The sequence below is a fragment of the Tateyamaria sp. genome, assembly GCF_039945315.1.
GTDB lineage: Bacteria > Pseudomonadota > Alphaproteobacteria > Rhodobacterales > Rhodobacteraceae > Tateyamaria.
The window spans coordinates 1-43,299 of record NZ_JBDUXB010000039.1 but is presented as its reverse complement, the minus strand read 5'-3'; the positions used below and the strand labels follow the sequence as shown (position 1 = coordinate 43,299).

Annotated in this window: 46 protein-coding genes, 1 tRNA gene and 2 pseudogenes; 29 read left to right on the top strand and 20 right to left on the bottom strand. The window is 56.5% G+C overall.

The window, feature by feature from the left end:
• Positions 1 to 119: IS3 family transposase (locus tag ABJD00_RS13210; RefSeq protein WP_413828753.1), on the top strand; the 119-nt coding region annotated here is incomplete at its 5' end.
• 698 nt (positions 120 to 817) lie between these two features.
• Here ABJD00_RS13210 and ABJD00_RS13205 read toward each other — a convergent pair.
• Positions 818 to 1,579: an IclR family transcriptional regulator gene (locus ABJD00_RS13205; RefSeq protein ID WP_413835747.1), complete on the bottom strand. Its 762-nt coding sequence runs from the start codon at positions 1,577 to 1,579 to the stop codon at positions 818 to 820.
• Positions 1,580 to 1,647: 68 nt separating this feature from the next.
• On the opposite strand from ABJD00_RS13205, the gene ABJD00_RS13200 reads away from it, so the two are divergent.
• The 8 genes and pseudogenes from ABJD00_RS13200 (at position 1,648) to ABJD00_RS13165 (ending at position 9,235) form a co-directional block, all read left to right on the top strand.
• Positions 1,648 to 2,997: a selenium-binding family protein gene (locus tag ABJD00_RS13200; protein ID WP_413835750.1), complete on the top strand. Its 1,350-nt coding sequence runs from the start codon at positions 1,648 to 1,650 to the stop codon at positions 2,995 to 2,997.
• Entirely contained in the window at positions 2,994 to 3,359 is a 366-nt protein-coding gene (locus tag ABJD00_RS13195; RefSeq protein WP_413835752.1) for a 2Fe-2S iron-sulfur cluster-binding protein, read from the top strand. The genes ABJD00_RS13200 and ABJD00_RS13195 overlap by 4 nt, the downstream gene beginning before the upstream one ends.
• A 3-nt stretch (positions 3,360 to 3,362) precedes the next feature.
• Complete coding sequence (locus ABJD00_RS13190) at positions 3,363 to 3,827, top strand: CoA-binding protein (protein ID WP_413835754.1); 465 nt, start codon at positions 3,363 to 3,365, stop codon at positions 3,825 to 3,827.
• Positions 3,828 to 3,863: 36 nt separating this feature from the next.
• Positions 3,864 to 4,253, top strand: coding sequence for a rhodanese-like domain-containing protein (locus tag ABJD00_RS13185; protein WP_413835756.1), 390 nt, complete (start codon positions 3,864 to 3,866; stop codon positions 4,251 to 4,253).
• The gene (locus tag ABJD00_RS13180) at positions 4,223 to 5,068 is read left to right on the top strand and encodes an enoyl-CoA hydratase (RefSeq protein WP_413835759.1); all 846 of its coding nucleotides are present in this window, start codon (positions 4,223 to 4,225) and stop codon (positions 5,066 to 5,068) included. The genes ABJD00_RS13185 and ABJD00_RS13180 overlap by 31 nt, the downstream gene beginning before the upstream one ends.
• Entirely contained in the window at positions 5,065 to 6,675 is a 1,611-nt protein-coding gene (locus tag ABJD00_RS13175) for an acyl-CoA synthetase (RefSeq protein WP_413835761.1), read from the top strand. The genes ABJD00_RS13180 and ABJD00_RS13175 overlap by 4 nt, the downstream gene beginning before the upstream one ends.
• Before the next feature lie 28 nt (positions 6,676 to 6,703).
• A pseudogene (locus tag ABJD00_RS13170) lies at positions 6,704 to 7,853 on the top strand (glycine cleavage T C-terminal barrel domain-containing protein); the annotation flags it as partial.
• A 344-nt stretch (positions 7,854 to 8,197) separates the two neighbouring features.
• A complete protein-coding gene (locus ABJD00_RS13165) occupies positions 8,198 to 9,235 on the top strand; it encodes a trans-3-hydroxy-L-proline dehydratase (RefSeq protein ID WP_413835763.1) in 1,038 nt (345 codons plus the stop codon).
• A gap of 420 nt (positions 9,236 to 9,655) precedes the next feature.
• On the opposite strand, the gene ABJD00_RS13160 is transcribed toward ABJD00_RS13165, so the two are convergent.
• A tRNA-Thr gene (locus ABJD00_RS13160) sits at positions 9,656 to 9,731 on the bottom strand.
• A gap of 133 nt (positions 9,732 to 9,864) precedes the next feature.
• Between ABJD00_RS13160 and ABJD00_RS13155 the strand changes: the two genes are divergently transcribed.
• Entirely contained in the window at positions 9,865 to 10,740 is an 876-nt protein-coding gene (locus ABJD00_RS13155) for a hypothetical protein (protein WP_413835766.1), read from the top strand.
• A 41-nt stretch (positions 10,741 to 10,781) separates the two neighbouring features.
• On the opposite strand, the gene ABJD00_RS13150 is transcribed toward ABJD00_RS13155, so the two are convergent.
• Positions 10,782 to 11,045 carry a DUF2312 domain-containing protein gene (locus tag ABJD00_RS13150; protein WP_413835768.1) on the bottom strand — a complete coding sequence of 88 codons (264 nt, stop codon included), beginning with the start codon at positions 11,043 to 11,045 and terminating at the stop codon, positions 10,782 to 10,784.
• Positions 11,046 to 11,174: 129 nt separating this feature from the next.
• On the opposite strand from ABJD00_RS13150, the gene ABJD00_RS13145 reads away from it, so the two are divergent.
• The 4 genes and pseudogenes from ABJD00_RS13145 to ABJD00_RS13130 all read left to right on the top strand — a co-directional run bounded on the left by ABJD00_RS13145 (position 11,175) and on the right by ABJD00_RS13130 (position 12,711).
• Positions 11,175 to 11,399 carry a hypothetical protein gene (locus ABJD00_RS13145; RefSeq protein ID WP_413835771.1) on the top strand — a complete coding sequence of 75 codons (225 nt, stop codon included), beginning with the start codon at positions 11,175 to 11,177 and terminating at the stop codon, positions 11,397 to 11,399.
• Positions 11,400 to 11,420: 21 nt separating this feature from the next.
• Positions 11,421 to 11,834: a YeeE/YedE family protein gene (locus ABJD00_RS13140; RefSeq protein WP_413835774.1), complete on the top strand. Its 414-nt coding sequence runs from the start codon at positions 11,421 to 11,423 to the stop codon at positions 11,832 to 11,834.
• A pseudogene (locus ABJD00_RS13135) lies at positions 11,834 to 12,264 on the top strand (DUF6691 family protein). The gene ABJD00_RS13140 and the pseudogene ABJD00_RS13135 overlap by 1 nt, the downstream one beginning before the upstream one ends.
• Positions 12,265 to 12,273: 9 nt before the next feature.
• On the top strand, positions 12,274 to 12,711 hold the full coding sequence (locus ABJD00_RS13130; RefSeq protein WP_413835777.1) for a TIGR01244 family sulfur transferase: 438 nt from the start codon (positions 12,274 to 12,276) through the stop codon (positions 12,709 to 12,711).
• A 16-nt stretch (positions 12,712 to 12,727) separates the two neighbouring features.
• On the opposite strand, the gene ABJD00_RS13125 is transcribed toward ABJD00_RS13130, so the two are convergent.
• From ABJD00_RS13125 to ABJD00_RS13100, 6 genes are all read right to left on the bottom strand, one after another.
• Positions 12,728 to 13,339 (bottom strand): FliM/FliN family flagellar motor C-terminal domain-containing protein, encoded by a 612-nt coding sequence (locus ABJD00_RS13125; protein ID WP_413835779.1) that lies wholly within the window; start codon positions 13,337 to 13,339, stop codon positions 12,728 to 12,730.
• Positions 13,324 to 13,998 carry a hypothetical protein gene (locus ABJD00_RS13120; protein WP_413835782.1) on the bottom strand — a complete coding sequence of 225 codons (675 nt, stop codon included), beginning with the start codon at positions 13,996 to 13,998 and terminating at the stop codon, positions 13,324 to 13,326. The genes ABJD00_RS13125 and ABJD00_RS13120 overlap by 16 nt, the downstream gene beginning before the upstream one ends.
• A gap of 103 nt (positions 13,999 to 14,101) precedes the next feature.
• Complete coding sequence (locus ABJD00_RS13115; RefSeq protein ID WP_413835785.1) at positions 14,102 to 16,780, bottom strand: ATP-binding protein; 2,679 nt, start codon at positions 16,778 to 16,780, stop codon at positions 14,102 to 14,104.
• Positions 16,780 to 17,073, bottom strand: a complete 294-nt coding sequence (locus tag ABJD00_RS13110; protein WP_413835787.1) for a hypothetical protein — start codon at positions 17,071 to 17,073, stop codon at positions 16,780 to 16,782. Before ABJD00_RS13110 ends, ABJD00_RS13115 begins: the two co-directional genes overlap by 1 nt.
• Positions 17,070 to 17,444 (bottom strand): response regulator transcription factor, encoded by a 375-nt coding sequence (locus ABJD00_RS13105; protein ID WP_413835789.1) that lies wholly within the window; start codon positions 17,442 to 17,444, stop codon positions 17,070 to 17,072. The genes ABJD00_RS13110 and ABJD00_RS13105 overlap by 4 nt, the downstream gene beginning before the upstream one ends.
• Positions 17,445 to 17,553: 109 nt before the next feature.
• Entirely contained in the window at positions 17,554 to 18,849 is a 1,296-nt protein-coding gene (locus ABJD00_RS13100; RefSeq protein ID WP_413835791.1) for a short-chain fatty acyl-CoA regulator family protein, read from the bottom strand.
• Between the two features lie 234 nt (positions 18,850 to 19,083).
• Between ABJD00_RS13100 and ABJD00_RS13095 the strand changes: the two genes are divergently transcribed.
• From ABJD00_RS13095 to aat, 8 genes are all read left to right on the top strand, one after another.
• Complete coding sequence (locus ABJD00_RS13095; RefSeq protein ID WP_413835793.1) at positions 19,084 to 20,421, top strand: substrate-binding protein; 1,338 nt, start codon at positions 19,084 to 19,086, stop codon at positions 20,419 to 20,421.
• Between the two features lie 95 nt (positions 20,422 to 20,516).
• Positions 20,517 to 21,548, top strand: a complete 1,032-nt coding sequence (locus tag ABJD00_RS13090; protein ID WP_413835795.1) for a branched-chain amino acid ABC transporter permease — start codon at positions 20,517 to 20,519, stop codon at positions 21,546 to 21,548.
• Between the two features lie 3 nt (positions 21,549 to 21,551).
• Positions 21,552 to 22,751, top strand: a complete 1,200-nt coding sequence (locus ABJD00_RS13085; protein WP_413835797.1) for a branched-chain amino acid ABC transporter permease — start codon at positions 21,552 to 21,554, stop codon at positions 22,749 to 22,751.
• A 12-nt stretch (positions 22,752 to 22,763) separates the two neighbouring features.
• Positions 22,764 to 23,528: an ABC transporter ATP-binding protein gene (locus ABJD00_RS13080; protein WP_413835800.1), complete on the top strand. Its 765-nt coding sequence runs from the start codon at positions 22,764 to 22,766 to the stop codon at positions 23,526 to 23,528.
• A gap of 60 nt (positions 23,529 to 23,588) precedes the next feature.
• The gene (locus tag ABJD00_RS13075) at positions 23,589 to 24,344 is read left to right on the top strand and encodes an ABC transporter ATP-binding protein (RefSeq protein ID WP_413835803.1); all 756 of its coding nucleotides are present in this window, start codon (positions 23,589 to 23,591) and stop codon (positions 24,342 to 24,344) included.
• A 215-nt stretch (positions 24,345 to 24,559) separates the two neighbouring features.
• Positions 24,560 to 25,051: an acetyl-CoA carboxylase biotin carboxyl carrier protein gene (gene accB, locus ABJD00_RS13070; RefSeq protein ID WP_413835805.1), complete on the top strand. Its 492-nt coding sequence runs from the start codon at positions 24,560 to 24,562 to the stop codon at positions 25,049 to 25,051.
• A gap of 10 nt (positions 25,052 to 25,061) precedes the next feature.
• Entirely contained in the window at positions 25,062 to 26,408 is a 1,347-nt protein-coding gene (gene accC, locus ABJD00_RS13065; RefSeq protein WP_413835808.1) for an acetyl-CoA carboxylase biotin carboxylase subunit, read from the top strand.
• 94 nt (positions 26,409 to 26,502) lie between these two features.
• Positions 26,503 to 27,144 carry a leucyl/phenylalanyl-tRNA--protein transferase gene (aat, locus tag ABJD00_RS13060; protein WP_413835810.1) on the top strand — a complete coding sequence of 214 codons (642 nt, stop codon included), beginning with the start codon at positions 26,503 to 26,505 and terminating at the stop codon, positions 27,142 to 27,144.
• Here the strand turns inward: aat and ABJD00_RS13055 are convergent.
• The 8 genes from ABJD00_RS13055 to ABJD00_RS13020 all read right to left on the bottom strand — a co-directional run bounded on the left by ABJD00_RS13055 (position 27,108) and on the right by ABJD00_RS13020 (position 31,831).
• The gene (locus tag ABJD00_RS13055) at positions 27,108 to 27,467 is read right to left on the bottom strand and encodes a DUF2155 domain-containing protein (RefSeq protein ID WP_413835812.1); all 360 of its coding nucleotides are present in this window, start codon (positions 27,465 to 27,467) and stop codon (positions 27,108 to 27,110) included. The two genes, aat and ABJD00_RS13055, sit on opposite strands and share 37 nt — an antisense overlap.
• Positions 27,464 to 27,916 (bottom strand): outer membrane lipid asymmetry maintenance protein MlaD, encoded by a 453-nt coding sequence (gene mlaD / locus ABJD00_RS13050; RefSeq protein WP_108839239.1) that lies wholly within the window; start codon positions 27,914 to 27,916, stop codon positions 27,464 to 27,466. Before mlaD ends, ABJD00_RS13055 begins: the two co-directional genes overlap by 4 nt.
• A gap of 13 nt (positions 27,917 to 27,929) precedes the next feature.
• Positions 27,930 to 28,313: an NADH:ubiquinone oxidoreductase subunit NDUFA12 gene (locus tag ABJD00_RS13045; protein ID WP_413835814.1), complete on the bottom strand. Its 384-nt coding sequence runs from the start codon at positions 28,311 to 28,313 to the stop codon at positions 27,930 to 27,932.
• Positions 28,314 to 28,381: 68 nt separating this feature from the next.
• Complete coding sequence (locus ABJD00_RS13040) at positions 28,382 to 28,744, bottom strand: Rid family hydrolase (RefSeq protein ID WP_413835817.1); 363 nt, start codon at positions 28,742 to 28,744, stop codon at positions 28,382 to 28,384.
• Positions 28,745 to 28,824: 80 nt separating this feature from the next.
• Positions 28,825 to 29,274 (bottom strand): SRPBCC domain-containing protein, encoded by a 450-nt coding sequence (locus tag ABJD00_RS13035; protein ID WP_413835819.1) that lies wholly within the window; start codon positions 29,272 to 29,274, stop codon positions 28,825 to 28,827.
• Complete coding sequence (locus ABJD00_RS13030; RefSeq protein ID WP_413835821.1) at positions 29,271 to 29,615, bottom strand: ArsR/SmtB family transcription factor; 345 nt, start codon at positions 29,613 to 29,615, stop codon at positions 29,271 to 29,273. Before ABJD00_RS13030 ends, ABJD00_RS13035 begins: the two co-directional genes overlap by 4 nt.
• Positions 29,616 to 29,741: 126 nt before the next feature.
• Positions 29,742 to 31,007, bottom strand: coding sequence for an ATP-dependent Clp protease ATP-binding subunit ClpX (clpX, locus tag ABJD00_RS13025; RefSeq protein WP_108839262.1), 1,266 nt, complete (start codon positions 31,005 to 31,007; stop codon positions 29,742 to 29,744).
• A 185-nt stretch (positions 31,008 to 31,192) separates the two neighbouring features.
• Positions 31,193 to 31,831, bottom strand: a complete 639-nt coding sequence (locus ABJD00_RS13020; RefSeq protein WP_413835824.1) for an ATP-dependent Clp protease proteolytic subunit — start codon at positions 31,829 to 31,831, stop codon at positions 31,193 to 31,195.
• Positions 31,832 to 31,963: 132 nt separating this feature from the next.
• Between ABJD00_RS13020 and ABJD00_RS13015 the strand changes: the two genes are divergently transcribed.
• Positions 31,964 to 33,190 (top strand): FAD-binding domain-containing protein, encoded by a 1,227-nt coding sequence (locus tag ABJD00_RS13015; protein ID WP_413835827.1) that lies wholly within the window; start codon positions 31,964 to 31,966, stop codon positions 33,188 to 33,190.
• On the opposite strand, the gene ABJD00_RS13010 is transcribed toward ABJD00_RS13015, so the two are convergent.
• Positions 33,187 to 34,326 (bottom strand): zinc ABC transporter substrate-binding protein, encoded by a 1,140-nt coding sequence (locus ABJD00_RS13010; protein ID WP_413835829.1) that lies wholly within the window; start codon positions 34,324 to 34,326, stop codon positions 33,187 to 33,189. The genes ABJD00_RS13015 and ABJD00_RS13010 overlap by 4 nt on opposite strands.
• Before the next feature lie 92 nt (positions 34,327 to 34,418).
• Here ABJD00_RS13010 and ABJD00_RS13005 point away from each other — a divergent pair, with 92 nt between their 5' ends.
• The 5 genes from ABJD00_RS13005 (at position 34,419) to ABJD00_RS12985 (ending at position 39,800) form a co-directional block, all read left to right on the top strand.
• Positions 34,419 to 34,904 carry a transcriptional repressor gene (locus ABJD00_RS13005; protein WP_413835832.1) on the top strand — a complete coding sequence of 162 codons (486 nt, stop codon included), beginning with the start codon at positions 34,419 to 34,421 and terminating at the stop codon, positions 34,902 to 34,904.
• A complete protein-coding gene (locus ABJD00_RS13000; RefSeq protein WP_413835835.1) occupies positions 34,895 to 35,638 on the top strand; it encodes an ATP-binding cassette domain-containing protein in 744 nt (247 codons plus the stop codon). Before ABJD00_RS13005 ends, ABJD00_RS13000 begins: the two co-directional genes overlap by 10 nt.
• Positions 35,631 to 36,419: a metal ABC transporter permease gene (locus ABJD00_RS12995; RefSeq protein WP_413835837.1), complete on the top strand. Its 789-nt coding sequence runs from the start codon at positions 35,631 to 35,633 to the stop codon at positions 36,417 to 36,419. The genes ABJD00_RS13000 and ABJD00_RS12995 overlap by 8 nt, the downstream gene beginning before the upstream one ends.
• Positions 36,420 to 36,804: 385 nt before the next feature.
• Complete coding sequence (gene rpiB, locus ABJD00_RS12990; RefSeq protein ID WP_413835839.1) at positions 36,805 to 37,245, top strand: ribose 5-phosphate isomerase B; 441 nt, start codon at positions 36,805 to 36,807, stop codon at positions 37,243 to 37,245.
• A 2,012-nt stretch (positions 37,246 to 39,257) separates the two neighbouring features.
• Positions 39,258 to 39,800, top strand: a complete 543-nt coding sequence (locus tag ABJD00_RS12985) for a recombinase family protein (RefSeq protein WP_413835841.1) — start codon at positions 39,258 to 39,260, stop codon at positions 39,798 to 39,800.
• Positions 39,801 to 40,077: 277 nt separating this feature from the next.
• On the opposite strand, the gene ABJD00_RS12980 is transcribed toward ABJD00_RS12985, so the two are convergent.
• Positions 40,078 to 40,686 (bottom strand): VPLPA-CTERM sorting domain-containing protein, encoded by a 609-nt coding sequence (locus ABJD00_RS12980; protein WP_348188762.1) that lies wholly within the window; start codon positions 40,684 to 40,686, stop codon positions 40,078 to 40,080.
• Between the two features lie 561 nt (positions 40,687 to 41,247).
• Between ABJD00_RS12980 and ABJD00_RS12975 the strand changes: the two genes are divergently transcribed.
• Positions 41,248 to 42,720 (top strand): SH3 domain-containing protein, encoded by a 1,473-nt coding sequence (locus tag ABJD00_RS12975; protein ID WP_348188764.1) that lies wholly within the window; start codon positions 41,248 to 41,250, stop codon positions 42,718 to 42,720.
• Positions 42,721 to 42,885: 165 nt separating this feature from the next.
• Here the strand turns inward: ABJD00_RS12975 and ABJD00_RS12970 are convergent.
• Positions 42,886 to 43,299: DUF5681 domain-containing protein (locus ABJD00_RS12970; protein ID WP_413858791.1), on the bottom strand; the 414-nt coding region annotated here is incomplete at its 5' end.

Genomic DNA, 43,299 nt, shown 5'->3' with positions numbered 1-43,299 from the left:
ACGTGTTCGAATACATCGAGATGTTCTACAACCCGACACGCAAGCACACCAACAACGGTATGCTGTCGCCGGTTAACTATGAAATCAAACAGAAGAAGATGAACGAGGCAGGCGTCTAGGAAACTAGGGGCACCTCAAACCATCAATCTCGCGCCGGTACTTTAACATCTGAAGTTGTCCTATTTTCCTTAGAGACTTCATCTATATTTTATTGCAATGCCACAACAAGCCCCCATTCCATGCTTTCGTTACGCCAGTCGGCACTTTGCACGACTTTCCCGCAATCATTGGTTTTGCAGCGTTCAAAAGGAAATTTCCCATTCCGTGGCATTGCAACGGACTAGATTATTAGCAGGCTTTTGACACGTAGATTGTATGGCTGCAACGCGGGTAAAACGGGCACTTGGGCAGAACACACGCAGTTATCTAAAATGTCAGCTTCGTCCGCAAGGCGGTCATTGGTGCAGACTGCAGCGAATGGCTGCTCTGAGCCCATTCTACGAGTTCGGATTTCCTGCTGCGTGCGCTCGCAGCGTGGGAAATGCTGCGTCAGCTTAAAATTCGGTGCTGCCGTGCGGCGGAGACACCAGCCAATCGTGAAGAGTGCAGCAAGGATGAGAGGTCGAATTCACACAATGCGGACAACCTGACCTCTGGTTTCTGATCCGCAAAGCCTGCCATGCGTGCATCGCTACAGCGGTGAACAACACATTGGGTAGGCAAGACGCATTCGATTTATGTAGGACTGGCCTTTCAAGACCAGTCATTTGTCAAGAACTGCAAACCCAACATGCAGCGCCCGATCTCGTGGCAGCCATCAGCCAGATATCTTGGCGTCTTGCGCTGCATCCCATCCTAGGTTTGCCAACATTTCACGCGCAATCTGAGTGATCTTGGGGCCAAGCTTTTTGCGGAACGCTGGAGTAAATACCCGTACTGAACCCGTCGCACCGATGGACAGAGTGGCACCCGGCCCGTTTGGCGCCAGGGGGGCTGCCACGGAACACATACCGCGCTCAATCTCCTCGACGCATTCAGCAAAGCCGCGCTTGCGGATGGTTTCGAACTCGGCTTCCAGGTCCTGCACATTTGTCAGTGTGAATTCGGTGTAGGCGCGCAGGCGACCCTCCAAATCGCTGGTCAAGAACAAGTCGGGCGAAAATGCAGCAACGGCCTTTGAGCAGGAACAAGCGTGCAAGGGGCGTTTTCCCAAACCGGGGTGAAGGTATGATACGCCCGTTTCGGGTGTTTCGACGTGAATGATCTCCACCGACTTTCCGCGAAGACGTGACAGAAAGAAAGCCGAGCCATATTGGCCCGCCGCCTGTTTCAGTGTCGGACCGATGATTTCAAGCAAGGCGCGATCGGACTGCTCACTATGGGTGATCTGCTTCAGGCGAAGCCCGATTGAAAACGTTCCTCGGGCGACAGGCTCCAATAATCCGACGGCAACAAGATCTTGAACCAGCCGGTATGCTGTTGGTTTGGGCAGGTCGGAATGCGCGCAGATGTCTGCGACGGTGGCTTCTTGCTTTTGGCCAACGATCTCCAGGATGAGCGTGAGGCGTTCGAGGTGCATTTTCTTTCTTTGTGATATTTCAATTATCATTATATGAGTATCGTCAGGAGATCGCAAGGGAGGATAAAATGTCAGAATGCTGTGGACCGGGCTATGCATCGCCAACAGAGGCGATCCGCGCGCCCCGTGAAAAACTGCTCTACACAATTGCGATCTACACAGGCACGGGCATTCAGAAACCCGACTATCTGGCCACGGTGGATGTGGACCCCGACAGCCCGACGTATTCCCAGGTGATCCACCGGCTGGAAATGCCGGGGATCGGGGATGAGTTGCACCACATGGGATGGAACGCCTGTTCATCTTGTTTCGATGATGGGTCAATGAGCCGCAAATACCTGATCCTGCCGGGGGTGCGCTCCAACAACCTGCACATCGTGGATACTGCGACCGACCCGCGAGCGCCGCGCCTTCACAAAGTGGTTGACGGGGCCGAAATCAAGGCGAAAACCAACCTGTCCGGGCCCCATACCGTGCATTGTCTGGGCTCCGAGATCATCATTTCGATGCTGGGCGACGCCAAGGGCGAAGCTCCAGGCGGTTATCTGCACTTGAATAAAGATTTCGAGATTCACGGCCGTTGGGAAAACTCGATGGGCGAGATCAAGTTCGGCTATGACTTCTGGTACCAGCCGCGCCACAATGTGATGGTTTCGTCAGAATGGGCGGCTCCCAATACCTTTATGCCGGGGTTCGATCTGGAAGAGGTCGGCCATCTGAAATACGGGCGCGAGCTTCACTTCTGGGACTTTGAAAAACGCGAACCTGTCGAGAGTTTCTACCTTGGCGAGGACGGCTTGCTGCCGTTGGAAGTGAAGTTCCACCATGATCCCGACAGCACCCACGGGTTCTGCGGCGCGGCGCTTTCGACAAACGTTATCCACTGGTGGAAAGATGGCGACAAATGGCAGTGGGAAAAGATCATCGATGTTGAGAACGAGATGCATCCCGACTGGCCGATCCCGCTACCCGGCGTGATGAGCGCGATCTTGATCTCGATGGATGACAAATACCTTTATCTCAACAACTGGCTGCACGGCGATATGCGCCAGTATGACATCAGCGATCCACACAATCCTGTTCTGACGGGGCAAGTGTTCATGGGCGGTCTTCTGGGGAAGGCGCCTTCGGTCAATGGGGTTGAGGTCGCAGGCGGGCCACAGATGTTCCAGCTCAGCCTTGATGGCAAGCGGCTCTATGTCACCACCTCGTTGTTCAGCACATGGGACAACCAGTTTTATCCAGAAATCCGCACCAAAGGCGGGGTCATGGTGATGATCGACTGTGATCCGGTTGATGGGGGCATGTCGATCAATCCCGACTTCATCGTGGACTTCGGCAAGGAGCCCAATGGCCCCTCCCGCTGCCACGAGGCGCGCTATCCCGGCGGCGATTGCACAAGCGACATCTGGCTATGACCACGCATACCGTCACCATCGCAAACCGCAACGGCGCGACCTACCCGGTTAATGCCCGCCGCCCGCTACTGGAACAGTTGCGCGACCAGGGCGTCGATTTGCCCTATGGCTGCGAGTATGGCGGCTGCATCACCTGTGCGGCCAAGCTGACCGCTGGTGAGGTGGATCAGCGGCGTCAGGTGGCGCTGAATAACCGTCAGATTGAGAACGGTTATGTGATCTTGTGCGTGGCGCGGGCAACGTCCGACATCACGCTGGAGATCGGGGTTGAGAGCCATGACAGGCTCTATCGAAACCCGTTTCTTGATCCGCTCAAACCACACGAATTGAAGGCGGATATCGCCACGCCAAAGGAGGGTTGACCTGTGCCCGAAGCAGACGTTGATCACATCTATGACTACGATCCAAAATACCTGGCCGACATTCTGGCGTCTGTCAAAACCATTGCCATGGTTGGAGCGAGCGCGGACAAGACCAAGTTCAGCTACGGCGTGCTGCGCCAGTTGAGCGAGATCGGTTATGACATCCTTCCGGTGAACCCCAATCCGCGCGTCACGGAAATCCGCGGCCTCAAGGTCTATCGTTCGCTGGAAGAAATCGAAAAACCCGTCGATATGGTCGACGTATTCCGCCCCAGTGAAGAGCTTTACGGCATGGCTGAAAAGGCGATCGCCATAGGCGCCAAAGTCTTGTGGGGACAAATCGGCGTCTACGACGACCGGGCCGCCAAGCTCGCAGAGGATGCGGGCCTGAAAGTGGTCATGAACCGCTGCCCGAAAATCGAACTCTTCCGCCCCTTCTGGAAACCTAGACTCGATCTGAAAATTTGATGTTCGTCGAGAAACCCACTGCGGAGAATTGAAAAGATGGCTCAGAAAATCACTAAGAGTGCCAAAGACATCGTCAAGCATGCCCTATCATCCGTAACAGCGATCAGCGCCGAAGATGCGCTGGCGCAGGCCAACTCACCCGATCACGTCTTTGTCGACCTGCGCGATGGGGCCGAGCAGGCAAAAACCGGCATAATCGCGGGCGCTGTCGCCTCGTCACGCGGCATGATGGAGTTCCACATTGATCCCGAAAGCCCCGCGCACAAACCGGAATTCAATCTGGACAAGACTTTCGTCTTTTATTGTGCGTCCGGTGGCCGGTCAGCTTTGGCCGCGATGGTTGCCATGGATATGGGCCTTTCGCCTGTCTTGAACATGACGGGTGGTGTGGCGGCATGGAAGAAGGCCGGGGGGACGTTGACGTGACGATCACGGAAACGAAAACCGATCAGGACATCATTCTGCGCACTGATACAGACGGCGTGACCGTGCTGACACTGAACGCGCCCAAATCGATCAACGCCTTGTCCGAGGCGATGTTGCACGCCCTGTCCGATACATTCGACCAGATCGCAGAGGACCGCAGCGTAAAGGCGGTGATCCTACGCAGCGGTGGAAACCACTTTTGTGCCGGTCATAACCTCAAGGCAATGAGCGCGCGCCGCGCGGATGCCAACGGTGGATTCCAGTATTTCCAAGACCTGTTTGCGACCTGTTCGGCGATGATGCTGCGCGTGGTGCGTTTGCCGCAACCGGTGATCGCCGAGGTCCAGGGCATCGCCACGGCGGCGGGCTGTCAGCTCGTGGCGTCCTGTGATCTGGCCGTGGCCGCCGAGGACGCGACCTTTGCGACGTCAGGCGTGAATATCGGGCTCTTTTGTTCAACCCCGATGGTCGCGCTGTCCCGCAACGTGCCGCGCAAGCAGGCGATGGAGATGCTGTTGTTGGGGGAATTCCTGCCCGCCGCACGTGTCGCGGAGATGGGCTTGGTCAACCGAGTGGTTCCACTGCCCGAACTGGAATCCGCTTCTATGGAGATGGCCAGCATCATCGCCGACAAATCGCCCTCTGCGGTCAAAATCGGCAAGCGGGCCTTTTATCAGCAGGCCGAAATGCCGTTAGAGGAGGCCTACGCCTTTGCCGGTCGTACGATGGCCGAAAACATGATGGCGAGGGATGCTGAGGCCGGTATTGGGGCCTTCACTCGCAAAGAACCGATGCCGGAATGGACCGGGGAATGATGTACGAGGGCGCGGAGCTTGCCCGTAACGCAGCAAACCACACGGCCCTTTCACCGGTTTCGATCCTGAAACGCGTCGAGCGCGTTCATCCTGAGTTGCCTGCCCAAATCCATGGCTGCATTCGGCGCAACTGGGGCGAGGTTGCGAAGCGATGCAAACGGCTGGCATCTGCTTTGGCCAAACGCGGCGTCGGCAAGGGTGACACTGTTGCCCTGATCGCACCGAATATCCCCGAGGCGCTGGAATGCGCGCTGGCGGTGCCGATGCTGGGGGCTGTCCTGAATGCGAACAACACGCGGTTGGATGCAGGAACGATTGCCTATATTCTGGATCACGGCGAGGCAAAGGTCTTGCTGGTTGATACCGAGTTCTCATCGGTCGCCGCCGAGGCCGTTGCGCAATCGGGTCGTGACCTGCTGATCGTCGATATCGAGGATAGAGAAGGACCGGGCGGCGAGAAAATTGGCGCATTGACCTATGATGATTTGCTGGCCGAGGGGGAGGCGGAATTTGCCTATGCCCTGCCAGAAGACGAATGGGACGCGCTGGCGCTGAACTATACCTCCGGCACCACAGGACGGCCAAAGGGCGTTGTCTATTCTCATCGCGGTGCCTGGACCAATGCGGTCAACAACGTCGTCACGTGGGAAATGCCGCACCATCCCGTCTACCTTTGGACGCTGCCGCTGTTTCACTGCAATGGCTGGTGCTTTCCCTGGACCATCACCATGCTGGCAGGAACACACGTGTTCCTGCGCGCCCCAAGGGCTGATGCGATCTATGACGATTTTGCTGATCATGGTGTCACACATCTGTGCGGTGCACCGATTATCATGTCCATGATCTCGGGCGCTGTGGAAAAACGCGAATTTCCGCAAAAGATCAAGATGATGACCGCCGCCGCCCCACCCCCTGCCAGTGTGATCGCAGGAATGGAGGCGATGGGCATCTCGATCACGCACGTCTATGGCCTGACCGAGGTCTATGGTCCCGCCGTTGTTTGCGCGGAAAAGCCCATTTGGGCGGATTTGCCACCGGAAGAACAGGCGACCTTGAAAGCGCGCCAAGGCGTGGCCTACGAATTGCAAGAAGACGTTTTGGTCCTGAACCCCGACACCGGTGCGCCGGTGCCCTGGGATGGCGAAACATTGGGCGAAATCGTGTTTCGCGGCAACATCGTCATGAAAGGCTATCTGAAGGCCCCCGACGAGACCGCCAAGGCCTTCAAGGATGGGTGGTTCTGGTCTGGCGACATCGCGGTGCAGCACCCAGATGGCTATATCGAAATCCGTGACCGGTCCAAGGACATCATCATTTCGGGAGGGGAAAACATCTCGTCCATTGAGGTTGAAAAAGCGCTCTATTCGCACCCTGCCGTCAGCCTTTGTGCCGTCGTGGCAATGCCGGACGAAAAATGGGGTGAAGTGCCTTGCGCCTTCGTCGAACTATCGGACGACGCCACCGAGGACGAGTTGCTGGCTCATGCCAAAACCCGCCTCGCCGGATACCAGAGCCCCAAGAAGGTGATTTTCGGCGAGTTGCCCAAAACCACGACTGGCAAGATCCGAAAAAACGAACTGAGAGATCTGATCCGCTCCAAGAGCTGACCCCGACATAAACGACTGGATAAATACCATGGCTCACGAACTCGACTTTGCCCAATTCAGCTTTGGCACACAGGTCCGAAAATCCCCATATTCCGACGCGGCCCTTCGCTGGGGTGCAAAGGGGTTTTCTGTTTATAACCACATGTACATCCCCCGCGATTTTGGCGATCCGGGTCAGAACTTCTGGAACCTGGTCAATGAGGCGATCCTGTGCGACGTCTCTGTCGAACGTCAGGTCGAGATCAAAGGCCCGGATGCGGCGAAATTTACCCAATTTCTCAGCTGCCGTGATTTGTCGAAATGCCAAGTTGGGCAATGCAAATATGTGCTGATCACAGACCAACACGGCGGGATCATCAATGACCCAATCCTTCTGAAACTTGCCGAAGATCATTTCTGGCTGTCGATTGCGGACAGCGATGTGTTGCTTTGGGCGCGGGGGATTGCAGTGAATTCTGGCATGGATGTCGAGATTGCCGAGCCCGACGTGTCACCGTTGCAGTTGCAGGGCCCCAAGTCCCGCGACATCCTGCGTGCGGCCTTTGGTGATGCGCCGACAGAACTCAAATACTACCGGTTCATGGAATTTGACTGGGATGGTGTGCCACTGATCATTTCACGCACCGGATGGTCCAGCGAATTGGGTTACGAGATTTTCCTGCGCGATGGGTCACAGGGTGACCGGCTTTGGGAACATCTGATGGCCGTCGGCGCCCCCTTTGGTCTGAAGCCCGGCCACACGTCAAGCATTCGGCGGATCGAGGCGGGCATGTTGTCCTACCATGCGGATATGACTCTAGCGAATAATCCCTATGAGTTGGGCATGGAACGTCTCGTCGATCTCGACATGGAAGCGGATTTTGTCAGCAAGAAAGCACTGACCAGAATCAAGGAACAGGGCGCGTCGCAGTTGCTTGTGGGCCTGGAAATTGACGGCGATCTCTTTGTCGGGTCCAACGACTTCTTTTGGCCGGTCCTGAAAGATGGCAAGCATGTCGGGACCGTCACGTCTGCGATCTATTCTCCAAGACTGGAAAAGAACATTGCACTTGCGATGATCAGCATCGATCATACAGCATTGGACACAACGCTGCAGGTCGACAAGCTGAGCGAAAAGCGCGCTTGCACTGTAGTACCGATGCCCTTTTATGACCCATAAGAAATCGCTTGCGACGGCAGGTGAACAGGGCCGCGGCAAAGTAGTTTCGGGGCGAAATTTCCGCAAGCTGAGCTCGAAAGCGGATCAAACTGTGACCATGGCAAAATTGAATTTGGCATTGAACAGTGTGATTTCGTACCCAGGAAAATCTACGGGCGCAGCAAATGGCGGCAACGCGTTTGGCGGATGCGGCATTCGAACATCGTGCACGACATCAGATGCGGCCCGTCACTGCAGCCACGCATGTCGGCTTTCCTCGCTGATCAGGCAAAAGGCTCCAAGTCCCAGGATCAGCAGTATTGTTCTAAATCCTTTGCCCGCGCATGTTTAGTTTTGTGTCCCATCATTCAGGAAGGCCCGAAAATGCGAAGCACAAAAACAATTCATGTGGTTTCCTGCCATGCTGAGGGTGAGGTCGGTGACGTTATCGTCGGAGGTGTGGCGCCGCCGCCCGGCGAAACGCTATGGGACCAACGCAATTGGATCGCGAAAGATCAAACCCTGCGAAACTTTGTCTTGAACGAGCCGCGTGGTGGTGTGTTTCGTCACGTGAACCTATTGGTGCCTCCCAAACATCCTGACGCCCAGATGGGTTGGATCATTATGGAGCCGGAAGACACACCGCCGATGTCCGGCTCAAACTCGATCTGTGTCGCCACAGTGTTGTTGGACAGTGGCATCATTCCGATGGTCGAGCCGATCACCGAGATGGTTCTGGAAGCACCCGGTGGACTTGTTCGCGTCCGGGCCGAATGTCGTGATGGGAAGGCCCAGAGAATTACCGTTCGAAACCTGCCTTCATTCGTTGGCGAGACTGGGATTACGCTCGACGTTCCGGGCATCGGAGAACTGATCGTCGATACCGCCTATGGCGGGGATAGTTTTGTCGTGGTCGAGGCGGAGAAACTGGGCTTCAGTCTGGATGCGCCCGAGGCCGGTCGTCTCGCCGAAATTGGGGTGCGAATAACCGATGCCGCAAATGAACAACTGAGCTTTTGCCACCCTGAGAACGCTGATTGGGATCATTTTTCGTTTTGTCTTTTTACCGGGCCCTTAGAGCGGAAGGGTAATCGGCTGCGTACAAAAGCAGCAGTGTCAATCCAACCGGGGAAGGTGGATCGTTCACCTACTGGGACGGCATTGTCTGCTCGTATGGCGCTCTTGCATCGATCCGGTCAGATGAAATCCGGAGACGCAATAACGGCGCAATCAATTATCGGCTCTGAGTTTCATGGACGGATCTCGGGAACAACTATGGTCGGTGACAGACCGGCGATTGTTCCAGAGATCACAGGCCGCGCTTGGATAACGGGTACGCACCAACACATGCTTGATCCAGATGACCCTTGGCCTGAAGGCTACCGATTAACTGACACTTGGCCGTCTTTTGGATCGACTTAATAGAGTGACTTCAAATCAAAGCGGCTATTCAGACGGACCTCCTGAATAGCCGCAATGGTCCGCGACATGCTATTTCCTGCTCCATGCGGCGAAAAGATTGTTTGAGATTGGGCACGGCTGCCTTGTTTGAATGACCACTATGGTGAACAGTGTTGTGCTGCCATGCAACCATTGCCGCATCTGCAAAGTAATGCTGCACCGGCAATAGCTGCGTGCGCATAGGTCGGGTTTGTCCGCAACTCGGTCATTGGGGCATCGCACATCGAAGGTCCGCTTTGTGGCATTTTGGTGCGTTAGAATTTCATAGGTCTAGAGCCCAAACAAAAATCCACCAACGGCACTGAGGGGGATATTTAGGGGGATAGGCGTAATTAAGCTGACAACTTACTTCATTTAAATCAGTTCACTATCTGAATTTAATGGTGCCCCCACACGGACTCGAACCGCGGACCTACTGATTACAAATCAGTTGCTCTACCAGCTGAGCTATAGGGGCATTGCGGCGTGTCTCTAATGCCAAGCGAAGATGGTGGCAAGATCAAATATGCATGTCAGGCAGAGGTTTTATCCCAGCGAAATTCCACTATACCTTGCAGTTAGCCCGATAACGGAACTCAAAGGCAACACAAATGCAACTGGTGCTGCATGCAGGCGCACATTTTACCGAAGAAGATCGGCTGTTGCGTTGCCTTTTGCGCAATGCGCAAGAGTTTTCGAACCGGGGTGTAGCTGTCCCTGGACCTGGGAAATATCGGACTCTGCTGAAGGAAACCGTTGCCGCTCTGCAAGATGCCCCGCCTGCATCTGATGCGCGGGATGTTTTGTTTGATTTGATTCTCGAGGAAGAAAACGCGGATCGAGTGATCCTGAGCCAGATGTTCTTATTTGGCGCGCCACGCGCCTGCGTGCGCAACGGCATGATATATGAATCTGCGCCTGAACGTGTGGCCCAACTGGCAGCCCTCTTTGAACATGACGAATTCGAGCTGTTTCTGGCCCTGCGTAATCCCGCGACTCTGCTGCCCGCACTTTTCGAACAAGCGCCACAAGAGAACATGGACAGTTTTCTGCGTAGTGTGAGTCCGTATATGATTAAATGGTCTGACACGCTGACTGCGATCCGCGCCGCTGCACCAACCGTCAAAATCACCGTATGGTGTTTCGAAGACACGCCAATGATCTGGTCCGAAATCGTACGCGAAATGGCCGGACTTGATCACGGCCATCCCATTATTGGCGCTTACGATCTGCTGGGTGATATAATGTCAAAACAGGGCATGGATCGGTTTGAAGCCTACATCAACGACCATCCAGACCTGACCGAAATACAAATCAGGCGCGTTATCGCCGCGTTCCTGGACAAATTTGCGGTCGAAGGTGCAATCGAAGAAGAACTGGATGCACCCGGCTGGATCGAAAGTGACATCGACGCACTGACCGAGATTTACGAAGATGACATGGGCGCGGTCGCCCGCATTCCCGGTGTGACGTTCATCGCGCCATAAAACATTTGGCCCGATCGCTTAGTTTTGGGCGCTGAACCGCGTCAGCTCATGCCCAGCGCTTCTTTGTACATTTCCAGCACCGCTTCTTCCTCGGCGATGTCATCCTTGTCGCGCTTGCGCAGCGCGATCACCTTGCGCATGACCTTGGTGTCGTAACCGCGCGCCTTGGCCTCGGCCATTACTTCTTTTTGCTGGTCAGCGAGATCCCTTTTCTCCATGTCCAGCCGTTCAATCCGCTCAATAAACTGGCGCAGTTCATCGGCTGTGACGCGGTAACTTTCGGCGTTGGTGGCAGTGTTGGACATGCGCGGCTCCTCGCGGCTGGGGGGTGGTGCGCCTCGATAGCCGCGCAGGGTGGGCACCGCAAGAGGCAACCCGGCTTGCCAATGCGCAGCTCCTGCGATAGCCCGGCGGCCATGGAAAACGACACTGGTATGAGCATTTTTGATGGACTGATCTGGGGCGGCGCAGCGCTGTCTCTGGTGGGGCTTGCCGGGCTTGTGTGGTGCATCATCAAAGTCTGGTCGGCAAGACGTGCCGGGCTTGACGATGAAGCTATGCGGGCGCTGATGGCGCGGGTGCTGCCAATGAACCTTGGAGCTCTGTTTGTGTCGGTCATCGGTCTGATGCTGGTGATTGTCGGCATCTTTCTGAAGTAGCAAAGGGGCAAGGCGATGGAGATGGCTTGGCTCTACGGTCTGCTTGGAGGGCTGTTGATTGGCACCGGGGGCGCTGTTCTGCTTTTGGGAACGGGACGCATCATGGGTGCCAGCGGGATCGTTGGCGGACTGGTGGACGGCACCGGTTCAGACCGTGGTCCAACATTGGTCTTTCTCATTGGGCTCATCGGAGCCCCTGCCCTGCTCACCTTTGGCGGCTGGGCTGTGGCCACTCAGGCGACGTCCCAACTCTGGCTTCTGATCCTCGGGGGCCTCTGTGTTGGCGTTGGTACGCGCTTTGCCAATGGTTGTACGTCGGGCCATGGGGTGTGTGGTCTGTCGCGGCTTTCGCTGCGCGGGCTGGTGGCGACCCTATTTTACATCGGCGCTGGCGTTGTGACGGTCAGCATTGTGCGGATTGGATTCGGGATATGATGCGTGCGGTTCTTTCTCTGATCAGCGGCGCCCTGTTTGGCGCCGGTCTGCATAATCGGGCATGACGGATACCACCCGTGTGCGCGGTTTTCTCGACATTGCTGGGCAATGGGATCCGACGCTGGCCTTTGTGACGGGCGGCGCAATCCTGCCCATGTTGCTGGCGTGGAGGATGACGCGCGGGCGTGTGCCGCTCGCCGGTGGGGCATTTCCGCCCTCCCCTGTCCAGACTCTCAACCGTCCGCTGGTTTTTGGGTCCATCCTGTTCGGGATCGGTTGGGGTCTTGTGGGCCTGTGCCCAGGACCGGCCATTGCCTCGATCAGTTATGGCGGATGGCCAGGGTTGGTGTTCCTTGTTGCAATGCTGGCGGGAATGTGGGCGGTCCCGCCGCTGCGTCGCATGCTGGACAGACAGACGTCGCACGCCTAAACCGTCGGCATGGATATTCGCCAAATCACACCGACCTATTTCGTAGCCCCACAGTTGGATCCCGCCGACATGCCGGACGTTGCAGCTGCTGGCATTACAACCATCATATGCAATCGCCCCGACGAAGAGGTACCGCCCCCCTTTCAGGCGGACGCCATGGAAGACGCGGCGCGTGCGGCTGGCCTTGGCTTTGTCCGCCTGCCCCTGACGCATCAGGCGATGACCCCGCCTAATGTCGCGGCGCAAAAGGAACACGCGACCTTAGCGGACGGGCCCGTATTGGCTTATTGCGCGTCCGGAACCCGGTCCACCGTTGTGTGGTGCTTTGGGCAGGCCGGAGAGATGGCGACCGATGACATTCTGGCCACAGCCCGTGCGGGCGGATACGATCTGGAGAACCTGCGCCCAACACTGGAGGCCATCGCACAAGCTAAGGGTGGCGCCTGAGCGGAGCTGCCTGCAACTAGCTGGCGGCCTGCATTTCCAGATCCGGCAAGTCCGCCAAATCTGGCAAATCATCAAGTTCCGGCAACTCTGCCAAATCCGGCAAAGCCTCAAGATCTGGCAAGTCCTCCAGACGAGGCAGACCGTCCAAGTCTGGCAGATCACTCGTATCGTCCTTATCGTCTTCGACGGGAAACGGTTTGTCAGTGGTGTCGTCAGAGGCGACTTGCGCGCGCCGCTCCACGATGGGCGGCAATGCGGTCAATGCATTGTCCAATTCTTCGGCACTCATGTCCACTTCGCGCGACACGGTTGTGCGGCGACCTGAGGCCGTCAGAACTTCAACTTCAGGCATATCAAAAAGAGGTTTGTCGCTGGCACGACGCAGAGGCCGTTCGGCGTGTAGTGGGGCACGGATCGGTTTCACGGCGCGCACACCATCCACATGCCCAACCTCACCGCGCCCAAGGATACGACCCGTCGCGGTCGTGATTTGAACATTTGGGAACGCTCCCGGTGTCATTTCGACAGTATCCCCAACCTTCAATGCGTTCAAACGGCTCAGAGGCAGATTGATCTGGCAGAGCACCATCCGCAAATCCGCATTCAACCCCATTACAAGCTTGGCCATGTCGGCCTCCTGATGGGCCTCCTCTGGGTCTGGGTCCGTACACGCCTCGTCGGGTTGCTCGGCGCGCGCCTCAAGCGTTGGCAGAACAGAACCACTTCACCCTGTCGGGCGCCGCGCGCGATATCCAGCGTCAGACGGATCGTGATGTAATCGGACGCATCCAGCGCCAGTGCCAGCGTGCGCGCATCATGCGCTTTGGCTCCAAACTGATGACCATCAATCAACTCCGCCTCATCAGGTTCATCCAAGAGAGGGACCATCCGTTCAAAAAGCGCATCCAGAAGTGGTGCGCAAATTGCCGCATCCGTGCGTGTCATCGCCCGTTCGGGGTCAGGGCCCGGACTAACATTGCCGACGGTTTGTTGCTGGATCATGGCGCCGACCACAACTGGTGCGAACATCGCTGCCCCAATGCACCCGTTGGGGCCATCGAGGATCAGCAGCAACTGGTCGTCATCAAGCACCGCCTCCACATCTTCCCCTTTGATGTCCTGAATCGTTACACTCAACACAGCCGCAGGCAGGTCCATCAACGCGTCCGCCACCTTGGCTAACGCAATGCGCAACGCCTTTTGCAGCGTCATGGCCTTGGCTTTGCGCTCGCTTCGGGCGTTTGCGGTGATGCGCGCCAATACGGTCTGGTTTTCAGTGTCGTCCATATCCCCTGCCGTAAACCGGCCTGCAATTACGCTGTCAGCTTTAATGAGGATTGGTTACCAACCGCTTTAGACCGCTCGACAAATACCAGCACGCCAGATGTGCCTATTGCGCAGCAAGGGCGCTCTGGCTTGGTAAATGCACCACAAAGGTGTTCCCGCTTGTCTCGCGCACATGAGTGACGTCCCCGCCCAGACGGGTCATGATCTCGCGGCAGATGGCCAGCCCCAGCCCCGCACCTGACCCGTCTTGATTCCCGACGCGCGCAAATTTCTCGAAAATCACGCGACGATCGTTATCCGGGATCGGGGTTCCATTATCGGCAAAGGACACAGACAGATTCGGACCATCGCGGTTCACCGAGATCACAAGTTCCGGTGCCTCAGCGTCGCAGTATTTCTGCGCATTCGTGATCAGGTTGATGAACACCTGTCCCAAACGATCATGGTCGGTCGACAGCATAATCGCCTCTTCTACGTGGCATCGGCGGATGGTGAGCGGCTCGGTGCTGCCCGCTTGCGCAGTCCGTATGGACTTTTCCAATAGGTCACCCAAACCGCCGGTTTCGTGGCGCAAGGACACCTGCCCGTTTTCAAGCACGCTGAGGTCGAGCAAATCGTCCAGCAACCGTGTCAGCCGCATCGCCTCCCCATGTATGATTGAGGCATAGCGGGTCTTTTCAACCTGACCCATGCCTTCGGTGTCGCGCAAAATTTCGGAGAACGAACGGATTGAGGTCATGGGCGTGCGCAGTTCATGGCTGATCTGGCTGAGAAAGGCATCCTTTTGAACTGAAAGTGCGGTCAGATTCTGGTTTGCCTCACGCAATTGATGGGCCGTGCGCGACAACTCGTGTGACTTCGCCTCTAGCTGGTTGGAGTATTCTAGGATCTGAGCAGATTCGTCGGCCACCGCCATCAGGTCCTGCACCGATACTGATGCACCGCCCACAAGTTGACTGATCATCGCATGGGCCGTAGCCGCGCCCACACTGGCTGCCAGTTCCCGTTCAAGGTGCTGCAAGAACCCTTGAGTGGCCTCGGGCAAACCACCGTCCAGTCCCTGCCGGGAGGCCTCAAGGCGAAACAGCTTTTGTGCTTCGTCCGCGCCGAGGATCCGCTGGGTCATGACCATCAGGTCCTCGCTTGTGGCGCGGGCTGCATCCCAGCCCTGCGCGCGCCCGGAATGGTCAAAGACATTGACAAATTGCGCGCCCTGCAGCCGTTCGAGCGGACTGGGAAAGGTCACAAGGCTCACAACGATAAAGGCGGCGATGTTCAGCGTGATTGACCAGGCCACCGCGTGCACCGTCGGATCAATCCCTTCAATCCCAAAGAGGGCATGCGGGCGCACCCATCCAAGGCCGAAAAGTCCCTGTTCGAAGACACTTGACGACAAAACGACGCCGGGTCCGAAACTGGGTAAAAGTGAACAGAACACCCAGATCGTGAATCCCATGAGCAGCCCGGCAAGCGCCCCCCAGCGCGTGGCCCCACGCCAAATGATCCCCCCCAGCATGGCCGGCAGAAACTGAGCAACACCGACAAAGGAAATCAGCCCGATTGCCGCCAGCGCTGCACCACCGCCGGAAAACCGATAGTAGACATAGCCAAGACCGATAATCAGCAGGATTGAAGCACGCCGCGACAGGATCACTACGTCGCGCACGTCGCCAGACACCTGCGCCCCCTCGACACGTGAACTGAGCCAGACCGGCATCACAATATGGTTTGACACCATCGTGGACAGCGCGAGCGTAGCCACAATCACCATTGAAGTCGCTGACGAAAACCCACCTAGAAAACTAAGGGTAGCAAGCCCCACCTGTCCTTCTGCCAGCGGTATCGTCAGAACGAATAGGTCCGGGTTGGATCCTGCTGGCATCAGATCAAGGCCAACAACAGCGATGGGCACCACAAACAGGCTCATCAGCATAAGATAGAGAGGGAACGCCCAACTGGCGATTTGAAGATGCCGCTCGTCTTCGTTCTCGACCACCATGACCTGAAACATGCGCGGCAGGGCCAGAAAGGCCGCTGCCGACAGCGCCGTAAGAGCCAGCCAGCGGCTGCGATCCATTTCCCATTTGCCAATGGGCGAGGTGTCAATACGCTCCATCATGGGGGCCATGCCTCCTGCCACGCCCCAGACTACAAAAACACCCACAGCCAGAAGGGCAATCAGCTTGACGATGGCCTCTACCGCGATGGCAATGACCACGCCGTTATGGCGTTCGTTGACGTTGAGATTACGCGTTCCGAAAAGGACGGTGAACAGCGCCAAACCAAAGGCGACCCAGAACGCGGCACCGGTCTGGTTCAACGCGCCCGCTTCGGGTTCAGCAAAGATCGCCAGGGACAGAGTCACCGACTGAAGTTGCAGGGCGATGTAGGGTGTTACCCCGATTACGGCCATGATCGTTACGACTATGGCCAAAAGGTTCGATTTGCCAAAGCGGGACGAGATCAGGTCAGCAACAGATGTGGCCCGCTGCGCGCGGCCCACCCGCACCAGCTTGCGCAACGCCCACCACCAACCGATCATCACCAGGCTGGGACCAAGGTAAATGGTCACATATTCCATGCCCGAGCGAGCCGCATAGCCCACCGCACCGTAGAATGTCCAAGCCGTGCAGTAGATTGACAAGGACAGCGTATAAACGAGAGGCGAGCGCAGCCATGTGACCTTCCCTCTCGCGGCGGCCCGCTCTGCAAAGAAGGCGATGGAAAAAAGGAACGTGACATAGATCAGGCTGACGCCGATCAGCAGATTTACCGAGGCCATCAGAGCAGCTCGTCGCTTGCGTCCTCACCCATCTCGGGACGCGCACGCAACAAGGACCACAGAGAAAACCCGGACGCAATCAGAGCCAACCATACGACGAAGACGTATGTGACTGCAGTGGACAACGGCACCGCCTCGGGTGCTGTGGGCCCGTCCGCAGGCGTTGGCCAGAACAGTGGAAGCATCCACAAGAATACTCCAAGGATCGGCAACAGGCGCAGTGCATCCATCATCCTGCGGCGGCGATAACTGCGCCGCTCAAGGAAGACAGGCGTGGCGCCTTGTGTGCTCATTGCGCCAGCTGCACGAGGTCACGCACGGCGGTGACCACTTCGATATTCGAAAACGGTTTGGTCATGAACCGGCTGACACCGGCCTTTTCGGCCTGCTCACGGTCGCGGGCCTGACCACGCGCGGTCAGCATCAGAACCGGCATCGACTGAAAATCCGGTTCCGCACGTAGTTCGGTCAGGATGTCGAGACCGCTTTTGCCTGGCAACATATGATCCAGCACGACAAGGTCCGGCCGCGCTGCTCTGATTGCATCCATGGCCGTTGCCCCGTCCGAGTGGGTGTCGACCTGCCATCCTTCTCGACTGAGCAAAAAGCTGATGGCTTCTATGATATTGACCTCGTCCTCGACGAGCAGAACATGCTTGCCCAATGTGCGGCTCCTCCCCTACGCACCGTCGCCGCTGGCGATCCGTATCAAACGGTGCTCATCAACGATGCACAGCAACTATGTGCGGTTTTGGCGGGCCTGTCAAAACGCCTTAGAACCCTTCGCTCAGGATGGACGGCTCGCGCCGGCTTTGACACTGCGCAGCCGGGCAGATTCTGCAAGCCGGTCCGACATGGAATGGGGGCGGCCCATCTGCGTCTTCGGGCGCAGTCACCGGAACGATCAGCATGGTGGAATGCAGCAGAGGTGGCGTGTTTACTTCAACATACCCGACCGGCTCGGCCGTTGCGTAGCAGTCAAACAGACCTTCCGCCCGCGACGGCATGCGCACTCGCTGAAACAACACCTGCCCAGGAGCACCGAAGGCCTGAAATAATGGCCAGAGTGGGCAACCTGCACCAAAACGCGGCAGAGTGAACCCCTCAACCCCTTTGCGAAACAGGAGACTGCCGGCCCGGTCAGCAACCAAAAGGCCAATGCCGAGATCAGGTATGGAAATCAAACGACGCAGGATACACCCGACCGATACCCGAAAGCGGGCGGCGAGTGCGGTTGGGTCGATCCCGAGATCTTCCAGCCCTATACCCAATTCGACTAGTGACACCTTGGCACTGTCTGCACTCATCCGTTCCAACACCCCTTGCGCAATGTGGCGTGCGGCCACCGATGTCAGTTCTGGTGCACTTTCGACAATCTGAGAAGTATCGGCTTCTCCGGCCTCGATTGCCTCAAAGGCATAGTTGCGCGCCTCCAAAAAAGCCTCGACGTCTTCCTGAGGCGTGCCCGTATGCGCAGCCTCTCCTGTTTCTGGATCAAGGAAGCTGACCAGAGTTTTCGAACTGTCCGCAAGACGGCGACTGTCCGCGTCGATGTTGGCATGAAACCGATCGCGCCACTCTTCGGGCAATTCCTTGTCCCCAGCCAGAATGGACGCCGTAGAGCGGATCGAGGCGGCTGTGGACAGCACTTCGTGGACCGAGGCGGCGACTTCCGGGTCGTGAGCAAGTCGATCACTTAGCACCTCGACAGTATGCTCCAGCCCGGCAAGCTTGCGGTGGGCCAAGGCAAGCGCATCCGCCCAACCCGGAAACCGCCCCACGAAATCCTCAGCCCGGTCCAGTTCGCCTTCGGCCATTGCAGCGCCGCTGCCCGCTTCTCGCAACGTGGCGATCATGGCCGCCTCGGCACCTGTGGTCAGGGCCGCGGGCTCAACGCCAAGTGCCGCTGCAATGTCGAGGAGCAGCTTCCCGCCGATTCTGCGCCTGTTGTGTTCGATCAGATTTAGGTAGGACGCCGATATCCCGATTTCACGGGCGAGCGCGGATTGCTTGGTGCCAGCCATAACGCGGCGATCGCGGATCCGGGTGCCTGTCAGTGCGTCACGCATGGTATACCTCCCATTGATTTCGCGTTCTTTTTCAACGTGTTTCTGCGCTGCAACATAATTAAATTTACAAGATAGGCCGTGCCGTTGTGTATATCTTTACAAGATAATTGTGAAAAACAAGGGGTTTATTGCTTGGTTTTCACATTTTGCGCGATAAGGGATTTGCATCAAAAGGTGCCGCGCGTCTCCCCTGAGGAGAGGGGACTGCGCATTTCAACAAATGGGAGGATTTTCATGTCCAAAATGAACCTGACACGTCGCGGTGTTCTAAAAACCGGCGCAATTGCCGGCGCCGGTGTCGCTGCACCAACGATTTTCACGGCACAATCCGCCGCGGCGTTTACCAACGAACCCACTGGCTCGTCGGTTACTCTGGGTTTCAACGTACCACAATCCGGCCCCTACGCTGATGAGGGTGCAGACGAACTGCGCGCTTATGAGCTTGCAGTCGAGCACCTGAACGGTGGCGGCGACGGCGGCCTGATGAACACATTCTCGTCCAAGGCCCTGCAAGGCAACGGCATCATGGGCAAGAAGGTTGAGTACGTAACCGGCGACACGCAGACGAAATCTGACGCAGCCCGCGCTTCGGCCCGTTCGATGATCGAAAAAGACGGCGCCGTCATGATCACAGGCGGTTCGTCCTCCGGTGTGGCCGTTGCCGTTCAGGCGCTTTGCCAAGAGGCGGGCGTGATCTTCATGGCCGGTCTGACGCACTCCAACGACACAACGGGTAAAGACAAGAAAGCCAACGGCTTCCGTCACTTCTTTAACTCGTACATGTCTGGTGCTGCTCTGGCCCCGATCCTTGCCAACAACTACGGTACGGACCGTCGCGCCTATCACCTGACAGCGGACTACAACTGGGGTTACACCACAGAAGAAGCCGTGCGCACATCCACCGAAGCCATGGGTTGGGAAACTGTTGCAGCCGTGAAAACACCGCTGACGCAGACTGACTTCTCTTCTTACATCGCGCCTGTTCTGCAGTCCGGTGCTGACGTTCTGGTTCTGAACCACTACGGCGGAAACATGGTGAACTCGCTGACCAACGCGGTTCAGTTCGGCCTGCGCGACAAGCTGGTGAACGACAAGAACTTCGAAATCGTTGTTCCGCTCTACTCTCGCCTGATGGCGAAAGGTGCCGGTGCCAACGTTAAGGGTATCTTCGGCTCCACAAACTGGCACTGGTCGCTGCAGGACGAAGGCTCCAAGCAGTTCGTTCAGTCCTTCGGTACCAAGTACGGCTTCCCACCCAGCCAGGCGGCGCACACGTGCTACGTTCAGGCGATGCTGTACGCGGACGCTGTCGAGCGGGCCGGTTCGTTCAACCCATGTGCGGTTGCCGAAGCGCTCGAAGGCTTCGAGTTCGACGGAATGGGCAACGGCCCAACTCTGTACCGTGCCGAAGACCACCAGTGCTTCAAAGACGTGCTGGTTGTGAAGGGTAAAGAGAACCCAACTTCCGAGTTCGACCTTCTTGAGATCGTCGAAGTCACGCCAACATCTCAGGTCACGTATGACGCGTCGATCTTTGGTGGCGAGCTAGGTTCCTGCAACCCAGGCGCGTAAGCGTACCAAAATGAGGGTGGGCAATTTGCCCACCCTACCCTGCCCGGGCCTCAAACGCCGCATGGCACAAAACGTTCCAACCAAAGGTTAGGCCGATGGAAGCGATCATCCTTCAAATTCTCAATGGACTCGACAAAGGCTCCGCCTACGCGCTGATTGCGCTGGGGCTGACGTTGATCTTTGGCACGCTTGGTGTCGTGAACTTTGCCCACGGGGCGCTGTTCATGATCGGCGCATTCTGCGCTGTAACACTCAGCCGTCTGCTGCAAATCAGCCATACCGTCATCGACGAAACGCAAAAAGACTTTTTGGGCAACCCACTGCAAGTCGAGGTACCTTACCTCTACGATATTTTCGGGCAGGCTACAGGGGATGTAATAATCGACTGGGCGGTGCCCATTTCGATTCTGTTCGCCATTCCAGTAATGGTCCTGATCGGCGTCGCCATGGAGCGCGGCCTGATCAAACACTTCTACAGCCGCCCCCACGCCGACCAAATCCTTGTAACCTTTGGTCTGGCCATCGTTCTGCAAGAGATCATCAAGTACTATTACGGTGCCAACCCGATCCCAACTCCTGCCCCAGAGGCATTCAAAGGGTCGTTTGATTTTGGCGCAGTTCTTGGTTTTGATCCCAACACGATCATCTATCCATACTGGCGACTGGTCTATTTTGCCTTTGCGGCCATTATCATTGGCGGCGTATTTGCCTTCCTCCAATTCACCACCTTCGGGATGGTTGTACGGGCCGGAATGGCAGACCGCGAAACGGTCCAACTGCTGGGCATTAACATCGACAAACGCTTCACACTGATGTTCGGACTGGCTGCCGCCGTCGCGGGTCTCGCTGGGGTGATGTACACACCGATCAACTCGCCGAACTATCACATGGGCATGGACTTCCTCGTCCTCAGCTTTGTGGTGGTGGTTGTCGGAGGCATGGGCAGCCTGCCCGGCGCGGTGCTTGCGGGGTTCCTGCTTGGCATTCTGGAAAGCTTTGCGTCGATGCGCGAGGTCTTGGAATTCCTGCCCGGTATCAACCAGATCATCATCTACCTGGTTGCAATCATCATTCTGCTCACCCGTCCCCGTGGCTTGATGGGCCGCAAAGGCGTGATGGAGGATTAAACCATGCTCGGACTAGACAAAAAACACACAAACCTCCTGTTGCTGGTCTTCGTACTTACGTTACTGGCCCCTTTCATCCTCAACCCCTTCCCTGAAGGCTCGGGTATGGCGCAGTTCAACGCGGGCTACCCTGACCTGATGCAACGGTTCGTAATCTTCGGTATCTTTGCCATCGGTTTCAACATTCTGTTCGGCCTGACCGGCTATCTGTCCTTCGGACACGCCGCTTTCCTCGGTGTCGGTTCTTACGCCGCGATGTGGATGATGAAGCTACTGACGATGAACATCATTCCGGCGATAGCTGTGTCAGTCGTAGTCGCGGGACTGTTTGCCCTCCTGGTCGGATGGATCAGTCTGCGCCGTTCGGGCATCTATTTCTCGATCCTTACGCTCGCATTTGCGCAAATGTCTTATGCTCTTGCCTATTCGGTACTGACACCCATCACGGGCGGTGAAACGGGTCTGCAGCCCAAATTGCAGGATCCGCGCATTCTGGACGGCGCACTGGCTGACGGTGCATCGCCCAAGGCCAACCTGTTCGGGCTCGAAATGGGCTCCAGCTTTGAATGGTCCGTGGGATCATGGCTGTTCACCTTTAACGTGGGCTACTACGTGGCGGCGATTGCAATGCTGGCAAGCTTTTATCTGGCGATCCGCATCTTCAACTCGCCTTTCGGGATGATGTTGCGCGCGATCAAATCAAACCAGCAACGCCTGAACTACACCGGCCTCAATGCACGTCCATACACCCTCGCCGCCTTTGTGGTGTCAGGCATGTATGCAGGGCTTGCCGGTGGTCTGATGGTTGCGATGGACACCCAGGTCGGCGCCGAGCGCATGTTCTGGACAGCCAGCGGCGAGGTGGTTCTGATGACCATCCTTGGCGGCGCGGGCACACTGATCGGACCGGTCCTGGGCGCGGGTATGATCAAGTACATGGAAAACATCATGTCCAAGATCAACTCGACCATCCTGCATGAATGGTTCGCCTTTCTGCCAGATGGGCTTGAGGACTTCGTCGTCACGCTGATCTATCCCTTCATCGGCAAGGGCTGGCACCTGACACTGGGCCTGATTTTCATGCTGGTCGTAATCTTCCTGCCTGGCGGGTTGGTCGAGGGCGGACAGCGGATCGCACGCCTGTTCAAGCGCAAAAAGCCAAGTTCGGACACCCCGGACGGCAAAACCACACCTGCGGAATAAGGAGCCTCTCACATGGGTATTCTCGACATCAAAAACGTGGGCAAACGGTTTGGCGGTCTGCAAGCGCTTGGAGACGTAAACCTGAGTGTGGCAGAAAACTCCTGCCACGCGATCATCGGCCCCAACGGAGCGGGCAAGTCCACGCTGCTGAACTGCCTCGTGGGCAAGCTGATACCAGACACAGGCTCGGTCATGTTCGACGGCAAGTCGGTTCTGGGACGCAAGCCCTACGAGATCAACCAGATGGGTATTTCCCGTGTGTTCCAGACGCCAGAAATCTTTGGTGACCTGAGCGTACTGGAAAACATGCTGATCCCCTGTTTCGCCAAACGTGACGGATCCTTCACGCCGAACGCGTTTATCGACATGTACAAGGACCGCGAGATCGTAGAGCGGGCCGAGCACATGCTGGAAGAAATGGGTATGGCCGATGCGCGCAGCGACAACGCGGCCACAATGTCCCGCGGCAACAAGCGGCGTCTGGAAATCGGCATGTGTTTGGCGCAAGAGCCACGCCTGCTGCTGCTTGACGAACCGACCGCTGGCATGGCGCGGGCCGACACGAACAACACCATCGATCTCTTGAAGCAGATCAAGGATGAGCGCGACATCACCATCGCAATTATTGAGCACGATATGCATGTGGTGTTTTCCCTCGCCGAGCGGATCACGGTGCTGGCTCAAGGCACGCCTCTGGTCGAAGACACGCCGGACAAAATCAAGGGCCATCCCAAAGTCCGCGAAGCTTACCTTGGCGAAACGCAAGAAGCTGCCTAATCGAAATCGTAGGTCGGAGGCATCCTCCGCCCTACCCCGCCCAAAAGCGAGGACAACGACATGAACGTCAAACCAGACTTCACAAAAGGCGTCAGCCACGCCCAGACCGCTCCGGCCTTTCTGTCCGTTTGGGACATGCATGCCTATTACGGCGAAAGCTACATCGTACAGGGCATCAGCTTTAATGTGCACGAAGGCGAAATCCTTGCCCTGCTCGGACGCAACGGAGCAGGAAAAACGTCTGCTCTGCGCTCAATCGCGCGCATTGGCGACCCACAAGTGACCCATGGCGAGATCTGGCTGGACCACCAACCGCTGCACAAGATGTCCAGTCATGAGGCGTCACAGGCCGGATTAGGTCTCGTACCCGAAGATCGCCGCATCATTCCCGGCCTCACAGTCGAGGAGAACCTTAAACTCGCACAGATCGCTCCCCCAATTGGCTGGTCGATCGAGCGGCTTTATGGGCTGTTCCCGCGTCTTGGCGAACGCCGCACGCAAGAGGGCACCACCCTTTCCGGGGGCGAACAACAAATGCTCGCAATCGCACGGGCACTGGCCCGCGACATCAAGGTGCTGCTTCTGGATGAACCCTACGAAGGCCTTGCGCCTGTGATCGTCGACGAGATCGAAAAAACGCTCGGCATCATTAAAGAACAGGGGATCACGACAATCCTTGTGGAACAAAACGCGGTTCGCGCGCTGCAGCTGGCAGATCGAGCCGTCATTCTTGACACCGGCGGCATCGTCTTTGATGGAACTGCCGCCGAGGTGCTGGAAAACGAAGAGTTGCGCGCGGAATACCTCGCAATCTGATCTCAGGTCTGCTTCAGGAAAGAATCTACCAGCACGGGGCCGTTGGCTCCGTGTTTGCATTTTTGAGCCCGGCCGCCCCTACCAACGCACCCTTGCTGCACTGAGAATAACCCGAGGTCATCAAGGGCGCTTTTCACCGCCACAATCGCCCGCTATACACGCACCACTGTATGGCATGGGGGCTCCTTGCCGATGCCAAAGGCTTGAGGACAAAAATGAGCAAAAAAAATCAGGACGCCGACGTCGCCTTTATCCAGGCTCTGGCAGAACTGCTGCGTGAAAACGATCTGACCGAAGTTCAGGTGAAACGCGAATACGGCGAAGATGACAGCCTGAACGTGCGCGTCTCGCGCCACACTGGACAGCAGGTCGCTGTTCAGGCCCTGCCCGCCGCAGCACCCGCCCCAGCCGCCAGCGCGCCGGCAAGCCCGGCTCCCGCGGCAGCGGCACCCGCGGCTGATCCCGCGGATGACCCCGGCGCCGTGCCGTCTCCGATGGTCGGCACTGTCTATATGCAAGCCGAGCCCGGGGCACCCGCCTTCATCTCGGTTGGCCAGAAAGTGGCCGAAGGCGATACATTGCTGATCGTCGAGGCGATGAAGACCATGAACCACATCCCTGCCCCGCGTGCAGGCACCGTCAAACGCATCCTTGTGGACGATGGGGCAGCGGTCGAATTTGGCGAACCTCTCGTCATCCTCGAATAAGGGGGCGCGCATGTTCAACAAAATCCTGATTGCCAACCGGGGCGAAATCGCGCTGCGCGTTATCCGGGCAGCACGTGAAATGGGCATTGCAAGCGTGGCCGTTCACTCCACCGCAGACGCAGATGCCATGCATGTCCGTATGGCCGACGAATCCGTTTGCATCGGCCCTCCGTCATCCGCGCAATCTTACCTGTCCTTTCCGGCCATCATCTCGGCCTGCGAAATCACCGGCGCCGAGGCAATCCATCCCGGCTATGGTTTCCTGTCCGAAAACGCCCAGTTTGTTCAGATCGTCGAAGATCACGACCTGACCTTTATTGGTCCCACAGCGGAACATATCCGCGTGATGGGTGACAAGATCACGGCCAAGGATACGATGAAGGCCCTTGGCGTTCCTTGTGTGCCCGGATCCGACGGCGGCGTGGATACATTGGAAGACGCCCAAAAACTTGGTGAAGAGATGGGGTATCCCGTTATCATCAAAGCCACAGCAGGCGGTGGCGGTCGCGGCATGAAGGTCGCTCAGACGGCGGCCGACATGGAAAGCGCGTTCATGACCGCACGGGCTGAAGGCAAGGCTGCCTTTGGCAATGACGAAGTCTACATCGAAAAGTATCTCACCACTCCGCGCCACATCGAAATTCAGGTCTTTGGCGACGGTAAGGGACGCGCTGTGCATCTGGGCGAGCGAGACTGTTCGCTGCAGCGCCGCCACCAAAAAGTATTCGAAGAGGCCCCCGGCCCTGCGATTTCCGCCGAAGAACGCGCCAAAATCGGCAAAGTCTGTGCGGATGCGGTTGCCAAGATCAACTACATCGGCGCGGGCACAATCGAGTTTCTCTACGAAAAGGGTGAGTTCTTTTTCATCGAGATGAACACGCGCCTACAGGTGGAACACCCCGTGACAGAGGCCATTTTCGGCGTCGATCTGGTGCGCGAACAAATCCGCGTGGCCTCCGGCATGGAAATGACGTTCCAGCAAGAAGACCTTGAGATCAACGGTCACTCGATCGAAGTCCGCCTGAACGCAGAAAAGCTGCCGAATTTCTCACCTTCGCCGGGTCGGATTACGCAATACCACGCGCCCGGCGGCCTTGGCGTGCGCATGGATTCGGCCCTCTATGACGGCTATTCGATCCCACCCTACTACGACAGTCTGATCGGCAAGCTGATTGTGCACGGACGCGACAGACCCGAGGCACTGGCCCGGTTGCACCGCGCCTTGGGTGAGCTGATCATCGATGGTGTGGACACGACCGTCCCCCTGTTCAACGAATTGCTGGCAGAACAAGACATTCACACCGGCAATTACAACATCCACTGGCTTGAACACTGGCTTGAAACCCACATGGCCTGAGGCGGCAAAAGCACGCTTTAGATTGGGTTGGCTCTACAGCCTTTGGCCACTATCATCGTGGCCATTGGCGAACCCCAAATGGATATGAGGTCCTATGGCAGACAGCGCGTTGACGGCTGAACTGTTGTTGCATGGCTATGCATCTGGCATTTTTCCGATGGCTGAGTCGCGCGATGATCCGGACATATTTTGGGTCGACCCCCGGCTGCGAGGGGTGTTGCCGCTGGGTGGTCTGCACATTTCTCGATCCTTGGCACGGGCGATGCGGCGCAGTGACTGGACGGTTCGTCTGAACACCGACTTTACCGGAGTGGTAGATGGATGCGCCGACCGGCCCGATACGTGGATCAATAAAGAAATATACCTCCTTTACAGTGATTTACACAGAAAAGGTCATGCGCATTCCGTGGAAATTTGGGATGGGGCACAATTGGTCGGCGGTGTTTACGGGGTGACATTAGGCGCAGCGTTTTTCGGAGAAAGCATGTTTTCTCGAGCGACGAACGCCTCAAAAATGGCACTCGCGGCGGCTGTCGACCATCTGACCCAGACCGGTTTCACCCTGTTTGACACGCAGTTTTTGAACCCACACTTGTCTAGTCTGGGCGCTGTGGAGATTTCCCGCGCAGAGTACCGGACCCGCCTTGCCGAAGCGCTAGACTTAGATGGGACATTTGGAGCCGTACCACCCGCCTCTCTTCAGGAGGTTGTACAGCGCAGGACCCAGACATCGTAACGCGCGTGTTCCATCGCGTTGAGAGCTGGGGAGGACGCAATCATCCAGCCTGAAAAGACAACACCCTCGCGCCCTGTTTCGGTGATTTGCAGACCCGCATACGCGTTACCGGCAGGGTTGCCAGCAGGGTATCGGCATTCGGTGAGTGTGATCGTGAGGCGATCAAACTGAACTGTTCGTCCGGCTGGCAGTTCGATGTCGACAACTTTGCCATTCAACTTGTCCAGACCGCGTAAAATGGCCCCGGATGCAATCTGCGTCTGTTCCTGCGCAGCGAGCGGACTGGCAAGCAACATTGTGACCGCCAACGCAGCCCTGATCATGGGCTGTCCCCGCCCGATACGAACTTGAGCAGCAGCGAAATCAAACTGACCGCCCCTTGGGTGTCCGTGATCTCATCGCCGGGCGCGAAGTAGAACGGAGAACCACCAGGCACGATCTCAACGAAATTACCCCCGAGCAAGCCTTCGGAACTGATGACAATGGCACTGTCGTCAGGTACTTGCGTTGCACTGCGCAGAGTCACGACAGTATCTGCGCGATAGGTGTCAGGGTTCAGGTCAACATCCGTAACAGTGCCGATCTTGACGCCTGCAAGGCGCACATCGGTGCCGACATTCACGCCCTCGAGGCTGCGAAAACTGGCGGTTAGAGGGTATGTTTCGCTGCCTGTGTTGCCTAGGCCGGCAACTTGCGCGCCGTACACTGCAAACGCAATGGCTGCCGCAAGAACGGCGCCGCCAACCAAGACCTCGGTGGTGTTTTCTGCCATCGGTTGGCCTGACTTACTCGGGCGACCAGGCTTCGTAATCGGCCCGGTCCGCTGGTTGTGCGTGCCGGATAGATCCCGCTGGTGCATATGCCATTGCCGTGCCGGTCAGGTTGGGTTGATGTGGTTTTTCCCAATCCTTGTGTTTCAGCGGCTTGTCAGTGGGAGGCTCGTCCCATGTCCGATGCAGCCAGCCATGCCATTCGGGATCCACACGGCTTGCCTCGGCCTCACCGTTGAAGATTACCCAACGTTTGCTGTCATCTGCGTTCTTGTAAAAGATGTTGCCTTGCGCGTCGTCGCCGACCTTGATGCCCTTGCGCCACGTGAACAACTGCGTGTTCAGCGTCTGGCCGTCCCACCATGTCACCGCCCGCAATAATGTGTTCATAATGCCCATTGTCTGCCTCCAATGCTTGCCAACGTCTATGCCGCATTGCCGCGCTGTCGTCCAGAGGACACGCGGCCTCAGGTGGGCAGAACCGCAGTCACTTCGATCTCGATCCGGTCTTCAGGGGTGACCAGCCCACATTCTATCATCGTGGTCGCAGGCGGGTTATCGCCAAAGGCGGCTCGCAGCATGGGCCAACAAGGTGGGAACTCACTGCGATCCGGCAGCATGTAAGTAACACGGACGACATGTGCAAAATCAGTGCCTGCCTCGTTTAGCGCCTTGCCAATAATTTCCAAGGCCGAGGCGCATTGTTCGAGTACGGTCGTCCCATGCCCGACAGTTCCGGCCACATGTACCCAGCCGTTAGCAACAACCGCACGGCAATAACCGATCTTGGGTTCGAACTCTCCGCTGGAGTGGATGCGTGTGATGGACATGGGCGCGTTTCCTTGCTGCACAGGGTCATACGCGCATCGGGCACAAGTGCATGGAAAAGGTCAACAACCCTCGGCCGGGATCATCGAAAATGCTTTGATAAATTGTCCAAGGCATGTGTCCAACCGCCTTCAAATTCGCCCATCATCTCGGCCCCGACAAAGTTGACGATCTGAATACGGGCTTGCATGGCAGTGCCTGCGCCTTCTGGCGACAACTCAAATGTTGCAAGGCTACAACCCAGCGTTTCGCCCTCTGCTGACAGTGTTTCTGCATAAATCAGGCGCGCAGGCGCTTCTATAACGATCCAGTCGGTGGCCACGTCAACATATGGGTTGTCACGCGGGCCGACACGGGATGTTTCTCGCACGCCCGGTGCGGCCTCCGGCTGATCCTCGATCAGAACAACGCTGTCGACATCCGGTGGGCCCCACGCCATCCGGTCTGCTTGATTGGTCAGCGCTGCAAACACCCTTACGGGATCAGCGCCAAGGGTCCGGGTGAATTCGAGGGTACCAAGCTGTGTTGTCATATCTTTTTCTCCTGTTTCACGGCGTCCAAGTGCGCCGAAAGCCGATCCAGCGCATCGCCCCACTGTTTCGCCTCTTGGGCGAGCCAGTCTTGCGCAGGTGCGAGGGCGTCTGCGTGCAAATGGCAGGTCCGCACCCGGCCCGATTTTTGCGTCGCAATGACCCCTGCCCGTTCCAGTTTGTCGATGTGCTTGAGAAAACTTGGCAGCGCCATGTCATGGGCTTCGGCCAGATGCGACACCGGGCGCGGCCCGGAGCTGAGAGCTTTGATCACTGCACGCCGCGTTGGGTCTGCAAGAGCAGCAAACAAGGGGGACAAGTCATCTTGAGCTTGATTAGCCATATGGCTAACTAATGTACAAGCGTCGCTCGGGCAATAAAAAACTTACCCATAAGGCTAAGTTTTTCCACTTGGCAAAAGAAAAGCAGGCCGAAGCCCGCGATTCCTCATCAATTCAATGGGCTAAGTTCAGCCTGCTGTCGCAGGCTCCTTCTCTGCGTCGCCATGGATCATCAACGGGGCCGCGTCTGAGGTCACAGCCTCTTCATTCACCACCACTTCCGACACCGAATCCATCCCCGGAAGGTCGAACATTGTATCCAGCAGGATATCCTCGAGGATAGAGCGCAATCCACGCGCGCCGGTCTTGCGCTCGATGGCGCGTTTGGCGATGGCAGACAGAGCGTCCTCCGTGAATGTCAGTTGCGTGTCCTCAAGCTCAAACAGGCGTTGGTACTGTTTGACCAACGCATTTTTGGGCTCGGTCAGGATTGTGACCAAAGCGTCCTCGTCCAGATCCTCAAGGGTGGCCAAAACCGGCAAGCGGCCCACAAATTCTGGGATCAATCCAAACTTCAGCAGATCTTCTGGCTCAAGCTCGGTAAAGATTTCACCGACACCGCGTGCATCGTTGTCGCGCACGTCCGCGCCAAAGCCCATCGCCGAGCCTTTGCCGCGTTGCGCGATAATCTTGTCGAGACCGGCAAACGCACCGCCGCAGATAAACAGGATGTTCGTCGTGTCCACCTGCAGGAATTCCTGCTGCGGATGCTTGCGCCCACCCTGCGGTGGGACAGAAGCGACTGTGCCTTCCATCAGCTTCAGCAAAGCTTGCTGTACGCCCTCGCCCGACACATCACGGGTGATGGATGGGTTTTCAGATTTGCGGGTGATCTTGTCGACTTCGTCGATATAGACGATGCCGCGTTGTGCACGCTCGACGTTATACTCGGACGATTGCAGCAGCTTCAGAATGATGTTTTCGACGTCTTCCCCAACATAGCCAGCTTCGGTGAGCGTCGTCGCATCCGCCATTGTGAATGGCACGTCCAGAATGCGGGCCAGCGTCTGTGCCAGAAGCGTCTTGCCGCAGCCAGTGGGACCGATCAGCAGAATGTTGGATTTCGCCAGTTCGATATCCCCGCCCTTTTGGGCGTGGTTGAGGCGTTTGTAATGGTTGTGCACAGCGACGGACAAAACGCGTTTGGCGGTTGCCTGCCCGATCACATAGTCATCCAGCACACCGCAAATGTCGCGCGGGGTGGGCACACCGTCTGTCGACTTGAGGCCGGACGCCTTTGTTTCTTCGCGAATGATGTCCATGCACAGTTCAACGCACTCGTCGCAGATGAACACCGTGGGGCCCGCAATCAGCTTGCGCACCTCGTGCTGGCTCTTGCCGCAAAAGCTGCAGTAAAGCGTGTTCTTGCTGTCGCCGCTTGAATTCGTGGCCATTTCGCGTCCTTCCCGGCAGTCGCCGTCGTCTTTATCACCGGACTTACCGCCCAGATCGTGCCCCGCGGTTGCCAGCTTAGGCCAGCCCCGCGAGGTCCACAATCGCCTTTTTCGGTAGTGCGGCACCTGTGCAGCACCAAAATGTCGCGCCCGCCCAAAGCATGATCAACAGCCGGGCACAGGTGTTAGCTTTCTTCGTCGTCTTTGGTGCGATTTTCGACGATTTCGTCCAAGTGGCCCCACTCTTTGGCTTCTTCAGGCGTCATCCAGGTGTCGCGATCCAGCGCCTTTTGCACCGTTTCATAGTCCTGGCCGGTGTGGTTGACGTAAAGTTGATAAAACCGCTCGCGCGTGCGCTCGATGTGGCGGGCCGAGATCAAGATGTCACTGGCCATACCTTGTGAGCCACCGGAGGGCTGGTGCACCATAACTTCGGAGTTTGGCAGTGAAAAGCGCATCCCAGGCTCGCCCCCAATCGCAATAACCGACCCCATCGAAGCCGCCATGCCGCAAATCAGCGTGGACACTTTGGGTTTGATGTATTGCATCGTGTCGTAGATCGAAAATCCTGCCGTCACCTCGCCACCCGGCGAGTTCACATACATGCTGATTTCCTTGGACGGGTTCTCCGCCTCAAGGTGCAACAGCTGAGCCACCACAAGGTGACTCATGCCTGAGTGGATCGGGCCATTGATGAAAATGATCCGCTCTTTGAGCAGGCGGGAGAAAATGTCATAGGCCCGCTCGCCCCGGCTGGTCTGTTCGACAACCATGGGCACAAGATTGTTATTGATATGGGCGTATTGGTCGATGGGATCGCGCATGGATTCTGCCTCGTCAAAGTGTCGCGAGACCATACCCGCAAACATCTTACCTGAGTCTTAGTATCGCCACTCAGGGGCTGCAAGGGCACCCCATGCCTTGAAGTGCGTTTCGTCCCTGCTAGCTGTACCGAAATGAACGACGCCATCACCCGTTTTCCACCCAATCGCACTGCAGCTCTTGAACGGTTGCGAGCCTTTGTCCCCAAAGCCGGACGCGACTATGCCTCGCGGCGCAACTACGATTTGGGTCGAGACGGACATGACGGCGTTTCGACACTGTCGCCGTATATTCGCGCACGTCTGATAACCGAGGAAGAAGTGTTAACAGCCACTTTGTCCCGGCACAGCGCCTCCGCTGCTGAAAAATTCGTGCAAGAGGTGTTCTGGCGCACCTATTGGAAAGGCTGGCTTGAGATGCGCCCCTCTGTCTGGGCGCAATATCAGGGGGCGGTAAAACGATGCCTTGATGAAGTGCAAACCCAATCGGGGTTGCGAGACCGATGGGAGGCGGCCTGTCTGGGTGAAACCGACATCGACTGCTTCAACGCGTGGGCAAGGGAATTGGTCGAAACGGGATATTTGCACAACCATGCACGGATGTGGTTCGCCTCGATCTGGATTTTCACTCTGCGATTACCATGGGAATTGGGCGCGGATTTCTTTTTGCGCCATCTGCTGGATGGTGATCCGGCTAGCAACACGTTGGGCTGGCGCTGGGTTGCGGGCATTCAGACGCCGGGCAAAACCTATCTGGCCCGCACTTCCAACATCTCAAAATATACCGAGGGACGATTTGCACCCAAATGGCAACTCGCTGGCGAAGCTGCGGCACGAACTGGTCCGCCAAACCCACCGCTTAGCCCCCTGCCCACAGCAGGGCTTCCAATTCCGTCAGCGCGTACCGGCCTGATCCTACACGACGAAGACATGAGCCCCGGCTTTGTTCTGGACGCGGGGATTTCACCGGTGGCGACGGCCTGCATCGTGGGGCGCGATGGTCTTTCCCCACTTACACTGGCGCCACATGTCAGCGACTTTGCCTTGCGCGCCTTACAGGAAACAGAGGGTCGATTTGGAAAGCGGTTGGGGAACGTGACGTGGCCAGAAAGCACGGTTACAGAGTTGGCTTCATGGGCCCAATATGCAGAACTGGATCAGATCGTGACACCATATGCGCCCGTCGGTCCGGTGGCCGAAATGTTAGGTGCTTTGGCCCGAACGCCGGGCATGCCACCGGTGCGCATGATCCGTCGGAGCTACGATGACCGCGCATGGCCCCACGCGACCCACGGTTTTTTCCGTTTCAAGGAAAAAATTCCCGGGCTGATAGGGCAAATGCGCGGCCTGTCGATCGCTTAGGCCGGGGGCGTCAGGCAGTCAGACAAAGACGACGCCATATTGCTCAGCAAGTCGCGATAAAGGCCCGCACCAAGATCAAGACCGACGCCCAGCGGGTCAATCTCACCCAGTTCCGTGGTCCCAATCGCATCAACGATGCCGGGGTTGTACTGGGGTTCTGTCAACGCACAGACAGCCTCGAGTTCAGCAATTGTTTCGCGCAACTCAGCAACCCGCCCTGCACTTGGTGACACGGCATCGCTGGCAGACACAGCCCCTGCCGCCTCAATTCCGAAGCGATCTTCAAAATAGTGATACGCATCGTGGAAGACGACAAAGGAACGGCCCTTGATGGGGTCGAGCGTTGCTGTGACTTCGCCTTTCAGCGCTTCGATGTCGGCCTGAAAGACCTGCGCGTTTGCAGCATAAGTTTTAGCGTTTTCGGGGTCTTTCTCACCTAGCAGTTGAGCGATTGCGCCAGCCCAGATGATCGCGTTATTCGGATCCAACCAAGCGTGCGGGTCTGCGCCTTCATGTGCGTCGTGATCGTGCGCGTCTGCGTGATCTTCGTCATCATGCGCATCATCATGGGCATCGGCATGTTTTTCTTCGCCGTGTTCGTCGTGGTCATCATGGTCATGGGCGTCCGCATGCCCGTCGTCACCGTGATCATCGGCGTCAGCGTGCTCTTCATCGCCATGGTCGTCATGGTCATCGTGATCATGCTCTTCGTCATGATCGTCATGATCATCAGCATGCTTTTCGTCGTCATGATCATCGTGATCGTCATGCCCATGATCGTGCGCACCGAAGGTGGCCCCTTCACGAACATCCAGAAGGAGTGTCTTTGGATGTTCCAGCAGTTCGACCACAGCTGCGTTGCTCGCAAGACTTTCGATTGGGCTTTCAAGCCAAGGGGTAAGGGAATGGCCCATCCACACTACGACATCGGCCTGATCCAGCGCACGCGCCTCGGATGGGCGCAAAGAATGTTCGTGAGGTGAAGCCCCGGCGGGAATGACCAGATCTGGCGTCCCGAGGTCCCCCATCACAGCGGAAACAATTGAATGTACGGGAGCAATGTCAACCGCCACTTTCGGTACATCCGCAACGGCTCCGGTCGCTGCACATCCCATAACGATACCCAAATACTTCATGATCAATCCCTGCTATTGTTCTGATTCACAGTCTTGCTAAGTGTTATGGTATAACATATCAACCCACGAATTCCAGATTGGACACAGCACACATGACAGCCCTTGGCTTTCACAGTCACGACCACGCCCAATGCGTCAGCACCACACTGGCACATGCGGAACTTTATTGCGCTGAAAACAAACTGAAATTCACGCCAATCCGACGCCGGTCACTTGAAATTCTACTGGCCGAACATCGCGCGCTCGGGGCGTATGATCTGCTTGCTGTTCTGGGAAAAGAAGGGTTGGGCACCGCCCCGCCTGTCGCCTATCGGGCGCTCGATTTTCTAACCTCAGCCGGGTTCGCGCACAAAATCGAAGGATTGAACGCCTTCATCGCCTGCGCTCATCTGGGCGCTGACCACGCGCCCGCCTTTTTGATTTGCACCAGCTGCAAGTCTGTGGCCGAGGCTGAGGCAGACGCGACCGAAGGACAGCTTGGTAAAGTCGCGCGCGCCGCAGGCTTCACAATCCGACGCACTGTGATAGAGGCTCTCGGCATCTGCCCGAAATGTCAGCCAGAGAAACCATGCGCCTGATCACAGCCACAGGACTGACCCTGCAACAGGCCGGTAAAACGGTTATGCGCGATGTGAACATGCACATCGATCAAGGCGAGATCGTCACCCTCGTAGGGCCCAACGGCTCCGGAAAATCCACTCTAGTCAAAGGGTTGATCGGCGCAATCAAACCACTCAGCGGCAATGTTGAAACGATGCGCGGCATCCGGATTGGTTATGTCCCTCAAAGCCTGCACATGGACGGGCTTTTGCCCCTGACTGTCAGTCGCTTTCTGTGCCTGCCCAACCGCCATAGCAAAGATGCGATGGCGCGCGCTTTGACCGAGGCAGGCGTGCCAGATCTGGCGAAGGCGCAGATGCGGACGCTGTCTGGTGGGCAATTCCAGCGGGTCTTACTGGCGCGCGCCTTGTTGATGTCGCCCGACCTGCTGATCCTTGATGAGGCGACCCAAGGGCTCGATCAGCCCGGAGCCGCGGACTTTTACCGCAAAATCGAGCATGTGCGCCGCCATCTCAACTGTGCCGTTCTGATGGTGAGCCACGATTTGCACGTGGTCATGGCCGCGTCGGACCGAGTATTGTGCCTGAACGGGCATGTATGTTGCGAAGGCACGCCTGAGGTGGTGCAAGGCGCGCCCGAATACCAAGCGCTGTTTGGTACCGGAGACAGCGGCGCGTTCGCAATCTACCGGCACCAGCACGATCACCACCATCATCACGACCATGACCACGAAGAACATGACCATGCTTGACGATTTTTTGGTGAGAGCGGGCCTCGCAGGTATCGGCACCGCCTTGGCGGCGGCACCTTTGGGCTGTTTCGTGGTTTGGCGACGGATGGCTTATTTCGGAGACGCCACGGCGCATGCGGCCTTGCTTGGCGTTGCGATGTCTTTGGCCTTTCAAGGACCTATCATGCTTGGCGTGTTGGCCGCAGCACTCGCAATGGCCATCCTCGTACAAACCCTCTCTGGTCGCGGACTGGCCGAGGACACGCTGCTGGGCGTGTTGGCCCACTCCGCACTTGCTATCGGTTTGGTGGCAGTATCGTTCCTGTCAGGCGCGCGGCTTGATCTGATGGGATACCTCTTCGGAGACATCCTTGCGGTCAACGTGTTTGATCTGGCCCTGATCTGGGGCGGCGCGGCAGTGGTGATCGCCCTGCTTGCATGGCGTTGGCAGCGTTTACTGACGGCGACGCTCAACCCAGACCTGGCTCAGGCCAGCGGTATCTCCTTTCGCACCGAACAAATGGTTCTGACCGTCGCGCTGGCATTAACGGTGGCCGTGGCAATCAAGGCCGTTGGGGCACTGCTTATCGGGGCGCTTTTGATCATCCCGCCTGCCGCCGCGCGTCCCTTGGCGCGCACACCCGAAGCAATGGCCCTGATCACTGCGGCCATCGGATCCGGAGCGGCGATCGCTGGCCTTGGTGCGTCGTTCCAGTTCGATACGCCCACGGGGCCCACAATCGTCTGCGTGGCTGCCGCTTTCTTTTGCGCATCAGCACTGGTTGCACTCCTGCGCGCTTGAGCCTGTGAGGTCAAATGCCGTTTGTGTTGGCCCCAAACCAGTTCTTTCAACCGTTTTTCGACTTTCAAATTCAAAAATCGCGCGGGTGAAACTTCTTAATTCTCTAGATGATCTATGCGCCACAGTATTTTGTTATTATTGAGTTAAAAAGTTATCCACAGCGCGCCATCCCTCCACATCTCTTCCCAATTGTCGATAAACCCAAATGCCGCGCAAGGCGGATGCACCGTGATACCGCTCGACCTGCAAAGACGTGCGCCGCCAAAGACTTCTCCGTAGCCTTCATCGCAGTTTCCAAACGACGTGGGCGATACGGCTGGCTTCTTGAGACAGCCCCTGCTACCTGCCAAATACACCAGAAATCTCCTGACCGGGGCGCACCACCATGAGCACAAACAAACGTATTGTTCTGTCAAGCGATCACGCCGCCATCGACCTGCGACAGGCGATCGCCAAACATATCACGGACCTCGGCTGGGAGGCCGTCGACATCGGACCGAACACGACCGAGAGCACGCACTACCCCAAGCATGGCCGTGCGGCTGCTCTGCAAGTGGCATCCGGGGATTGTCGGTTTGGGATTATCCTGTGCGGCACGGGTCAGGGGATCATGATGGCCGCCAATAAGGTTTCAGGCATCCGCTGCGGCGTATGCGCCGACGCCTTCTCTGCCCGCATGATCCGCGCGCATAACAATGCCAACATGCTGTCGATTGGGGCCCGGGTTGTCGGCGACGCCCTCGCAATTGATATCGTTGATGCTTTTTTGAAGGCCGAGTTTGAAGGTGGACGTCACGGCACGCGTGTCGACATGATCGAACAGTAGATGTGGACAGGCCCAATTGTGCAAATTGGCTGAGCCAAGGGCAAACACTGATGCTCGCATAACTGTTCTAAGGCACGTATTCTGAAATGACTTTGGCAGTGCGAAGAGGCAGACCCGATCCGTCGGTTTGCATCTCCGCCATTGAATATCGAAGTAAGAAGCCGTCACCACAGGCATTGAAGCCTTAACCTCAAAGCAAGGCTTTGATCATACGTCGCATATGATGGTGGCGGAGGCTCAGTCCGCTAATCAGCATTGATTATTTTGAATAAAATAGGGTTTGAGGGCTTGGTCCCACCTGTCGTCCCATCTGAGCGTCGTGACCCACTTGCGGGCCGAAAATTAAGCACTGATGCCCGGTCCATCGTTCAGAAGTTTGGCGCGATGTGACGGGCGTTCCAACTGATCAGGTCCGATCAGTTGGGAAACAGCCTTACCTTGGTCACCATAAGTCTGACCAGTACCGATCAGACTTGCGACAGCCACCTCATAAGGCGCGGGTGCTTTTTTCAGTTCTGGACGTCTGATCGGAGCCGATCAGGCTGGAAGCAGCAACCAGATATGCTTGCGCGATGTCCAAGGATTTTTGGGAATTTATGCCGCACGTTGTCAGAATTTTGACGACGTCACCGTCATTTTCGTCAAAAGTCTCGGACACAAGTAGCGTGCTTCTCCATTCCGGCGGTCTTCCACATGTAAGACCGCCACTTTCATCATACTTCTCCATTCCGGCATTGTTCCATATGGAACAACGCCACTTTCATCATACTTCTCCATTCCGGCATTCTTGCACGTGCAAGATAGCCACTTTCCTATTAGTCCATGTCAAAGTCGTCAAAACGACCAGAGGACATTGCAATATCAATGGGTTGGAGTTTTTGGGCGCCATGGCCGCCCCTGCAATCACAGTTTCGCAGCCGCCTAACCTATCCCAAAGATACTCGTCCTAGCCTTAAGTTCGCTTGGGACAATCAGAAAAGCTACGTATATTTTATCTGTGTGTGAGGGTTGTTACTCTTTCTTAGCCTCAAACTCACAAGGATCAGTAATATCACCTAGGCCTTCACACACCCACAAACCTCTCATTGCTCAAGCAGCCCGTTTCGCAGCCGCCTTATCCCGTAGCCACTGCTTCTGCCGACACTTCTTACCGCAGAACTTGGTCGCTTGCCCCTCAAGAGGCTCACCACAGCAGGCACAGGAAGCCCTCTCAGGGTCGTCTGGCGATGCGAGATCTCTGAGGGCCTTACGATCCAGACCAGTCATGCTCAGGCCGTCTCTCAGCCTCCGGGCGACATACAGGCGCAGGACATCCTCAGACACGCCAGCCCAATCACAGACAAGCTGCCTTGACGCCGTGTGCTTGGCATCCGTCAGCGAGGGGCCTCCTCCGAAGGACTTTAGGAGGTTCTTTCTCGCACCCCCCCAAAAAAATTTTGACGGGAAAAGGTTTGCAGTGCGAAGGTGTCCTGGCTCAACTACCCCCGCAAATTTGCCGACCGGGGGGGCTCTGAACGGTCTTTTTTTTCAGCGCCACAGGCTGCATTTCCGGTCCTGCCTTTAATTTTGCTATGGCTCATGCCCCGGACGGGAAAGGTTCAATAGCGCACAGCGTTTGGGTCGCCCGCACGGCGCATACCCTCCCCTCCCCGATCAGGGGCAGGCTTTCTTGTCTTCTTCCAGCAGCCTGTAAACGGACGCACGGGCTATTATGCAGATGCCGAGTTCTTGGAGCGAGTGGCACTAAAACTAGACGAATATGATCCAGCAATAGCCGATGAGTTTCGAAGCGAGGCTGCCGCACTGGCGGAAGAAATGGGTTGGGATGAATGAGATGGCAACTACTGATCAAGGAAAGCCCCGATGGTTTGGATGCTCGTGTGGCATTTGGGTATACCCTTTATGACGCTCCGCAGTGAACAGCTTGTCGCGTCACTATGGGTCATATCTGCTTTACTGACGCAGAAGACTCGATACTCTAAGATCCTTAGTGAACAAATGGAGCGTTGAATATGGCTGTCTATGGTTACGCAAGGGTGTCGTCACTGTCTCAATCAACCGAGGTTCAGGAGAAACTGCTAAAAGATGCAGGTTGTTCTGTCATTCGAACTGAAAAGATGTCGGGGAAAACCAGAGAAGGAAGGGACGAGCTGGTAAACTTGATGGACTTCATTGCCGAAGGTGACCAATTGGTCGTCTGCAAGCTGGACAGGCTTGGTCGAGCCACACGTGACGTGCTTAATCTTGTCCATGAGCTTGAACAGAAAGGTGCATCGCTACGTGTCCTTGAACCTCAGATCGACACCGCTGGACCAATGGGCAAAATGATCCTGACAGTTCTGGGGATGGTCGGAGAGATGGAACTAAACCACCTCAAGGAACGTCAAAGGGCCGGGATCGAGGCAGCAAAAGCAAAAGGCGTATACAAAGGGCGTCCTGTCCGCCTTGACCATAAGAAGGTCAGAGAGATGGCGGCCCAAGGGATGAAGGTATCAGCCATTGCTGGGCAGATCGGGTGTTCAAGAGGTGCTGTTTACAAGATTTTAGGGTCTTAACGACCGCTTTTAGTAAAACTAGACGTTTGCTGAAATTTGGCGAATGACCGAGTTGCGGACGAAACCGCCGTTCGCGGCAGCATGTACCAACGTCTGCTGTGCGGACAATGCAGCCTTTCGCTGTGGGGCGGCGCCACAAGATCAGATGAACAACTACTGTGCGGGAACCATGCCTCTGCACCTTTTGAGTATATGTTCTACAGTTTGTGTTTGTTGTAGCCCATCACAAAAAAACGGGGCCCGAAACCGAGCCCCGTTCCTAAAAGATGTAGTTTTCTTAAAGCGGTTTGCGGCGTCCGAAGAAACCAAGTCCGGCTAAACCAGCAATCAATAAAAACCCTGCTGCTGGAAGAGGTACAGGAGTTGCGCTTACGGTCACACTCGCGCGAAATCCGCCCGGGCCAGGGTCCCTACTTGGCTCGTTGACCCATCCATTCGTTATCTCAAACACCAACTCATTCAATCCTGCCATAAATGGCGGAACACCATCAGCAGCTACTACATGCAGACCGCTAAAAGAGCCAGTGCCAAAAGGAAGCGTAGCAATTTCATTCCCATTCAAAGACGCGGTACCATAGTTGTCGGTCGCCCATAGACCGTCCAACACCGCAGAGGTCGCGTCAAACCCCGTCAGATCAAATTCCCACGAAAAGGTGTATGTGGTTTCAACCAAGTCGGCGTCGCCATCCCAAACCCATTGAGACGTGGCATCGTCGTCTACCCATGCGCCAGGGAGCGACCCAACATCCGTCATTGTCCCGCTATCCATGACAAAGCCACCTATAGAGGAGCTACCTGTAGCTGCGGAGTCTACTGTTGCTGCATGAGCGCTCAATGCGGCACACATTGAAACCGCCATTGCGCCTAAAAAATAACCAAATTTCACAATACTTTCCTACCATTTATGAACGTTGATAAAACGGTATCAAACGCACCTTCTATTTGCAACACCTTGCAAAATAGCGATTGTGGTGCCTATGTCCAACTGCTCTGGCAAACACATTTGGCTTATTCGGCAAGGGCCACCTCCAAGGCCTTCCCGCGGATAATGCTGAAGAAAAGAGCCGAAGTTCACCGGCGAACGACCCAAAGAGGCGTGCAGTTGCAAGGTAGAACTGACTCAACCATCAGCTAAGAACCATTGCAGGCAAGTACCATGTCTTTCGACGACCGCTCTGGGCTCTGAGCGGTCGTTCGCTGCACCCCGCTCTGACGTCTGCTTCGGGCTCAGAGCAGACGTTCGCTGCGCTTTGTGCGAATGACTGCTGAGCGGACATTTCCAGCCATTGATTTTTTCGCATTTTGCTGACGCACCATCGTTTTGCATGTGTAGCAAATTTCTTGCTGCGATGTGGCCTAATTCGCATCCCTTTGGCGCAAATCCCTTGCCAATCAGGGGAATGATCTCCAATTTTGACCAAAGCGTCCGATGCTGAGGAAAACAAACATGCGAATATTGTCCTCCTTGCTCACCTATCTGATCCTGTCGATCACCGCTTGGGGGGACACACTCATAATTGACGACCCCAAGGACGGATGGCTGAATTTACGCAGCGGTCCGGGCACCTCTTATCGAGTACTTCAGCGCATGGACAATGGTCTGCGGGTCGAAGAATTGGAGCGGAGCGGTACCTGGTCTAACATCGCCTTACCAAACGGACGCGAAGGCTGGGCCTACAGAAAATACATGAAAACTGCAGCCTCAAACGCTAGCCAGCCGTTCCGTGCTGAACCGGGAGAGTGGTATTATCAAGACGGGGAAGCCGCTTGGGACCTCAACCGAAACGGACAACTGACGGCCAGCGTTTTTGTCGGGCGCGATCTCGAGACGGGAGGCTACTATTATGGCCTCTACCGCGTGTCCTCTGATCCAATGATCCATTTCATGGGCGCCAGCGTTGCCTATTCCAACGGCAAGGTGACCGAGCTTGCTGCGGGGAACTGCTATGGGCGCAACTGTATGGCGACCTATGACAACGGCAGCGGCCAAGTCCGAATTCCGATCAGCCGCCAAGACAAAGATTCGATGCTTGAACACATAAAATCCGCTAAGGACATCACGTTTCGCTACCAGACCAAGGCAAGCTATGCTGAAAACGCGTTTAAGAACATGAAGATGGGCCTCAAGGGCTCCCGGCGGGCGATCGAAGCTCTGCAAAATGACAAGCGGCTCGCGCAATCCCCGTCCTCTGAACAAACCGCGCCAAAATCGATAACCGTTCCGTCAACCTCTACCGACACATCGACCGGCACGACCTCCAGCGCCCCCCAAGCACCAACCAGCGGTTTTGGCAAATCTTATGTGGTGAACGAAACCCGAAACGGTGACACTTTTTGTGACGCAAAAGAGCTGGGGTCCTACCCTCCGCAACTGGACGTGCCCGAAATGGAATGGAAGAAAACCCAGCTTCTGAACGACGCCTATAGCGTCAAATATGTTAATCCAGTTTCGATGGATTTTATCGGCCGTGGCATGACGCTTTGGAGGCAATTTCCTGGAAACTCCAACGATACCGCCCTTTACGCGAATGGCGCCGCAGTGGCCCGCGGCACGATGATCAGCAACGGGAAGGTGCGCCACGACACCAGATGGAAGGGCAGCTGGGAACAAAAGCCGGGCGTGGGGCTTATGATCCGGTTGAAGTCGGTGGAAAAGCTGTCTTGGGGTCACGAATATTACCAATGCTCCCACGGGATACTGACCGACAGTCGCGAAAACGGCAATCGTCCGACGATCGACAAAAATGGCAAATCGATCATGAGAAATTCCGTTTGGCGTGGTTGTAGTTTTTGGATTCATTGCGAGCGGTGGACGGATCAGTATCCAGAGCGCGAGGTCATACGTAACAGCGGATATCTGGTGGAATGGTCACGCTCGCAAATTCCGGCATCGGAATTTCGATGGGACGAAGACTATTGAGCAGCGCGGCACGCGGTTGAGCCACCTTTTCGGTAGAATGCTGCGGATATCATCAAGGATAGGAATGGGCTCGATGCGGTCATTCGACTGTTTTGCTCAGATGACTGCTTTCCCACAGTAACCGGTCCTTGGGGGTTAGACGTTTTGGGTCTCAACTGCCGCTTTTCACCTGCAGCGGATTTTCCTGCGCACCGGAGTTTCCAATTCGACGACCTCAGTATCAGTTGGTAACGGCCGAACCTTTCGCTCTGGCAATTGATCAGCCACCGAAGCCAGCCGGTCTGATATTGACGCCTGTTTGGCCGTTAAGTCGATGGAACCGCCATGGAGATGACCTACAGCGACGCTGTGAACCTTGCCAAAAGCGCGTTCTTGTGCCGCTGTCGCCAACAGTATTTGCTCTCGCGGCTTAATCCAGCCAGACGGTCCCCAAGCGCTTTCATCAGACAGAAGCTGCGTCATGCGATTAACCGCAAGCTCACCATTTGAACGGATGGCCTCGCGGACTTCTACTGGCATTTTCGGCCGCCCACTTGGATTGCCACTTTGGCCTTTTTTAAACACGGCACGGCTCCTGTT

What these genes read in the sequence shown, in the direction of transcription:
- ABJD00_RS13205 (WP_413835747.1), bottom strand. Translation starts at nt 1,579, where the DNA reads ATGCACCTCGAACGCCTCACGCTCATCCTGGAGATCGTTGGCCAAAAG.
- ABJD00_RS13200 (WP_413835750.1), top strand. Translation starts at nt 1,648, where the DNA reads ATGTCAGAATGCTGTGGACCGGGCTATGCATCGCCAACAGAGGCGATC.
- ABJD00_RS13195 (WP_413835752.1), top strand. Translation starts at nt 2,994, where the DNA reads ATGACCACGCATACCGTCACCATCGCAAACCGCAACGGCGCGACCTAC.
- ABJD00_RS13185 (WP_413835756.1), top strand. Translation starts at nt 3,864, where the DNA reads ATGGCTCAGAAAATCACTAAGAGTGCCAAAGACATCGTCAAGCATGCC.
- ABJD00_RS13180 (WP_413835759.1), top strand. Translation starts at nt 4,223, where the DNA reads ATGGAAGAAGGCCGGGGGGACGTTGACGTGACGATCACGGAAACGAAA.
- ABJD00_RS13175 (WP_413835761.1), top strand. Translation starts at nt 5,065, where the DNA reads ATGATGTACGAGGGCGCGGAGCTTGCCCGTAACGCAGCAAACCACACG.
- ABJD00_RS13165 (WP_413835763.1), top strand. Translation starts at nt 8,198, where the DNA reads ATGCGAAGCACAAAAACAATTCATGTGGTTTCCTGCCATGCTGAGGGT.
- ABJD00_RS13155 (WP_413835766.1), top strand. Translation starts at nt 9,865, where the DNA reads ATGCAACTGGTGCTGCATGCAGGCGCACATTTTACCGAAGAAGATCGG.
- ABJD00_RS13150 (WP_413835768.1), bottom strand. Translation starts at nt 11,045, where the DNA reads ATGTCCAACACTGCCACCAACGCCGAAAGTTACCGCGTCACAGCCGAT.
- ABJD00_RS13145 (WP_413835771.1), top strand. Translation starts at nt 11,175, where the DNA reads ATGAGCATTTTTGATGGACTGATCTGGGGCGGCGCAGCGCTGTCTCTG.
- ABJD00_RS13140 (WP_413835774.1), top strand. Translation starts at nt 11,421, where the DNA reads ATGGCTTGGCTCTACGGTCTGCTTGGAGGGCTGTTGATTGGCACCGGG.
- ABJD00_RS13130 (WP_413835777.1), top strand. Translation starts at nt 12,274, where the DNA reads ATGGATATTCGCCAAATCACACCGACCTATTTCGTAGCCCCACAGTTG.
- ABJD00_RS13125 (WP_413835779.1), bottom strand. Translation starts at nt 13,339, where the DNA reads ATGGCCAAGCTTGTAATGGGGTTGAATGCGGATTTGCGGATGGTGCTC.
- ABJD00_RS13120 (WP_413835782.1), bottom strand. Translation starts at nt 13,998, where the DNA reads ATGGACGACACTGAAAACCAGACCGTATTGGCGCGCATCACCGCAAAC.
- ABJD00_RS13115 (WP_413835785.1), bottom strand. Translation starts at nt 16,780, where the DNA reads ATGGCCTCGGTAAATCTGCTGATCGGCGTCAGCCTGATCTATGTCACG.
- ABJD00_RS13110 (WP_413835787.1), bottom strand. Translation starts at nt 17,073, where the DNA reads ATGAGCACACAAGGCGCCACGCCTGTCTTCCTTGAGCGGCGCAGTTAT.
- ABJD00_RS13100 (WP_413835791.1), bottom strand. Translation starts at nt 18,849, where the DNA reads ATGCGTGACGCACTGACAGGCACCCGGATCCGCGATCGCCGCGTTATG.
- ABJD00_RS13095 (WP_413835793.1), top strand. Translation starts at nt 19,084, where the DNA reads ATGTCCAAAATGAACCTGACACGTCGCGGTGTTCTAAAAACCGGCGCA.
- ABJD00_RS13090 (WP_413835795.1), top strand. Translation starts at nt 20,517, where the DNA reads ATGGAAGCGATCATCCTTCAAATTCTCAATGGACTCGACAAAGGCTCC.
- ABJD00_RS13085 (WP_413835797.1), top strand. Translation starts at nt 21,552, where the DNA reads ATGCTCGGACTAGACAAAAAACACACAAACCTCCTGTTGCTGGTCTTC.
- ABJD00_RS13080 (WP_413835800.1), top strand. Translation starts at nt 22,764, where the DNA reads ATGGGTATTCTCGACATCAAAAACGTGGGCAAACGGTTTGGCGGTCTG.
- ABJD00_RS13075 (WP_413835803.1), top strand. Translation starts at nt 23,589, where the DNA reads ATGAACGTCAAACCAGACTTCACAAAAGGCGTCAGCCACGCCCAGACC.
- accB (WP_413835805.1), top strand. Translation starts at nt 24,560, where the DNA reads ATGAGCAAAAAAAATCAGGACGCCGACGTCGCCTTTATCCAGGCTCTG.
- accC (WP_413835808.1), top strand. Translation starts at nt 25,062, where the DNA reads ATGTTCAACAAAATCCTGATTGCCAACCGGGGCGAAATCGCGCTGCGC.
- aat (WP_413835810.1), top strand. Translation starts at nt 26,503, where the DNA reads ATGGCAGACAGCGCGTTGACGGCTGAACTGTTGTTGCATGGCTATGCA.
- ABJD00_RS13055 (WP_413835812.1), bottom strand. Translation starts at nt 27,467, where the DNA reads ATGATCAGGGCTGCGTTGGCGGTCACAATGTTGCTTGCCAGTCCGCTC.
- mlaD (WP_108839239.1), bottom strand. Translation starts at nt 27,916, where the DNA reads ATGGCAGAAAACACCACCGAGGTCTTGGTTGGCGGCGCCGTTCTTGCG.
- ABJD00_RS13045 (WP_413835814.1), bottom strand. Translation starts at nt 28,313, where the DNA reads ATGGGCATTATGAACACATTATTGCGGGCGGTGACATGGTGGGACGGC.
- ABJD00_RS13040 (WP_413835817.1), bottom strand. Translation starts at nt 28,744, where the DNA reads ATGTCCATCACACGCATCCACTCCAGCGGAGAGTTCGAACCCAAGATC.
- ABJD00_RS13035 (WP_413835819.1), bottom strand. Translation starts at nt 29,274, where the DNA reads ATGACAACACAGCTTGGTACCCTCGAATTCACCCGGACCCTTGGCGCT.
- ABJD00_RS13030 (WP_413835821.1), bottom strand. Translation starts at nt 29,615, where the DNA reads ATGGCTAATCAAGCTCAAGATGACTTGTCCCCCTTGTTTGCTGCTCTT.
- clpX (WP_108839262.1), bottom strand. Translation starts at nt 31,007, where the DNA reads ATGGCCACGAATTCAAGCGGCGACAGCAAGAACACGCTTTACTGCAGC.
- ABJD00_RS13020 (WP_413835824.1), bottom strand. Translation starts at nt 31,831, where the DNA reads ATGCGCGATCCCATCGACCAATACGCCCATATCAATAACAATCTTGTG.
- ABJD00_RS13015 (WP_413835827.1), top strand. Translation starts at nt 31,964, where the DNA reads ATGAACGACGCCATCACCCGTTTTCCACCCAATCGCACTGCAGCTCTT.
- ABJD00_RS13010 (WP_413835829.1), bottom strand. Translation starts at nt 34,326, where the DNA reads ATGAAGTATTTGGGTATCGTTATGGGATGTGCAGCGACCGGAGCCGTT.
- ABJD00_RS13005 (WP_413835832.1), top strand. Translation starts at nt 34,419, where the DNA reads ATGACAGCCCTTGGCTTTCACAGTCACGACCACGCCCAATGCGTCAGC.
- ABJD00_RS13000 (WP_413835835.1), top strand. Translation starts at nt 34,895, where the DNA reads ATGCGCCTGATCACAGCCACAGGACTGACCCTGCAACAGGCCGGTAAA.
- ABJD00_RS12995 (WP_413835837.1), top strand. Translation starts at nt 35,631, where the DNA reads ATGCTTGACGATTTTTTGGTGAGAGCGGGCCTCGCAGGTATCGGCACC.
- rpiB (WP_413835839.1), top strand. Translation starts at nt 36,805, where the DNA reads ATGAGCACAAACAAACGTATTGTTCTGTCAAGCGATCACGCCGCCATC.
- ABJD00_RS12985 (WP_413835841.1), top strand. Translation starts at nt 39,258, where the DNA reads ATGGCTGTCTATGGTTACGCAAGGGTGTCGTCACTGTCTCAATCAACC.
- ABJD00_RS12975 (WP_348188764.1), top strand. Translation starts at nt 41,248, where the DNA reads ATGCGAATATTGTCCTCCTTGCTCACCTATCTGATCCTGTCGATCACC.